Genomic DNA, 53370 nt, shown 5'->3' with positions numbered 1-53370 from the left:
CGGGGTGGGCGCCATCGGCATGTGCTTCACGGGCGGGTACGCGCTGGCGATGGCTGCCGACGATCGGCTGCTGGCCCCTGTGCTGTCCCAGCCGTCGATGCCGGTCGGTCTCACCAAGAGCGCGCGGCACAACATCGACATCTCGCCGTCGGATTTGGCCAAGGTCAAGCATCGCTGCCAACACGACGGGCTCACCGTGCTCGGCATGCGTTTCACCACCGACAAATTGGTGCCCGCCGAACGGTTCCAGTTCCTCAAGGAGGAGCTGGGCGACGCGTTCGTCGCCATTGAACTGCCCGGAAGTGCTGCCAACCCGGATTCACCGATGCCGCCGCATTCGGTGGTCACCGAACATCTCATCGATGAGCCCGGACAGCCCACGCGTGCGGCGCTGGATCAGGTGTTGGATCTGTTCCGGTCTCGGCTGCTGACATCGGTGTAGCGCGAAAAAGAGGCCAGTGAGACGAAACTGGTTCGGAAGTATTGCCGCAGGTCAAAAATAACTTGTCAACCGAATAGGCGACCTTTTACTCTGGGCGTCAGGAATTCGTGAGGATTCCAAACCAGACCTGTTCACGTGCGAGTAGACGGAAGGAGGAGCGAAATGAATACACCCATGAATTACGGAGACACCTTGTGGCGTGATGCCCATGGTGCCTTTGTCGTGTTGCCGATCGCTCCGCCGTCGCTCCAGACGCGTTCCGCCGTTAAGCCGGCGGTAGCTGCCATGTCGATGGCCGGCTCGGCTCCCGCGATTAAGCACCGCGCTGCCGCAGCCGCGAATGTCGCGTCCGTGAATAGGGGATACATCTAGGTAGCCCCTCAACCGCCTCCCAGGCCACGGACCCGACACCACCGGGATCCGTGGCCACATTTGTTTGAGCCTCACAACCTCAAACGTGGTTCCGGATCTCGATCGATAAGACACCGATACGAGACCAACAGTTTTACGAGGAACCGAAGAGGAAGCAGGTGAACGGACACATGATGACCGTCGAAGTGGAGGCCCGAAGACTCGCGCTGCCGTGCCACGTCGCGGACGCGGACCTGTGGTTCGCGGAAAGCCCCGCCGACCTGGAGCGGGCCAAGGCGCTGTGCGTGGACTGCCCGATCCGGTCGCAGTGCCTGGCCGCTGCGCTGGACCGTGCGGAGCCGTGGGGCGTCTGGGGTGGCGAGATCCTGGAGCAGGGTGCCATCGTGGCGCGCAAGCGGCCGCGTGGGCGTCCGCGCAAGAACCCGCTGCCTGACGCCGACACCGCCGCGGCATGACGCGGCGCATCAAGGTCGCAGGGCTGGATAACCATTGCTCCCCATCGTCATCAGGCGATGGGGAGCAATGCGTTTAGGCGGGCTTCGTGTTGGGCGCGAAGAACCCCGGCATCCATTCTTCGGCGATCGCCGCGTAGTTCACGTGCGCATCGAGTTGCACCAGAACCCCGATCATTCCGCCGAGTGTGCGCAACAGCATCACGTAACCGGGCGGCACCGTCATCTGCCGTGCCAACTTGAACCGGTCCGCGAATCCTTCGTCCAACAGATCCGTGGATGCCACCGCGGCCCGCTGGAACCATTCGCGGGTGAAGTGGAATTCGCCCGAGCGCAGCGGATCGACATAGGGCCAGAGTGGTCTGATGTAATCCATCACCCGATCTCCGGACAGCTCGACCTCCGGTGGCATGAATCCGAGCTGCTTGATCAGCCGGATCACCTGATCCCACTGTTCATCTCGCGCCCAGCACAGCACCTCGCCGAACTCCGGCGGGATGCCGCCCGCATGCTCGGAGACCGCGCCGAAATCGATGATGCCGAAACGTCCGTCGGGCAGCAGCATGAAGTTTCCCGGATGCGGATCGGCATGCACCAGACCCACGCTCTCCGGTGATTTCACCGTGAATTCGAGCATCAGCGCACCCGCGGAATCACGCTGCTCGCGGGTGCCTTCGGCGATGATTTTCGAAAGCCGTCGCCCTTCCATCCACTCGGAGATGATGACCTTGGGCGCGCTCGCGACGACCGCGGGCACAAAGAAATTCGGATCGTTGGCGAAAGCCTTCGCGAACGCGCGCTGGTTGGAGGCCTCCAGGCGATAGTCCAGCTCGGCTTCGATGCGGTCGCTGATCTCGGCCACGAGCCTGTCGATATCTGCTTTGGGGGCAATCTGTTTGGCCAACGGCGTCATCCGTGCGATGAGCTTGAGATCCGCACGCAACGCGTCGTCGGCACCGGGGTACTGGATCTTCACGGCCACCTCGCGGCCGTCTTTCCACACGCCCTTGTGCACCTGGCCGATGCTCGCGGAGGCGACGGGAGTGTCGTCGAAGGACTGGAAGCGATCGCGCCATTTGGTGCCGAGCTGGGCGTCGAGTACGCGATGCACCTTGGCCGCGGGCAACGGTGGGGCCTCACTCTGCAGCTTGACCAGCGCCTCACGGAACGGATCGGCGAACTGGGGCGGTATCGCGGCTTCCATCACCGACAGCGCCTGTCCGACTTTCATGGCGCCGCCCTTGAGCTCGCCGAGCACCTTGAACAGCTCGTCGGCAGCCTTCTCCAAGAGCTCGGCATTGACCTCGTCGGCGGAGGTCCCGGTCAGCCGTTTGCCAACTCCCAGGACCGCGCGCCCCGCCATCCCGGCGGGCAGGCTTGCCAGCTTGGTCATCCGGCTGAGTCCGCCGCGGCGAATATCTGCCATGTCACCTCATATCCTTCCGTGTGGCGTCGTTGCCCCCACGTCTTGTCGGAATGCTAGCTGTTGCTAGCTGGCGGCGACGGGCTCGTCCTCGCGGAAGCCGGGAACCCAGTCGCCGATGATTCGCGCATACGGGACTGTCGCGTCGAGTTGGGCCAGAATGCCGGACAGGCTGCCGAGCACCCGGAACATCATGAGGTACACGGGAGGCAGGTCGAGGTGCCGCCCGGTTTGGAATTGAGCGCCGCGCAGATCGCTGGATTTCGCGGCAACGCGCTGCATCCATTTCCGGGTGAAGTGGAACTCGTCGGACTTCAGCGGATCGATGAACGGCTTGAGATAGTCGTCGATTTCCTCGGGGGACACGTCGGTGCGCGGTGGGATGAAACCTTCCTCGCGCATGAGGGGTATCAGTTCATCCCACATTCCGTCACGTTCCAGGCGCCAGATCGGTCCCAGGTTGGGTGGGAATCCGCCCTCATGGGTGGCGCAGGCGCCGAAGTCCATCACGCCCAAGCGCCCGTCCGGCAGCAGCATGAAGTTTCCGGGGTGGGTGTCGGCGTGCAGCAGCCCGCAGCGGTATGGCGAGCTGACGGTGAATTTCAGCAGCAGGCGCCCGCATTCGTTTCGCTCGTCTTCTGTTCCACTGCTGATGATTTCGGAGAGCTTTCGTCCCTGCATCCACTCGCTGATGACGACCTTGGGGGCCGAGGCGACGACCGGCGACACATAGAACTCGGGGTCGCCCTTGAAGGCCTTGGCGAAGGCGCGCTGATTGGTGGCCTCGATGCGGTAGTCGAGTTCTTCCTCGGTGCGCTCGATGAGCTCATCGATGATGCTTTTGACATCGGCGCCGGGCACGATCTGCTTGAACAACGACGAGAGTCGCTGCATGGTTTTGAGGTCGGAGCGCACCGCCTCGTCGGCACCCGGGTACTGCACTTTCACCGCGACCGTACGCCCGTCGCTCCACACGGCGCGATGCACCTGACCGATGCTGGCCGAGGCGACGGGCTTGTCGTCGAAGGACTGGAAGCGTTCCCGCCATTTGGTACCCAGTTGGGCGTCGAGGACGCGGTGCACCTTGTCGGCGGGCAGCGGCGGAGCGTCGCTTTGCAGCTTGGTCAGGGCCTCGCGGAAGGGCTCTGCGAAGGCAGGGGGAATGGCTGCTTCGAACACAGAGAGTGCCTGGCCGAGTTTCATGGCCGCGCCCTTGAGCTCGCCGAGTACCTGGAACAGCTGTTCGGCGGCCTTCTCCATCATCTCGGCGTTGACTTCGTCTTTGGACTTGCCGGTCAGCCGTTTTCCGACGCCGAGTGCGGCACGACCGGCGATACCTGCCGGAAGTGACGCGAGTTTTGCGGCGCGCGCGGCGCGGCCACGACGAATCTCAGCCATGCGCTACATCATGCCGGGGGCGGCGTAATTCTGACAACGCAGGTTTTCCTTTTGGGTTACGCCTCGGCCGGAGCCTTGCTGTCTTCGTGGAAACCGGGAACCCACTTGTCGATGATGGCGGCGTAGTCCACCGGGGCGTCGAGCTGCGCGGCGATACCGATCAGGCCGCCCAGCACCCGGAAGAACATCAGATAGTTCGGCGGCAGATTCATCTGGCGACTGGTCTTGAACGACTCGAGGAACTCTTCGCTGCGGAAATCGGTGGCCTTGGCGGTGAGCCGCTGCAGCCACTTGCGGCTGAAGTGGAAGGTGTCGTAATTGAGCGGCTCGATGTACGGCTCAAGGTAGGAGTTGACCTCCTCGTGAGACACCGAGGTCGCGCTCGGCGGGATGAAGCCCTCCGAGCGCAGCACCTCGGTCAGCTCTTCCCACTTCTCGTCGCGGGCCAGACGCAGGATCGGTCCGAAGCCCGCGGGCAGGCCGCCCTCGTGCGAGGCGCAGGCGCCGAAGTCCATGACGCCGAACCGGCCGTCCTCCAACAGCATGAAGTTCCCGGGGTGGGTATCGGCGTGCAGCAGTCCGCAGCGGTAGGGCGAGCTGATGCTGAACTCCAGCAGGAAATGAGCGCATTTACTGCGCTCTTCCTCGGTCCCGCTGGCGATGATCTCCGAGAGCTTCCGGCCCTGCATCCATTCGGTGATGATCACCTTGGGGGAGGAGGCGATGACCGAGGGCACGTAGAACTCGGGGTCATCCTTGAAGGCCTTGACGAAGGTGCGCTGGTTGGTGGCCTCGATGCGGTAGTCGAGTTCTTCCTCGGTGCGCTCGATGAGCTCATCGACGATGCCCTTGATGTCGGCACCCGGAGCCACCTGTTTGAACAAAGAGGAGAGGCGCTGAATGGTCTTGAGGTCGGAGCGCACCGCCTCGTCGGCGCCCGGGTACTGCACCTTGACCGCGACGACGCGGCCGTCCTTCCAGACCGCCTTGTGTACCTGGCCGATGCTGGCCGAGGCGACGGGCTTGTCGTCGAAGGACTGGAAGCGTTCACGCCATTTGGTGCCCAGTTGGGCGTCGAGGACGCGGTGGACCTTGTCGGCGGGCAGCGGCGGGGCGTCGCTTTGCAGCTTGGTCAGCGCTTCGCGGTAGGGCTCGCCGAACTCGGGCGGAATGGCTGCTTCCATGACCGAGAGCATTTGGCCGATCTTCATGGCCGCGCCCTTGAGCTCGCCGAGCACCTGGAACAGCTGTTCGGCGGCCTTCTCGACAAGTTCGGCGTTGACTTCGTCTTTGGACTTCCCGGCCAGGCGTTTGCCGACGCCGAGTGCGGCACGCCCCGCGATTCCAGCCGGAAGCGAAGCGAGTTTTGCGGCGCGCGCGGCGCGGCCACGACGAATCTCTGCCATGCGCACATCATGCCCGCTCGTGATGAAGTTAACAAAAAGTGGTGGTTCGTCAACTTTCGGTGAGGTAGGCGCCGCACGGACACAGCGGGTGAGCGGTCCAATGACGTGCGGTCAGCGCGTGGGTCGCGAGGTCGAGTTCCAGTGTCGCGTTGAGCGTCACGAGCGGCCCGGGCGCCCGTCCCCGCATCGCCGACAACACCCGATCGATCTGTGCCAGCGCTATCGCGACGGTGCCCAATACCGTGGCCGGTGCGGCGATGCCCACGCTCCCGGTCAGCTGAGCCGCGACGGCGGGCCACTGTTCGTCGCGGTCGTGCCGATGGCGGTCGGCGCATTCCAGACAACTGGTGATGCCCGGCAGCACCATGGGTCCGATCAGGCCGGTGCCGTCGCGGGCACGGACGGACAGGTGCGGCACATCGGCATCGTTCAGCATGCGCAGCACCCGGGTATCGGCGATCAGGTCGTCGGCCAGTATCGCCAAATCGACGTATTGCCAAGACTTTCCATGCGTGGGGTGGGTGCAGTGCTGAACGCGCGCCGAGGTATGCCGCAGGGCGGCGACCAGACCGTCGGACAGCGGGCCGCGGCCGATGACCCGCACTACCGGCGATGCGGGTTCGGCGGGTCGGGTGCGGCGGATGATGGCGCCTGTGTCGATCAACTCGTCGAGGAGCGAACGGATGTCGTCGATATCGCGAAAATCCTTGACACACTGCAGTTTAAGGATCTGCCCCCAGGTGAGTTCATCGCTCAGTGAGGTCAGCAGCTGCCGCACCGCGTGGGCGGGTGCGGCCGGTGAGGGGCGCACTATCACGGCATGGCGGGGCATCCAGCCGATCTGGATCCCGTTGTCAGGCCGGGGCAGCACGGGACGAGCCGGGTCGAGGGTGAACGTCGGCTCGCTGGACATGGCCCACTGTGGCATATCGGGCGTGCGTGAGGAGCCGCCGAAAGCCGTTTATCCACAGCCCGATTCGGCGGCTGACCAGCGCTTTACGGTGGCGCGGCGGGTTTCTCAGTCTTCCGTCGGCGGCGTGCCCGGATCGAGCTTCTCGATCTGCGCGATCGGGTCGTCGATCGCGTCGGTGTCACCGCCGACAATCCGGTCGATGAACGCCGCCGGATTGTCCAGATCGCCGGCGTCGGGCATCAGGTCCGGATGGGCCCAGACGGCGTCACGCTTGTCGACTCCGACGGCGTCGGTCAGCCTGCGCCACAGCTCGGCGGCCTCGCGCAGTTTGCGCGGACGCAGCTCCAAGCCCACCAGGGTGGCGAAAGTCTGTTCGGCCGGGCCGCCGGTGGCGCGGCGGCGGCGCAGCGTCTCGCTGAGGGCCGCCGTCGCCGGAATGCGGTCGCCGAGGGCATCGGTCACCACGGTCTGCACCCAGCCCTCGGCCAAAGCAAGCAGCGTTTCCAGCCGCTCCAGCGCCTGCTGCTGCTGCGGTGTGGTCTTCGGCTCGAAAATGCCTTGGGACAGAATCTGTTCCATCTCGGACGGGTCGCCCATCGAGGCGGGATTGAAACCGCGGGCGGCTTCTTCGATGGCGCTCATGTCGATCGAGATGCCCTTGGCGTACTGCTCGACGGTGTCCATCAGCCGGATGGTCAGCCAGCCCACGCCGCTGAACAGCCGATGGTGCGCGGCCTCCCGGGCGGCCAGGAACGTCATGATCTCGCTCTTGGACTGCTCCAGGCCCTCCGAGAACGCCTCGATTGCGGCGGGCAGCAGCGCGGCAGTGCCCTTGGGGCCCAGCGGCAGCCCGATATCTGTGGAGGTCAACACCTCTCGGGAAAGTTGCCCGAGGGCCTGGCCGAGCTGCGATCCGAAGGCCATGCCGCCCATCTGGGTCATCATGCCCAGCAGTGGACCGGCCATGCCCTGTGCTTCCTCCGGCAGGTTCGCCGCCCACATGCCCGAGATCTGTTCGGCGACCGGGTCCACCAATCGCTTCCAGTTCTCCAGGGTGTTGTCCACCCAGTCGGTCGCCGTCCAGGCCGCAGTGCGGGTGGCGCCGGCCGGCAACGCGGTGGCGCCGTCGAGCCAGGTGTCGGCCAGATGCACCGCGTCAGCGATGGCCGATGTGGTGCTCTCGGTGATGGGGGCGACGAAACCGATTGAACTCGAGGCCAGTTGCCGGGCGATGTCGTAGTTGACCGGGCCCGTCGGCTGGCCGCTGGACGCGGTGGCGGCAGCGCCGCTGAACATTTGGCCCAGCTGCGTGAAGATCTGGCCCAGATCGGCGGGATTGAATCCGCCAGATCCGAAGCCGAAGGGGTCTGCGCCCGACGAACCTGAGCCCGACGAGCCGCGACCGGCATCGCCCCGCTCGCGGTCGGGGTCGTCGCCAGCAGCGAATCCAAAGGGTAGGTCGGCCATATCTCCACGGTACCGCTGGTGGAGGCGGCTGGATCACGCTGACGGCGTAATCGGCGCAACGCACCCTGTTTTTGCCTGGTTCAGGCCAGGAAGCGTGCCCGAACTTCGGGAGGAGGCAGCGGGCAGGTGTCATAGCGGCCGAACACCCGGTACCGGATACGCGCCACCACCCGGTACAGGCCGTCGCGAATCGGGCGCGGAACCAGCAGTGCGATGAGGGAGGCGCGCCGGGCTCCACCCAGATAGTCGATGACCCGGAGCACCGCGTCGGAGCGGACGTGCGTCCGCTCGTCGGGGCCGCCCGGATTGTCGACGATCACGAAGGAGTCGACGCCGGCGAGCTCGGGATGCCGCTCGATCACCTGGGTGCCGTACTCGCTGTCGAGTGCGGCGAACCGCATCGTCCCGACTTTGTCGTCGCGCAGGATCTTCTTGACGGCGCCATTGCACAGCGCGCATACGCCGTCGTACAGCAGGACAGGGGCTTGCTCGCTCATCGAACCTCCATCTCAGAGACTACGGCGGGGCGCCGATGACCGGTTGCCATAGGGTGCAGGCATGAATCGCCGCGTTGCGACGTTGCTGGTCGCGCTGATCTCGATTGTCGCCTTCGGGTTGTTGATGTCGGTGATCACCGTGCCGTTCGTGTCGCTGGGCCCGGGCCCCACCTTCAACACCCTCGGGCAGGTCGAGGGCAAAGAGGTGGTGGATATCAAGGGCACCAAGGTCGATCCGGTGTCGGGTCACCTCAATATGACGACAGTCTCGCAGCGGGACGGGCTGACCTTGGCTGATGCGCTGCGACTGTGGGCCAGCGGGAGCGAGCAGCTGGTGCCGCGGGACGTGGTCTATCCACCGAATCGGTCCAAGGACCAGGTGGACAAGGAGAACGACCTCGAGTTCAAGAAGTCGGAGGAGAGTGCGGAGTTCGCGGCCCTCGCGTACCTCAAGTACCCCACCGCGGTGACCGTGCTGACGATCAGCGATGACGGGCCGTCCAAGGGCAAGCTGCAGGAGAACGATGCCATCACCGCCGTCAACGGGCACCCGGTGGCGACATTGGAGGAATTCACCGGACTGCTCAAGGCGACCAAGCCGGGTGATGAGGTGACACTCGATTACAAGCGCAAGAATGCGCCCAACGGGACGGTGAAGATCACCCTGGGTAAGAACGGGGATCGCGATTACGGATTCCTGGGCGTCGGTGTGGTGCAGGCGCCGTGGGCGCCGTTCAGCATCACCTTCAATCTGGCCAATATCGGCGGACCCTCCGCGGGCCTGATGTTCAGTCTCGCGGTGGTGGACAAGCTGACACCCGGTGAGCTGGATGGCGGAAAGTTCGTCGCCGGAACGGGAACCATCGACGCCGACGGCAAGGTGGGACCCATCGGCGGTATCACGCACAAGATGTTTGCCGCCAAAGACGCTGGAGCGACGGTGTTTCTGGTGCCCGCGGCCAACTGCGCCGAGGCCAAGACCGACGGCGGGCAAGGACTCACTCTGGTCAAGGTCGGCACCTTGACCGAGGCGGTCGACGGACTGGGCGCGCTCAATCGCGGTGAACAACCGCCCAGTTGTTAGCGAACCTCACCACCATCGATGCCGGACAGGCCCGGCCCTTCTGCGGCTACAGTGGGGCCTGGGTTTTCTATACCGAATATTGAGCGGTTCGACACTCTCAGTAACACTCGACGAGGAGCGTAGCGACGTGGGAATGCGGCCAAATGGGGCTCTGCCACGACTGACCCGACGGAGCCGGCGCCTGGTCGCCGCGTCGTTGGTGATTGTGGTGTTGTTGTTGATCGGGCCGCGCCTGGTCGACACCTACATCAACTGGCTGTGGTTCGGCGAACTTGGGTTCCGCGGTGTCTTCACCACCGTGCTGCTGACGCGCCTCGCCTTGTTCCTGATCGTTGGAACATTGGTCGGCGCCGTGGTTTTCGCCGGCTTCGGATTGGCATACCGGGCCCGGCCCGTGTTTGTGCCTGCCAAGGGGCCGGGTGACGCGCTGGCGCAGTACCGGGCACTCATCCTGTCGCGGGTGCGGTTCTTCCTGATCGGTGTTCCCATACTCATTGGGGTGCTGGCCGGTGTTGTGGCGCAAAGCTATTGGATGCCGGTGCAGCTGTTCCTGGAAGGCGGGGACTTCGGCATCAAGGATCCGCAGTTCGGACTGGATCTCGGCTTCTTCGCTTTCGACTTGCCGTTCTACCGCTTCGTGTTGACCTATCTGTTCATCGCCGCGTCCATCGCGCTGATCGTCAACGGTCTGGTGCACTACATCTTTGGCGGCATCCGGCTCACCGGGCGCTCCGGGACGCTGTCCCGGCCGGCCCGCATTCAGCTGATCACCTTCGCCGGAATCCTGGTGCTGCTCAAGGTGGCCGCGTACTGGCTTGACCGCTATGAGCTGCTGTCACACACGCGGGCCGGTAAGCCGTTCACCGGTGCCGGTTATACCGATATCAACGCGGTGCTGCCCGCCAAGCTCATCCTGCTGGCCATCGCGGTGATCTGCGCGGTCGCGGTGTTCTCGGCGCTGGTGTTGAAGGACTTGCGGATTCCCGCGATCGGGCTGGCGTTGCTGTTGCTGTCCTCGCTGGTAGTGGGCGCCGGGTGGCCGCTCATCGTTGAGCAGTTCAGTGTCAAACCCAATGCGGCGCAGAAGGAGAGCGAATACATCGCGCGCAGCATCAAGGCGACACGGGATGCGTATGGCCTGACCGATGACATCGTGACCTACCGGGATTACAGCGGTACCGCGTCGGCGCCCGCCGGCAGCCAGCAGCTGGCCAAGCAGGTCGCGGCCGACCGCTCCACCATCGCCAACATCCGGGTGCTGGACCCCAACATCATCAGCCCCGCGTTCACCCAATTGCAGCAGGGCAAGAACTTCTACGCCTTCCCCGATTCGTTGTCGATCGATCGGTACCAAGACAAGAGCGGGTCGCTACGCGACTACGTGGTTGCCGCCCGTGAGCTCGATCCGGCGAAACTCCGTGACAATCAGCGAGACTGGATCAACCGGCACACCGTGTACACGCACGGCAATGGCTTCATCGCGGCCCCGGCCAATACGGTCCGGGGAGTGGCCGACAAGCCGGACGAGAACGGCGGATACCCGGAGTTCCTGGTGAATGCCGTGGACGACAACGGCAAGATCTTGTCCGATGGTCCGGCGCCGTTGGCCCAGCCACGCGTCTACTACGGCCCGATCATCGCCAGCGACACCAACGACTACGCGATTGTCGGCAAGAACGGCAATGATCGTGAGTACGACTACGAGAACAACGCCGGGACCAAGAACAGCACCTACACCGGTACCGGCGGTGTTCCGGTCGGTGGTGCACTGGCACGCACGGTCTTCGGCCTCAAGTACGCCGAACGGAACTTCCTGTTCTCCAACGTGATCGGGGACAACAGCAAGATCCTGTTCAACCGTGATCCGAGCCGTCGGGTGGAAGCGGTGGCACCGTGGCTCACCGTCGACAGCGGTACCTACCCGGCGATCGTGGATAAGCGCATGGTGTGGGTCGTTGACGGTTACACCACGCTGGACAACTACCCGTACTCGCAGCAGACGTCGTTGTCGGAAGCCACCTTTGACAGCCAGGTCGGCAGGACCGGAGGGGCGCTGCCCAACCAGCAGGTGTCCTACATCCGAAACTCGGTCAAGGCGACGGTAGATGCCTATGACGGCACGGTGACCCTGTATCAGCAGGATGAGAAGGATCCTGTGCTTAGGGCGTGGATGAAGGTCTTCCCGGGCACGGTGAAGCCCAAGAGCGATATCTCGCCGGATCTGGCGCGGCACTTGCGCTACCCCGAGGATCTGTTCAAGGTGCAGCGCACGCTGCTGGCGCGTTACCACGTCAATGATCCGGTGACGTTCTTCTCGACCAGCGATTTCTGGCAGGTTCCCGACGACCCGAACGCGCCGACCGGGTCGCAGCCGCCGTATTACATTGTTGCGAAGGACATTACGAAGAACGACAATTCGGCGTCATTCCAATTGACCAGCGCGCTCAACCGATTCCAGCGTGATTTCCTGGCCGCCTATGTCAGCGCCAGCTCCGATCCTGAGACCTACGGGAAGATCACGGTGCTCACGGTGCCGGGAACGGTGCAGGGCCCCAAGCTGGTGAACAACGCGATTACCACCGACAACCTGGTGTCCTCGCATGTCGGCATCATCAAGAACCAGAACATCCTCAAGTGGGGCAACCTGCTGACACTGCCGGTGGCCAACGGTGGGCTGCTCTTCGTCGAGCCGCTGTACGCCTCGCCGGGCCAGGGCGATCAATCCTCGTATCCGCGCCTGATCCGGGTGGGCATGTACTACAACGGCAAGGTCGGCTACGCCACCACGGTCAGGGATGCCCTGGACATGGTGTTCGGGCCGGGCGCCGGCGCGACGGCGACCGCGCCTGCGGTGGAGCCGGGCTCGGTGGCGGTGCCGCCACCCAGCGGCCAGAACCTCCCGGTGGTGCCGCCGGTGGCCCCGCCGCCTACGGGCTCCTCTGAGCTGTCTGGGGCGAAGGCTGCGGCGCTGCAGGAAGTTCAGCGGGCCATTGGTGAGGTGAAGGACGCCCAGAAGAGTGGGGACTTCGCACGCTACGGACAGGCCCTCAAGAGCCTGGACGACGCCATGACGAAGTTCACACAAGCCAAGTAAAAAAGGGCCGGTCCCTGCCACGCTGTGAAAGCGCAAGTGGCAGGGACAAAGCCACCGCCAGGTGCCGAGAACGTGCAGGCCAGGTGAACGATTTGGCGTCAGCGCACTGCGCCCGGTAACCTCTTGTTTACCGCCGCGGGGTGGAGCAGCTCGGTAGCTCGCTGGGCTCATAACCCAGAGGTCGCAGGTTCAAATCCTGTCCCCGCTACTAGGTAAGCAGGTCAGAGGGTATTTTCCCTCTGACCTGCTTCATTTTCAAGAGCCTCATCCGTTATTTACTCGGTATTTATGTCGGCTGCGGTGTCGGCGGGCTGCCCCGTGACTGCCTTCTCAATCCACTGGGCGACCTCAGGATGCTCGCGTCCACGGGAGAGATAATGCCGCAGTGTGGTCGCCACGTCTCGGTGCCCGAGCACGTCCGCTGCCACGCGGGGATCTCCAGACTTGTCCGCAGCGAGGTCGCTGAGGGTCTTACGGAAGCTGTGTCCGGTCGTGCCCGCCAGGTGCTCCAAGTCGTCGCGTACCTCCCGCCACTGTCGCGCGAAGCCGTTCGGGTCCCGCATCGTGCCGACCGACGACGGGAAGATGAGTCCATGCTTATTGGGTCGCTCCTCCGTTGACCGCGTGAGCAGTGCGGCGACGGCGAACGGCGGCAGATGAATCACGTCCGGCGTGCCCTTGCTGCTGTTCTGTGTCGGTGTACGCAGGAGCCCAGAACCTCCCACGTCCCGCACGATGCGCCCCGTGCTGGTGATGGTCGCCGCGTCGGGGTTGAACTCCGTCCACAGAAAGCCGAGGACTTCGCTTACCCGCAGGCCAGTCGCCAAGTGCATCAGGATGGGGTCGGTTACGTCCTTCTTTCGGCACATCTCCGACGCCAACAGCGCTCTCAACACCACGGGGAGAACGGTGGGGTCGATGGGCTGCGCCACATTGGGCTTCGGCTGCTTCTTGACGGGTGCGGTCTTTGTCGCCCGCGCGGGGTTCGCGTCGAGCACACCGTCATTCACCGCGTAGTCGAGTGCGAAGCCCAGCAGTGAGCGGAGTTGTTTGGCGTCGGTGTCCCCATGAGCTTTTCGTACCTGCTCGATGTGACGGTTCAGCCGTCCAGGGGTGCAGTCACCCACAGTGATGCCGGACGCCACATCGTTCCAGTAGCCGATGCGCAGTCCGTAGCTGTAGATGGTGCGTACTGCCTTTTCCGCATCCCGCAGTGCTTGCATGTGGCGTTCCAGCAGGACGGACACGGGGGTGTTACGGGTGACTTCTTCACCGTCGCCGCCAGTGCCGCCTCCGAACAGTTCCCTGAGATGGTCTTCCAGGGCGGCTACCGCAGCCGCCCCGTGCTTGTCTCTGATGCCCATGGGCGTTGACCGTTCGGCTTGCCGCCGTTTCCCGTCGAGCCCTCTGTAGTAGCAGTGGGCTTTCCAGGTGTTCGGCGCGAGCTGAGTTCGTTTGACCTTCCCATGTGCGCCGATCCTGGTTCGCGGTCTACCCATCCGCCATGCTCCGCTTGACCGTTCCTCCCAGCTGCTCGATACGCGCGGTGACCGCCGCGAGCCGCTGCTGGAGGGTGGCGATGAGTACGTCATCACGGGGAGTGGACGCTTCAACAGACCCCAAACGGGCACGGAAAAGCAAACCCTTCGTCTGATCGCGTTTCCTGCATAGGTCGTCCAACTCGACCATGCGCTGATCTCGTGGCAGCCCCTGTGACGCCGCGTCGAGGGGGCTAGGCAGCTTGCCGCCCCACCACTGACCTGCCTGATATCCGGTAACCGAGCGGCCGGGGAGAACCGCTACGTCGCCGTCCGAAAGCCTGTCCCAGGTCAGGAGGTGACTTGGTGAGACTCCGAGAGCCGCAGCGATGAGAGAGAGTTCGTGGACGGCGACGTACTTGCGACGACCGATTTCAATGTCCGTGATGATGGAGCGGGTGACGCGCTGTCCCAGGTCGGCGGTCATATCGGACACCCACTGGGCGCTTCTGTCCCCGCGCAGCGCCTTGATTGCCGCACCTATCTGAGCGGTCTGCCGCTGCTGCCAATCATCGTCCTCAGCCACGGGAGGACGGTATATCAGGAAAATGCGTGAGTCAACGCGGAAACCAGCGGGCGTTGCGTGAATCCGCGTGGTAGTGTGGAACTACACATAAACCGTTTGATATGGCGGTCTACTACGCAAGGACGAGAAATGCAGGTTACGGAGGTGCCGTTCCTCACCAGAGGGGAATTGGCAGCGCGGTGGGGGATGAGCCCCCGGACGTTGGAGAACTGGGCAACGCAGGGGAAGGGTCCGGTCGGCAGGCGGTTCGGGTTGCGCGTGATGTACCGGCTGTGCGACGTGATGGAGTACGAGCGCAGGGTCTTCGGTGGAGCCGCATGAACCCCGCCGAACGGGCAGCCGACCGCCTGCTCGCCCTGATCGCCCGCACGCGGGCCGAGAATCTCAACACCTCTCCCGACCCCTACCTCGACGCCATCACCCTCTGGATAGCCGTGGTGCCGCAGGTGCGAGAGGTGCTGAACGGGCTGGACATTCACGAGTCCACGCTGGGCGAGGTGGAGTACCTGTTCCGGGAGGCCGTGACCGCGTGGTTGCGCGGCGATGAGCCGTCCAGTGTCCTGACCGACGACCCCGGTACCGCCGCGCTGCTGGCCGAAGACGAGCTGGAGCACCGACTCCGGACGGTGCTGGACCCGCCAGAGGTCTGGATTTTCTGAAGACTTCCCGACCCCGCAACGACGCGGGTGATTGGGGATCGGGGTTCGCCCCACATGAGAAAACCCGCCGTGCTAGCGGCGGGCTTGTCGAAATCAACTCTCTCAAGAAAGAAGTTAGCAGATGACCTTCACGTTTGTCACCCCTAATGCGGAGCTGGAAGTTCCGCCTCCGCAACGGAAGATAACCTCCGGGTTCACCTATCTTGCTCCATCCGATTCCCCAACTGGGCCAGTGCAATCGGTGCTCGAAGTCCTCGACACTGGGCGGACGGTACATGGCAACAACGCCGTGCTTATCGACCTGCTGTCCAAGCTGTACGTCACGGACGGCGCGGTGGTGCGGGACGTGACATGGGGGAAGGGGGCTTTTTGGAAAGCCACGGACACCAGCCGTTTCACGCTGCAGGGCAGCGACGTTGCCGACCATATCGGCGGGCACGACGGGATCGTCCGCGCGGACTTCCGCAGCCTTCCGGACGCCGACGAGTCTGTTGACCTCGTAGTGCTCGACCCGCCCTACATCCATAACCCTGGCAAGCACGTGACCGACAGCAGGTACAACAATTCCGCGACGACGAAGGGCATGAGTCACGCGGACATCCGTGAGCTGTACCGCGAGGGAATGGCCGAGGCGCTCCGCGTTCTCAAGCCCAGCGGACAGGTCTGGGTGAAGTGCAAAGACGAGATTGAGTCCGGGAAGCAGCAATGGTCGCACATCGAAATCCATTCTGATGCGGTTGCACTGGGACTTTATGCGCGTGACCTGTTCGTCCTGGTGCCGCCGTCGAAGTCGCCGCAGTCACGGTGGACTACGCAGAAGCACGCCCGCAAGGTGCATAGCTACATGTGGGTGTTCGACAAGCCGAAACGGTCTCGCCGGGCTGCATGAACGGGAGGGTGTTGCCGACCCATCGGGCGCGGCACACGGGGTTCGTGACCTCGGCACCCGCGATGCGCCAACGACGTTGGCGCATATGAGAAAACCCCCGGTACCAGCGGGGGCTCTCGAAACCGCCTCAAAGGAAAAGGAGAACACGCGATGAACGATGACGAGGATAACACCTGCACGTGGTGCGGCAATCCGATTGGCAACGATGGTGGCTGGATGACTCAGAATCTTGCCGGGTGGTTTTGTTGCAAGGGCTGCGCATACCGCGATTCCCGCGCCAATGGGTGGATCAGCGACGCAAACCACGCCCGAAATATCGCAGAGGGCTGGGTTCCGGAGGGTGCGCTGTGAACGAAATCGTGGTCTACACGAAGCCTGGTTGCGTTCAATGCGACACTACCAAGAAGGCGCTCCAGCGCGCGGGCATCCCATATCGCGCGGTAGACGTGGACGCTGATCCCGCAGCGCAAGATGAAGTTCGGGCACTCGGGTATTCGAGTCTCCCGGTGGTGGTGCTTCCCAACGGTCGGCACTGGGCAGGATTCCGTCCGGACAGGATCGCCGAACTGAGGGAGGAGAAGCAAGCCGCGTGATCGGCACCGACTAGAAGCCCCGGAGCCACTTTTCTCCGGGGTCTCTTCATGTCTGGGGGACGTGCACACTCCCCACTTTCCCTTGCCCGCCAACCGTTCTAGCTTCAGAGCATGCCCGAAACACTCACCCCGCGAGCCCATCTCATGGCGCTGGCCGACCTGCTCGACGAACCACAACACCTCGCAGGCCCAGACGCCGAACGGTGCTCGGCTGCTGATCGTCCCGCCGAGTGGGCAGCCCTGAGCATCGGCTGGTCTCGCGTGGTCGGGGCTGCTCGGGTTATCCAGAGCCGTCATGCGGAGGACTCCCGTGATGAGGTGCTGTCCCAGTGTGCTGACGCCGCACGAGAGGCCGCTGTGCATGAACTCCGTTGGTTCTGGGCCAGACTCGTGAACAAGTTCATCGGGGAGGTGGAGTCCGATGCTTGAGGACGAAGCCCCATTGACCCCCGTCGAGCGGTTGGCCTTGGTCAGCCTGTACGCCCACCTCGTGCAGTCCCAGAATCGAACAGTTCCAGGACAACTCGACCCCGAGAGTGCGTGTTACGCCGACCTCAACATTCGTCGTCCCGAAACCTTGTCCCACAAGGAGATTCCCGCAATTCGGGTCACGAGGGGTATTGAGACATGTTGATTGGGTACGCACGGGTCTCGACCGTCGAGCAGAGCGTCGGCTTGCAGCTCGACGCACTCCATGGTGCTGGTGTCGAGCAAGTGTTCACCGACGAAGGCGTGTCGGGCTCGGTGTCGAGCCGTCCCGAACTCGACAGGTGTCTGGCTCACCTGCGACCTGGTGACACCTTGGTCGTGTGGAGGCTCGACCGACTGGCCCGCTCCCTCAAGAATCTCCTGGAACTGGTTGAGTCCCTGTCAGTCAAGGGGATTCACCTCCGCAGCTTGACCGAGAGCATCGACACATCCTCGGCGTCGGGTCGGCTCGTACTGTCGGTATTCGGTGCCTTGGCCGAATTTGAGCGGAGTCTCATCATCGAGCGGACTCAAGCAGGGCTGGCCGCTGCACGTGCCCGTGGAGCACGGATTGGGCGTCCAACGGCGATGAACGCTGGGCAGGTCGAGCAAGCCAAGACGCTGGTCTCGGCTGGTCATCGGGTAGGTGATGTCGCTCGGACGCTGGGGGTCGGGCGCTCCACGTTGTATCGCGCATTAGAAAGTGCCGAGCGGTAAAATCCTTGCTAGACAAGGACACTGGTGAAACTTTGTACCTCAATGAAGACCGCTCGGCACTGAGTCCAGTGTACTCCTTGGACGAGAGGAAGGGGTGCCCGATGACGCGGTTATCAGGACTTTCCGCGCGAGGTGTGCGGCGAGGTGGAGCCTCGGCGTGCAGCGAGCAGGGCGGGGGCGCTGGAGGACGCGATGAGGGATGACCCCGATGACCTGGTGGCCAGGATTGATGAGCTGGTCGATGATGACGAGTCCCTGGACGACTGGTCGTATGGCTGGTCGGACTCGTGGAGGTGGGCTCCCGAGCACGTCGAGCTGCCCGAGGGGGTCTGGGAGGATCAGCCCGACGCCGAACTGGACTCGGGCTGGGATTACTCCCCGCCCACTCAAATCCATGTGATTCCTGTTGAGCAAGTTGGCGAATGGATAGCGTGCCTGGACACCATGCCCACGGTGGAGCGGGAAGATGTGCAGTGGTACGTGGTGTGTTTCGTGCACAAGGTCGCTGGTGAGCGCCAGGTGTCGTGTGGCTGCGGAAATCCCAGTGCGCAAGACGATTCCCGGTAACATCGGCCTCGTGACGCGCTCCCCAGTGCCCTATTTCGGTGGAAAAGCCTGGCTAGCCCCGAGGCTGGCAGCGGTGTTACCCGCACATAAACACTATGTGGAAGTGTGTGGCGGGAGTCTGGCCGTCCTGCTCTCCAAGAAGCCCAGCAGGCAAGAGACCGTGAACGACCTGGACGGTTACTTGATGACGTTTTGGCGGGTGTTACGGGATAGACCTGGCGAGCTGGAGCGTGTGTGTTCTTTGACTCCGCATAGTCGGTCGGAACGGGCACTGGCACAGGAGATTTCGAGTGACCTTGACGAGTTGGAAGTCGCAAGGCGGGTGTTCGTGGCGCTGACACAAGGGCGTTCGGGGAGCTTGACTCGTACGGGGTGGCGGCACGACTTGCGGCCCGTGTCCACTCCGATGCCCGTGACTTTGCAGCGCTACGCGGGTCGAATTGGGCAGGCCGCCAAGAGGATTCGTGGTGTGAGTCTTGAGTGTAGGCCAGCTGTGGAGCTGGTGGAGGCGTACGGGGGTGGCCGAGGAAACCTGCTGTACGTTGACCCGCCGTACATCGTGGACAAGGGGATTCGGCGAGGTGGGGAGTATCGCGTGGAGATGCGGTCGAACGCGGTGCATCGGGAGCTGTTGGAGGCGTGCCTGGGGTGTGATGCGGCGGTCGTAGTGAGTGGGTACAGCTCGGCGCTGTACGACGGCATGCTCGGGGACTGGTATCGGTGGGAAATCCCGATGCTGACGAGCCAGGGCAGTGGGGACGGACGGCGTGTCGAGGTGGTGTGGTCGAATCGGATGCTGGAGGGGCTTGGTGAGGGCTCTGACGAGAGTTCCATTTCGTCAATTGATGGGGGTCAGATTGACGAAATGAGCACCCGCTGTCCTGGCTGTTTGGCGGTGTTACGACAACCGAAACGGGGTCGGCGTCGGGTGTGGTGCTCGGCGTCGTGTCGCACTCGGGGATGGGCTGTGCGCAGAGACGTGGAGGGTGTGGAGGTCGAGGAAGACGAGGTGGCTGGTTAGGGACTCGACAACGCCTTGTCAGCGAGCATTCAGGCTGTCTGATGCGGTGTTATTCTCACGTTAGCTAGGAGGACTAATCGGGAGGGGCGTGACTCGTGTCGTTGAATGTCGATGCAGACGGTCTGCGCCGCGCCTCGGCTCGAAGCGATGACCTGGCGAGTGAGCTGAACGGCTCAAATGGTGCTGGTTCCGTTGGGGGTTCGCAGCCCACGGCTTCCGCTGTGCAAGCGGTTCATGCTCTGATTTCAGGAGTTCGGGCTGATCACGCGGCGTACCTATCGGGGCGGTCAGAGACTCTGCGCGCGGGCGCGAACGGCTACCAGAACACCGACGACGGCAGCGCTCAGAAGTTCAAGGGGACGATGTGATGGCAGCCATTGCACCCGTGAAGATGCCCACAAAGTCCGAGATACTCCGCTGGACGACAACACATTTGGATGAGGCGGCGACAGCGTGGGAGAAGTCCGCTGAGCAGTCTGAGGCCGCTTTCAAGCAGCATGTGGACAACGTGCGTTCACCTGGCGGTACTGAGTGGACGGGGCAAGGGGCGACCGCAGCGTACGACGATGCCCGTGAGGCGCAGGACGTGGTGGGGGTGCAGTGCTCCATCAAGCGCGAGTGCGCGAGGATCGCGCGTCGCGGTTCGGGAGACATCCGAGGTGCCAAAGAGGCGACCGTGAACGCGATCCAGGAGGTCGAGGGTAAGGGCTACCAGGTGGCCGAAGACTTGACCGTCACCGACTCACAGTCAGGCGGTACCGACGCGCAGCGTGCGGCCCGCAAGGCGGAGGCTCAGCAGCTCACTGAGTTCCTACGCTGGCACGCTCAGGGCCTGGCCTCCACGGATGGGAAAGTGGCTGGGGAACTGACTGCCGAAGCGCAGGGCCTGGAGGGACGCAAGCTCACCAAGGGCGGCGACCCCACGGTGCAGATGCTTGATGACGGCGACAAGAGCCGCAACGACCGCATCAACGACCGTGACGCAAAGCATCCTGATGGCCGTGACCGCGACCCTGACGGTGCCGATGGGCAGCGAGGGCGCAACGATGAGACGTGGCGGCGTCCCGAAGGTGGAGACGGTTCGAACAACGACCTCAACAATGATTGGGCAGGTCGAGCGATCCTGGAACGCTACCTCTTCGGTGGTGGCAAGGAATGGGAGCTAGACAACGACCCTGCCTGGTCGAAGTACATGATGGACGACCCAAACCTTGCCCGTCAGCTCGACGGGCATATCCGTAGCCACGCACAGCAGGCGCTGATTGACTATCAACAAGGCAAGGGCGCTCATCAGGGATTCGGCGAGGTGTTCAGCGCCGAGATGGCGAACGGGGAATCTATCACCGGCAGGAACTATCTTCATGGCACCAACGCGGACGCGGGAGGCTTTCAGCTCGGCGGATATACCGATGTCCAGCAGCTTCCAGACGGCAACTACAAAGTGAATGTCCACGGGAGATATAACTGGAACGACATCATGGACGCGAACCCGCAGTACAGCACCGATGTCAAGAAATCCAAATGGGCAGACATCATCAGCCTTGGACAGGCCGAGCCGTACACCATGCGAATCCTATGGACTGCCGACACTGAGTTCATACTCGACAAGAACGGCAAGCCGTTAGACATCAAGGGGTACCCATTCAAATGAGACGAAGCCTGTTGGTGATGATCAGCGCACTGCTTTCGGGGTGCTCGCTGTTCTCCACGGACCCCTTGCAAGCTGACCGTTTCGTGCGCCCAGACCACACGGTTCCTTCTCCGTCCGGGGAGTACGCGGCCTCCGTCGAATACGGCCCCACCGAGAACAACGTCAAGACGTGGGTACCCGTCATCCGGGACAAGTCCGGTGATGAGGTGTTCCGCGACGACTACCCGTACAGCACCCGTCACATGCTCTATGTCACATGGCTTTCCAGCCAACCAGCCGAACTATGGGTCTACTCCGGCGATGTGGGCACTTTCTCTATTGCCCAGCAGCCGAACGGGAAATGGATGAAGCAGCACAGCACCGCGCCCAAGGAAATCAAAGACCTACATCCATGAACCTCCCCACCGTCCCTGGCGGCTTCCGCACCGTGCTCGCTGACCCGCCCTGGCGTTTCGGTAACCGTCGTGCGGGTATGTCGCCCGAGAGCGGCCTGAGGCCGCGCTACGCCACGATGGCGCTCGACGACATCTGCGATATGCCAGTGTCATCCGCCGCCGCAGCCAGTGCGCATCTGTATTTGTGGGTGCCGTCGTCGATGCTGCCTGAGGGGCTAAAAGTGATGTCCGCCTGGGGATTTCGATACACCACGTCGCTCACGTGGGTGAAGACGCGGAGGGACGGGGAACCTGACGGCAGTGGGGTGGGGTTCTATTTTCGGAACGCCACTGAGCTGCTCCTTTTCGGTGTGCGGGGGAGCTTGCGGACATTGCCTGCCGCACGGGGGATGACGAATGTGCTCACAGCCAGGCGGCGGGAACACAGTCGAAAACCAGTGGAAGGGTACTGGCTGATTGAGCAGGCTTCGCCTGGCCCTCGGCTGGAGTTGTTCGCACGGGAGGGGCGGACCGAGTGGACCGTTTGGGGCGACGAGGCGGCGGGAGTTTCCGGACGTTTTCGTCCGGAAAGGCACCCGCTACGGTGCCCTGTATGTCAGGGGGACTTGGGTCAGCCGACCTGTGCTCGGCGTTGGTGTTCGGGGAGGTGGTGCTGAGCTGGGCTTTTAGAGGCGTGGGTGTCCGGGGAGGCACCGGACTCTCCGGACACGGGTGAGAAGACTTTTCCTGGGTTGGCAGGAGAAGCCCTCGGGGCTTCCGGTGCATGCCGGTAGGTACCGGAAGGGTGCTCGCCGTTGGTGTTCGGGGAGGTGGTGCTGAGCTGGGCTTTTAGAGGCGTGGGTGTCCGGGGAGTGTCCGGTGAATTGGGGGGTGGAGGAAGGGGACACCACTCTTCGGGTCGGGTTGTCAGACCTCGCCGTTAGCGTCGGTGCATCGGGCGAGCGAGGAGAGGAACGCAGATGGAGCCGTCAGGGTTTGTCAGCACGGTCAAAGAGGGATTGGCGTTGAAGTTGGAGACGCCGTACATGGTGGCGGCGAGCACGCTGGGTCTGCTCAGCGTGTCCTGCATGTTGCCCGGTGATGTGCCGTTCGACAGGCCGTTGGAGGCGTTGTCGAAGTTCTTCGCATGGACGGGCTGGGCATCGCCCGTGGCGTGGCTAGAGGGGGCGCATCAGTGGATGAGCGACCCGAGCCGCATCGACGCCACGCATGGGCTTTTCGTCATGTTGGCGCTGTTTGGGACGCTGTTGGCGTCCTATAGCCGTGCATCGTTCGCGGCCTTGGTCGGGATCAGCGGGCTGGTGGAAACGGGGTCGGTGGCCCAGGCGTGGATGCTTCCGGTGTCGGTCTTGGTTGCGATGACTTTGGCGGGGTGGGTGCTGCGTCTGTGGAACGACGACTTGTGGGAGCGTGCCGGGTGGACCTGGTTGTGGTTGGGTGTGGCCCTCGTGTACTGCGTGCTGATGCTGTTCGCTTTCGTGTTCGGGGAGCAGAAGGGCCGTACGCGCCCTCAGCCTGTTGAGGTCGAGTTGTCTTGGGAGACGGAGGAGTTTATCGACAAGCGGCTCAAGGCGTTCGGGATGCCCAGTCTGATTCCTCCCGTGAGTGTTCCCACCATGGGTCCGTCAGAGGCGGCTACGCGGCGGATAGAGCGGTATTACCGCGAGAAGGAGCAGCGGGAAAAGGAGATGCGAGAGCAGGCCGAGGGTGACGCAGCGAAAGGCGATGCGGCCTGACCAGCCAGTATTAGCAAGATTCCGACCGTGTTGGAACACGTGCCATAGCACTGTAAACAGAGCACGCCCGTCAGTCTGCGAGCCAACTGGCGGGAATCGGGTGCAGTCGCTTGTTAGACCAGTTTGAGTTGGATGTCTGTGGTGGCGGCGATGGGGGTGATGCCGACAGGGCACCCAGGGCCTTCGCGGGTGCCTTCTCCTGTGCCTGCCAGGCTGCTGGGGTTCCATTCATAGTGGAAGCGCGCGGCTTTCGGGATGACAGAGCCGTCCGGGCAGCCCACGTCGATGTCGGACACGTCCATCTTCCAGCGACCGTCCGATAGCTGCGCTTTGGCGCTCTCGCAATTCTCGCGTTTGGCGTTGTCACAGAGCTGCACGGTGGCGCAGCCATCGCCGCAGGGGGTGAAGAACCAGTGGTTCGTGATGGTTTGGCCGCTTTCGCGGTTAGTCGTGGTCTCGGTGTAGTGCCCGGACATCTGCGTGTCGGCTGTCGCGATGGGTGCCAAGGCGATGCTCAGGGCAGCCGTGGCGACTAAGAAGGTTGTTCCTGCGTGCTTGATCATCGCCGCCCCCCCCCTTGTAGTTCTGGTGTTTCGGCGAGCGTAACAGCGGCACTGGACATTCCGTGGTCGATAACGAACAGCTGGGGTGTGCGACTCTGTAGCGTCCTCGGCATGAGTGATGAATGGACTGTGGTGCCCGCCCCGCAGGGGATCACGGTGATTGATGCCGAGGGAAAGACTTTCCCCATCATCGCGCTCCGCATCAAGGGTTCGGATGTGATCCCGCTGTACCTGGATAGCGAGAGTGGGCGGGGTGCGCCGATTTGGGGCCAAGCAGTGCTGGGCATGTCCAAGGCGTGGATACCCGACTCGGTGGTTCCCTATGAACTTCCTGACTCTTCCTAGTCGAAAACCAGGTTGTCTGTAGGTGCCCGATAACCCCAGTTCAGCGGGTGTTTACGCACCCGAGCTTCCTGATGGCGAGTGTGTTGCATCGGGCACAACGGCAAAAACGGCAGTTTTTGGCCGTAAACCCTATAGGGGTAAAAATGCGTGCTCTTTGTAGCTGTCACGTCCCCTAAACCCCGATATCGCGCGTCTGGAGGGGGGAATGTGTGTTTTTTCTGTATAGGGGTTTGTGGCCAAAAACTGCCGTTTTTGCCGTTGTGCTTAGCGCAACAGTGGGAAAGTATGGTTGAGCTGGGCTTTTCGGTGCCGAAGGCTGTTGGTTGAGTCGGTGGAGATGCTGTTTTGGCCTGGCAGAAATAGCCTCGCGCCTGGCTGGAGGTGGCCACCCGCCACCTCCAATGTGACTAGCATCACATGCTTGCTGGCAGTTCATTCACCCCTGGCGGAAGCGGGTCTCGGCACGGTCGATTTCCGTAAGATTCTTTGCCCAGCTCGAACCTGGGATTCCACCCCTCCCTGTGGCGTTCCGTAAGATTTCCGCTCCCGTGCGTGCGGATTCAGCAATCAAAAATTCCACCACGGGACATGTAAATACACTGTTAGTACGCCATTTTTGGTTGCATATGGGCAATCTGGAGCTAACGTTGAAGTCATGAGTGATGACGTTGACCTCCTGCTCGGTGTGGGCGCAGCCGCCACCCGCGCCGGCCGCACCCGCAGAGCGATTCATGCCGCGATAGCCGCTGGCCGCTTGCCCGCTTTATCGGTCCCCGTAGGTGGAGGACGGCACGTTTGGCTCGTCCGTCAAGCCGACGTGGACAAGACCTGGAAGCAGAAGCGGAAAGCCGCCGCTTAGTCCCAAAACAAAATCAAGGCCAGTCTCCCCGCCTGGAAAACGAGAGCTGGCCTTGACACCGAACACGAGAGAGAGTCCGACATGACCACTGTAACAGTGGATTTGCCAGCCCAGCCGCTCAATGACAAAGACCGTGAGGCCCTGATCGCGGGCGCGGCGTGCACCCAGGAGTTCCTTACCGCGAACGAGCATTTGGTGCGCTCCGTGGAGACCAGCATCGACTTGCGGCTTGGCTCTGACCGGAACCCCTGGGAACACCTGAAGTCCCGTCCGCAGGGACTGTTGTTCGTGTGGCACCCGCTCGACGGCTCCGAACCTCGCTACCAGTTCCGGTCAGACAGCCCCGCTGACGGCGAAGGCAAGTACCAGTTCGAGCCATCTCCTCGGCATGCGAACCACGGCCTCGTACGTTCGGGCTCTGACGACGGCTCCGTGGCGCTCGTGGAGGGCTCCAAGAAAGCATTGGCGGTCTCTTCGGTGCTGGAATCCGAAGGCGACGAGGCCACGTGGGTCATCGCCCTTCCGGGGTGCTCGGCGTGGTCCACGGGTGACTGGTCGCCGGACATCTCGCTCGTGCAGTTGGTCGAAGGGCGACGAGTCCTGATCTGCATGGACGCCGACGCCTCAACGAATCTCTCCGTCTACACGGGTGCTGAGCGCCTGGGCAGCGCCTTGTCGAACGCGGACAGCATCAAGTACATCCAAGTACCTGGCGGCGGCAAGACTGGCATTGATGATTACTTGACCGTCTTGCCTGTTGAGAAGCGAGCTGCCTCGTGGCAGCGCCTGGTGGACAAGGCCACGAGCAGGCCCGCGCAGCACCGTCCGGACAAGAGGAAGGCCGACTCGGCACCGAAGAAGAGTCTCGCGCAGCAGCAGGCCGAATTGGCCGAATCTGTTGAGCAGGCATACAACTTCGTTGCCGGACGGGTGAAGCTGCCTCCCCGCTTGGACGGTGGTGTGTGGCTGCGCGACGGCGGTGGCCTGGACGCCGACATGCTTGTGCGAGTCGTCGCGGAGTCGGACATCGCGCCGATTGCCCTGGCTGCTGATGGCACCGTGGCCGTTTACCGGCGAGGCGTATATGACACGTCCGAGTCTGGATTCCCTGCGTTGGTGAGCACCCTGCTCGGTGCGCACTTCACCACCGGGCACCTGGCGAATGCGAACGCCAAGGCTCAAGCCATGTTGCACGCCGCTGGGTTACGGCTGCCTGATCTCGCGCCCGACCAGATGGTGAACTGCAAGAACGGCATGCTGGACTTGAAGACCCTAATCCTGCACCCGCACGACCCGAAGTATCTGAGTGCCCGCCAGATTCCAGTGGACTGGAACCCCGCCGCGACGGCTCCCCACTACGAGGACTGGCTCGCAGACCGTGTGGGGCCATTCCAAGTCGAGTTGGTGGAAGAGGTCATCAGCCAGTTCTTGGACCCGAGCTTGACCCCGGCACGGGCGCTGTTCTTGTTCGGCCCATCAAGGTCGGGCAAGTCCACGATGCTGCGCCTCGCGGAGAAGCTCGCTGGCGGCGAACAGTACGTCTCCGGGTTGACATTGCAGCAGCTGTCCGACAATCAATTTGCCGCAGCCGAGCTGTATGGCTGTGCCATCAACGTGTGCCCGGACCTTCCCAAAGACCACGTGAACGATCTGTCCGTCTTCAAGCGCGTGACGGGCGACGACAAAATCACGGCCAACCGTAAGTACGGGAAAATGTTCCATTTCCGGGCGAACTCACTGTTCCTGTTCTCGGCCAACACGATTCCCACCATCAGCGTGGCGGAAGGTGACGCTTATTTTGCGCGCACCATGCCCGCCGCGTTCCCCAAGTCCTACAAGAACAAGGAGAACCCGGAAATCGAGAAGCGGCTCCTCACAGAGCTGCCGGGGATCCTCGCGCGCTGGGCCAGGGCTCGCCAGCGCCACATCAATTCGGGATACCAGTGGCAGGAAGCTCACCCGGCGGTCAAGGCGCACTTCGAGTCCTCGTCGGACAGGGTGGCGCAGTTCGTCGCGCAATGCTGCACGGTCGGTGTGCGCTCGATGGCCAAAGCGGTGGGTGGCACCTCCGTCGTCCGCCGCGAGCGCGGCCCGGGAATGAGCGTCGAAGACTCTTGGCTTGTCGGTGAACCGCTACCGATTAAGAGTCTGTTCAAGGCGTTTGACACGTTCCGGACAGGTGAAGGCCAATCAGGCGGAATGAACCTGAAGACGTTCCGTGGCCGCATCGAGACACTCCCCGGGGTGCGTCTCGATGCGCGGAACGTTGCGGGCGCGCGCGTCAGCAACATCGCGGTCAAGCCACAGGAAGAGTGGGGAGGCAGCGCCGACACGTACGGCACGTTGATCCCACTGCTGTTCCCGAACGATGACGGAGGGGACGACTCGGACACCCCGTGCAACGTCACGCCTATCAGGGGCGACGTAGCGGTGACACCGCCTCCTCCTCCGCTTGATGACGATGGCGACGAGGACGACGGCGATGCGGATCCTCGCGGGGGCGGAACCCCACCTCCAGCACCCGCGCCCAAGCCGACCCCGGCGGCACCTACACCTGCGGCCAAGGGGAAGCCGAAGGCCGCGCCGACTGTCGGCTCGGCTGTCGATGAACTCCTCCACAAGCTCGGCCCAGAGGCCAAGTTCCGCCCGTTCGTCCTCGAAAGCTTGATTGAGCGCGCCGAGTCCGAGGCTCGCGCGCACGGCGGTGAGCCCGCCGTCGAGGAGCTGCGCTCCCGCGTCACCAAGCTCCGCGCCGAGCTGGACGAGCGGCTGGCACGGACAAACATCTGGGGAATCACGAGCAGAAGCGACTACCGCACCCAGGGGGACGTGACGGGCCGTGACTAGCCAATCCCACTCCAGCTCAACAACAATCGGCCATATGAGCACCATCCTCACGCAGACGGAACTCGCGCAGCGCGCGCATCACCGCGCCACACGGTTCTTCTGGTCCTGGTTAGCTGGAGCCACCGCTGTATCCCTCGCCGGGAACGTCGTTCACGCGGCGCTCACCGCGTCACCGTCCACCCGATGGCTCGCCGCAGCCGTCGCTGCAGTGCCTCCCACGGTGCTTCTTGCGTCAGTGCACGGGATCGCCGTACTCGCCAAGACAAGCGCCAGCGGGCGCGTGTACCGCGCCGCCGTCGTGGCGACGACGGGCCTCGCACTCGGCGCGTTCCTGCTCAGCTTCGTCGCGTTGCGAGACCTCGCGATGCTCGCGCACATCCCCGCGCCCCTCGCGTTTGTCCTGCCGCTCGTCATCGACTTGGCCATCGCCGTCGCGACTTTGGCCCTCGTCGCAGTTGGGGATAAACCGACGCGCCGCGTCTCCCAGCGCACCGCATCACCCCAGCTCAGCAAAGTCTCTGCGCCCACCCCCGCGCCACGACACCCACAGGCTGCCTCACGGCCTTGGACTCCACAATCCGCGACGCCAGCGCGATCGTCTCGGGCGCGGGAGCCGCCGCGCCGTCCAGCGCGCCCCAGAAGCCCGCCGACGCGGCGGCTCCCGCGCCCGAGACGATCGCGCTGGCGTCGCGGATTGTGGAGTCCAAGGCCGTGAGGCAGCCTGTGGGTGTCGTGGCGAGGATCCTCGAACTGGCCGAGACGGAGTCCCGAAAGAACGTGATTGCCGAGCGAGCGGGAGTCCATCATTCCGTCGTCACGAAAGTCTTGGAGGCTGCCGAGTCCCAGCGTCGTCACGGCCTCCAAGCGGTCTCCTGAGCCCCTTTGCTCGGCTGCCTGCCCCTCGGTGACCCCGAAAACGTAAGGCCGCGCGTTAGATACCCCGTAAGACAGCTCGTAAGGTGCTCCGTAAGGTCGTCCGTAAGATTTCCGCGACCCTCGATTCTCGGCACGGGCACCCCTCTATATGCCCTGCTAGAGAACACGTTTTACGGCCATCCGAGCGCCCCCCACACACCCGCTCCTGAGCCGCCTCGTAACGCCCGCCCGTAAGACGCCCTAGACGGCGAATCCTGGAGTCCCATAAGGACTCTCAGCCACCCGCATCACCGTTCCGTAAGCCACCCAGCGCCCCGCCCGATGCTCCCACCGCACCGTGGCTGCGCCACGGCACGGCGCTCGCGGCAACCATCTGACTGGCCGAGACCCCCTGCCACCTGGCCTTTCTCTTCCAGTCCTTCTCCTTCTCAACCCCGCTGAACTGCGAAAACCCCCACACCCCTCGCACTCTCCGTCCTCCTCATTTCCCCAGCTCAGCGGGCATGTCTGACCCATTAGCAAAGTGTGGTGTTAATGCCAGTGTAACGGGAAGTGCTGGTAGACACCGGGATTCATGTAAGTCAGAGTTGACAGGGCAAAGATTCTGATTAGACTTATTAACGACGAACTCCTCTAACCCCGTTCGTCGAATTAAGGGGTAGGGGCCTCGGCAAAGCCCCTCGGAGAGCCAAGGAGGTGAGCATGGGCAAGTGGATTGCCGCTGGCTTGCTTGGTCTTTCGGGACTCTCCCTCCTTTCCGAGTACCCCTTGTGGGGTGTCGGACTGCTGGGTGTCGCAGCACTTCTCATGTGGATGGGACTCCAGGGCCGACAGGCCGCTCGGGTCGAGCGGAGTCGTCCCGTGGCTGCGCGCCAGGCGCGCATGGACGTGCAGGTCGAGGTCAACGCGGCTCAGCGCGCCGCGAACAAGCAGGTGCGTCGGGCCGTCGAGCGCGCCCGCCGTCAGGCGCAGCGGAACGTCGATGGCGCGGCGGCGCGCGTGCGCGCCGAGCAGGCACAGAGGTGGGTCTCATGACGCGCCAGCAAAAGCGCGCGCTCCAGGCGCGTCGGGCCGAGAAGCGCGAGGACTTCCTGTGGGAGCGGCATGTGAAGCGCGCGGATTCGCGCTTGGACGCCATCGAACGCGATCAGGATCAGGCCGAGCGCGAGTGGGAGAAGCTCGGGGAGCGGGTCGCACAGATTGAGACCAAGACACGCTCGGACATAGAGAAAGCGGTGGCCGAGATTACGCGCCAGGCCGCGTCCGAAGAGCGCCGAGTGCTGAGCACGCCGCTGGTGAGATACGCGGGCGCGGGCTTCAACCGCCCGCCCACTTGGGTGTGGCACGTCAAAGCCGCGATGCCCGCGCCGCTTGCCCAGCGGCTGGGAATCGACAGTCGCGACGGTGGCCCGCTGCTCATGCTGCGGCCTGGTGGAGGAGTAGCTGAGGGCGACTTGGCTCCCTCAGTCATTCGGGCCGAGCTGCCCGAGTTGGCGCACGATCCCGCGTTCGTGGGGTGGTCGGACCAGACGATTTCGCTGCTGCCCGAGCTGGCGCAGCGGTACAGCGTGCTTGAGCTTTTGCGGAACGACGACTGGCTCGCGCACCTTTTGGAGTCGGCTGGAATCACGGCATCGAGCACCACGGTGGAATCGGTGCAGGGCGTGTACGGCGTCGTGGACCGGAAAGTCACGATCACGTCCGTTCCGAGTCTGACGAACGTGCAGGTGGCCCGGACTGGTCTCCGCCTGACGTTTGGGCATCAGCCGGGCCGCTCCGCGAAAGATTGGAACTCCCGACTCGACGCCCTGCGTGCGGCTTTGAAGGCCACTGGACTGGACGCTGACAACATGAAGATTTTGGACGGTCCTGGCGGCGAAGTCGTCTTGTACATGAACGACGTGGATCCTTTCGCGGGCACAGTTCCCGACTCGGGACTTTTCGACAGCGAGCGTGGCCGAAGCCTTTTGGGTATCACTGAGTCGGGCGAAGAAGCGTGGATTACGTGGAACGGGTCATCGGGCCTCGTCGTCGGTGGTGTGCCTGGAAGTGGCAAAACAGCGAGCTTGCTCCCAGTGTTCGCCGGGATGGCTGGACAGGCCGAACTCCACGTGTTCGATGGCAAGTCGGGCTTCGACTTGCACCCCCTTCGTCACATTTCGACGACGTACGACCGCAGTGGCGATGTGGCTGCGCCGTTGGAGACTCTGCGGTCGCTCGATGCCCTGCGCATCCAACGGGCCGAGGCGATGTACACGGCGTTGGGAGCTAGCAACTTCTGGAATCTGACCGTCGAACAAAAGAACAAGCTCGGCGTGAAACCCGTCTTTTGCGTGTTGGATGAGTGCCAGACATGGTTGGACACGAGCGGAATGGACAAAGAGGAGAAGTCCGTCGCTGCCGAGGTCATCAAACTGATTCGGACGCTCGTTCAAAAGGGCCGCAGTGCGGGAATCGTCATCGTCTTGACGACTCAAAAGCCCGATGCCACTTCGATTCCCACCGTAATCCGTGACAATGCCGCGCTCAAGATTTGCTTCCGCGTTTCGACTCCCGAACAGGCCATCACGGTGCTCGGTCGCCAGGCACCTGGCGCGCCAGATCCTACGGAAATCCTGATGTCCAACAAAGGTCGCGGCGTCATGGAAACGGAAGGGCTCGGAATCGTCCTGTTCCAAGCTGGCTACCGCGAACCGTCCGAGCTGGACGCCGAGCTGGCCCAGCACAAGCCAGTCGAAGACCAGTCCAAAGTGGCTGCACGGCTCCTCAACCGAACCGAAAAAGTCGTGTCACGTCCCACCGCGCGCGAGACCGACGAGCAGCCCGAGGTGGCTGTCACGCCCCCTGCGGTCGAGCGTGACGAGAAGACGGGAAGCACTGGAGTGGAGGGGTTCTCACTGTGAGCAGGTTTGTTGTCGGACTTGATTGTGTAGTGACTGGAGTGTCCGTCGCCGCATTCGTCGAGGGCGCTCCGAGCCCCGTCACCAAGTTCGTGCGTGCACCGCGCATCGACAACTTCGACGTGATGCACCAGGTTGCTCGGACGCTGACGACAGCCGAACTGACACTGGAATCGGTGCTGCGGTCGGGTGTTCCCGAACTGGTCGTGATGATGAAACCGAGCATGGGAGACGCACGGAAAGACACGTCTGCACCGCGCCGCATGATGCTCGCCGGGGAGATTCAGCGACGGCTTGTGGAGGCCAGGATCCCCGTGTGTGAAGTGTCGGCCATGGCGTTGGTGTCGTGGCTTCTCGGTGGCGGACGGAAATATCCCCCAAGAGACTTCGGCGCGCTGGAGCAGGCTGTGCGGGACGCCTGGCGACCAGATGATGTCGAGCCAGAGTTCCGTTTGACGACTGTCGGCGTGGCCGCTGCGGGTGCTGTCATCACGGGGATCCCGACACGACGGAAGGTCGAGAACTCGGCTCTCGCTGCGCTGCGCGAGATGCGACTGCCGAGCGGCTGGGCGCTGCCAGAACGCGCGAGCGAGTGGAACAAGCAGTACGTGAAATCAGAAGTTGCATAGGAAAGGAAAGAACGATGAGCACAGACGAAGAAATGATGTGGAAGGTGATGAATCAGCGCAGCGACGACCTCGCTGACCGCTGGTACAAGCCCGCAGGAATCGGCTTGCTGGTTGGAATCATCGGCACAGCAATTGCCGTGAGCAATCACCCGACACCCACGTGGGCAGTCGCGGTGGCGGCGGTCGGCGGTCTGGTGTGCCTGGGCTCCTTCGCTATCCCCATGAGCACCGTCTACAAAGAGGGGAACCGCCTGGAGCAGCACGTCAACTCGATGGCGGATTACCCCGAGGACTTCGATGACGACGAGGACTTCGACGAGGACGAGGACTATCCCCACGCCGTCGAGCCCGTCTCTGCACCAGCTCAGCCCGCGCCACCAGCGGGCGGGAGCCTGCTGTCCTCGCTGAGGCAGCAGCCCCAATAGACCAGTCGCCCAGACAATTCGACCAGACCGACCAACAGAGAAAGGACACGGAAATGAAGAACATCAGGATCCTCGCGGTTGCCGCGAGCACGGCAGTGGTCGGTCTCTCGGCGTGCGGGACGAGCACTCCCACCGCCAGCCCCGTGCCGGCCGACTCGAACTGCGTCGAAGTGGCCAAGCCGAGCGACCCGCACGGGCTCATCGGGCGTGATGGCTGGCCTTGGCCCGCTTGCAACGCGCTGAGCGACGTGACCCCTGGGGTTGACCAGAAGCGTGCCCAGGAAATCGTGTACGACGCGCGTGCGCGAGTCTTCGCGGCCAAGCGCGCCATCTCGCTGCTCGCTTCTCAGGGGAACCAACTGGCGGGTATCGTCACCGACTCGACCGCCACCGTCGCTGACTATCGTGGCCGCATCTCGGACACCCGTGGACGGATTGCCCAGGACTTGATGAACTCCCGTCTGGCCTTGCGGGGAACTCCACCGCAGGGGTTCGCGCTGGCTTATGTGAAGGGTGAAACCGTTCACTCGGCCAGCCCCATCTGGACGGGAGGGGGACGATGAAAAGCCTCGTCGCGGCGGGCTTCACGGCTCTCGCTCTGCTCGGCGCACCCGCCGCGTCGGCAGACCCACAGGGCTGGTGCACGTGGAGCCCCAACATGGATATGGATGCGTGCGGCCTGATCGTCGGCGTACCTGCGAGCGGACAGCTCGTGGATGGCCCTGGCGACTGGTCCACTGGCGAGACCCGTACGAAGTAGCGTGTATCCGTGACTAATTCTCAATCCCGGCCGGGTGCAAAGAGTTTCGTTTCCCTGGTCGTCGCACTCAGCGTGGGACTCGGAGTGGTGGGGTGCAGCTCGGGGCACCCCACCCCCTCGGGTGCGAGTGCGACGGGCCAGGCGAGCAGCTCCGTCGTGGCTCGGGCGCGGGTGGACGTGTCCGCCGTGTGGGCGACTCACCCCATGCCTGACTGCCCTCGTGTCGTCATCGGGAGTGCCAGTGCTCCAGCAGGTTTGGAGCTTCCCAGTGATGAGACCGTGGCGAAACAGCTTGCGGGTGTGAAGAGTCCAGCGCCCGAGGAGTGGGTGCGCAAGAAGCTTGGGTGGGTGACCAAATGGTTGGGTAAGACCAGGGCGGACATCATTTCTGACCCCAGTTCGCCAGGAGTTCCCGCACAGTCCAAGCGATTCGGGCTATACGTCGAGCACATCAAATCAGAACTTACAGCGGGGCAAGATATTTCAGATTCGGCACTTGATGGCCGATTTCCAGAGGGATGTGCGTAATGGCACCACAAGCCGATATTGAAAGACCCAGCGATGACCCATTTTCGCTGATGGACTCCAATTGGCCGTCTGAGTCCGAAGGTGCGTATCACGCGGCGGAGCTAAATGCCGACGCACTATCTACTGCGACAACCACTCAAGCGGAATCCGCCGATGATGCAGAACGCAAGATGGCGAGTGAGTCGGGGAAGGCCGCCGAAGCGGTGGCGGGAGGTTATGGCGCTGTCGCAGAACAGCTTCGCGGGCAGAGTCGGGACTACACCACCATTAGCGCTTGGATGCTCGACGCTGGAGGAAAGGTCGGGAAGGCCAAGAGTCAAATAGCAGACCTCGTGTCATCGGGAACCCAGGACATCAGGGATGCCCTCACCTGCGAGCTGAAAGGCACCCCCGCCAGCCCGTCCTCTAACGACCTCATCGCCCGGTACCGCTCGGACATTGCCTCTGTAGCAAGCAGGTTGTCCACTGACCTCGACGCTATCGGTCATTCCCTGGGCGGGGATCCTGGCGCATCTCGCACGCCGACCTACACGAGCATCCCCACGAGCCCGACTGCCGAGCACCCACGCCCGACCGTTGAGGTGGCCGCGTACAACCACGGCGACCAGCCCGAGGTCGAGCCCCGCCAGCTTCCCCCGATGCCTCGTGCCACGAGTACCCCATCGGGTACCGAATTAACTGGTGTGCCAGGGACGCCCAGCACGCCAAGCGCGCCGACACACTCGGTGAACCCCACCCTCGCGGGACTCATCGCAGGGAGCGGCCCATCGGGCACTCCCACAGCGCCGAGCGCCAGTGCCAAGTCTTCGAGCGGAACCACCGCGAACAACCCCACTGGGCAAGCTCATCAGGCCACCGAGACCCACCAGAACGTCAAGCCGCCAGTCCTGCCAAGAATTCCGTCCATCGGACTCCCCAACGTGCCCGCAGCCGCAGCGGAGTCCATCGTCACCGCCGTCAGCTCGGCCACGGCCTCCCAACTCCCCACGGCGGCACCCGCCACGCCGACTCTCCCCGCGTCAACTGGGCTCACGCCCGGAACGAGCGGCACCCCTCCCGCGCTTCCCACTCCACCAGCGGGGCTCGCGCCCATCGGCGGCAGTCTCCCGACCGCGCCACCCGTCGTGCAGCCAGCAACACCCGCCCCACAGGGTGCATCACCAGCTACCAGCCCAGCGGCTCCTACACCATCTCCACAGGCTCCAGCACCAGCCCCTCGCGGCCCCGCCGCCGACCTCGGCTGGATTCAGCGCACTTATGGGCTCTCTCCGTCCCTCGACCTCCCCAAGCCCGAGAACCCCATCGCGCCAGCACGTTTCATCATCGACCTGTCCGAGGAAGAGGCCCACCTGCACCGCGTGCTCGCCACGTTGCGCCAGCAGTTCGAGGCCGCAGGGTGGTCTCAACCCTTGGCTGTCGCCACCATTCGACGGGGCTTCGAGACCCGCACGGTGTACGTCACGGCAGACGGCCTCTCCATTCACCCATCGGGCGTCCGACTGCCCTCGGGGGTGAACCCACTGGACGAGATGCCCAGCACGCCAAGCTCTCACGACCTCGACGGCTCCCTCATGGTCACCGACAAACTGCGCTCCCTCATTCCCCGCGAATGGACTGTCGAGCAGGTGCTGAGCACCGTTTCCGGCGGAGAGGGCAGCCAGAGTGCCGAGGAGTACCAGGAATTGGTGGAGTCGGGAGAACTGTTGGAGTGCACGGCAGCTCGCGGTCGGGATGACGTTGGGGTGGACGAGGCTCTGCGGATGTTCGCTCGGGCTGCGCTGGGGTCTGGTGGGTGCGGGGAGCTTGGGGCCGAGAGCGCTCGGCTTCGAGCGGCCAGGTGGGTCGGGGTGCAGCCGCAGGGGTACCTCGATGTGCTGGGGCGCTGGTATCTGGCTGATGCCGCTGAGGCGATGAGCCGTGGGAGCTGGGGTGAAGCCGTGTACTCGGCAGAGAAATACATGTTCATAAGAAGCGCGGAAAATAAAGCGGCATAGGAGGAATGGTGAAGATGAACAAGGCACAACACGAAATGTTCCAGGCCGCTTATGCCCGTTCAGCGGAGCGGAGCGTGGTCATCGCGGCCACGTTCATCTGCATCGAGGCGCTCAATTGGACTGACCGTCCGACGGCCCATGAAGAATTCATTCACGCGATGGACGAGCTTCACGCGATGCGAGTCGCGAGCAGCGCTCAGCTGGACTTTGAACTCGAAGTGGCACAAGGAAAATGGGACAACCCACTGGGGAAGCGTCCATGAGGACACAAGAAGAACTGAACCAGCGGGCTGCCGAGCTGGCGGAGCAGTCACGTGCGAAGGGTGCTCGTGCCGTCGAGTCTTTGCGAGCCCAATGGCTGGCCAAGCCCAACAGGACGTTTGTCATCGAGAAGAACAAGGAGAGCTGATATGTCATCAACAGTCGCAACGGCGGGAGACTCCGCAATCCAGCTCCATCGAACCGTCGCGGCCTCGGCGCGGTCGGCGGCGGTGGGCTTGCCCACGGTGAACTCGGTGGGCATGCGGGCGGGGCACGCGGAGATTTTGGAGAGCGCGCTGGGGGAGACTCGTCGGACGTTGGAGGGGCTGGCGCACGTGGCCGACGTGGGTGCTCGTGGAGCGGGTGCGCTCGGGGATCAGGACCGCGAGAACGGTCGGAAGTACGGGAGTGCGCCTCTGGCGTTGCGGGGAGTTTGAGCGGGGGGGAAACGGTTTTGAGAGGTAGCGGAATGACGCAATATGTGAATAAAACAGTGTGTATCCACGCCAGAAAATCGGTATTTACTCGTTATTTATGTCTGAGTAACTGGCGGTCCGTGACCAGCCATTTGTCACCTAGACGCAGTTGAAAGCCTATGTCACGCGGGATTTCGGGGGAGTGGCGGGCATCGGAGCGGACGGGTGAGTCATAACCCAGAGGTCGCAGGTTCAAATCCTGTCCCCGCTACTAGGTACGTAGGCCAGAGACTGATTCAGTCTCTGGCCTACGTCATTTCGTGGGCTTCATACATACGGAGTTACTCCCGCCACGAATGGGGCCGGGTCTAGATGGTGTGGCTGCCGTCGGGGGATAGGACAAAGCCCTTGCGCCGGTCCTCTCCCGCCTGAGTACTTTCAACAACACACAGCGCGCGGTAGATCCCAAAGCCACTGATATCGGCCAGCTTCTGGCTCCGGCGCAAACCACGCCGTTCTCGATCCGCTGCACGACTGGGCGTTGGCGCACCGCCACGATGTTCTGGCGGCTCTGTGCACGGCGATGGGGCTGTGGCAGGTCCTCACGGGCACCTGACTTTCATCACCTACCGGCGACGGAGCATCCGCCCGGCGGCAGCGCCCAGTCGGCGCACGCGGCCGCGTGAATTGCGCAGGGCGACGTGGGAAGCGCCGAGCACGCCGAAGTCGACGTGGATGCCTACCGGCTGGTCCTTGGCGTCGTAGCTGGCCACAATCGGATGACGTGTCTTGTCGATCACGGTTTTGCAGGTGATGACCGTGGCGCCGGCCGGGGTGTGGACATCTGAGTAATCGCGATCGCTCTCCCAGGCACGTTCCCAACTACGATCCAGTGCCTCAAATTCCTGAGCCGACAGCGACTCGGCATCGTGCACGAGGATCATGCCGAGGTCGGTTGAGACGCTGATTCCGTATGGCGGCGCGGGCATTCCGTACAGGTCTTCGGGGAAGTCGATCCGTTTGCGTGGCGCGTCGGATAGTTGAATCGACAGATATGCCGGCCGAAACAGCGGCGCCCTGGGGCTTGTTCGGACATCAAGCTCGGTGGCCCACACGCGGTAGTTGCCGGGGGCGACGTTCAGCACCACCTGTGGGTGATCACGATCGTAGACATCGCGAATCGCTAGCCGTCCCGAGGAAATCTCGACCCGGCCCAGCTCGATGTTCCGGAACAGGGGAGGGGGGCTATACCAGGGGGCGAAGCGTGATGGATCGATAAGAGACATTCGCAGGCCGCCCCTTCACTGCTCGCACCGAGGTAGGTGATGTCCTCGGCATTCGCGATCCTTGATTCGTCGGTAATCGTGACATAGGCCAGTACCCCAAACACCACGGGCCAGAGACATTGAGTCTCTGGCCCGTGACCGTGAGGTAATTGCGCCAAAACTACCGGCACTGAACCCCGGGGTTGTTGCAGGACTTGCCGATCCCGTTGCTGTTTCTGCCGCCGCCGATGTTCTGCGGTTGACCGTTGATCTGCCGCGAATCCGGCGTGTAAATGTTCATCGCGTCGTTTCCGGTCAGGAACTCCGTCTCATCGTCCCAAGGGTCCGCGCTGTAGGTAACCGCGGGCGCCGTGCCGCCCTGGACACTTACGTCGTCCGCAAGGTTCACACCAACAGCGGTGGCCACGCCTAAAAAGGCGAAGATTAGTAACCGCGCAAAGGCGGACTGTGTGCTCATTGCGATTGCACCCCACTTCCTAGATTCAATTGATGGGACTTACCGCAACGCCGCAGCGTTCCTTGAAGTCGGTGACCGGCTGGCGGATACCGTCTAGGTCGGCCTTGACGTCTGGGTTCGCGGCCATGTATCCGTCAATCGCCGAACGTATTTCGCTTCTCGATTTGCCCTTGAAGCCGTTGAAGAAGTCGTTCACGTCAGGGTGCGTGTGCAGATAGACCGATTCCGAAGCCGCTACGCCGGATGTCACACCCAGCAGGTCCGCAGGTGTGCAATTTGGTGGATCTTCCGCCGCCGCTAGCGGCGCCCCGAGGGCGGACACCCCCAGTGCGGCGAGGGCAATTCCTGCATAAGCCACAAATTTTGGTATGGACGACATGCCGACTCCTATTCGTGAGTAACAGACCCTGTATTGGTTTACATCGCCGTTGGCCACATTGCCATACGGTGCCAGGGTATGGCAGCGCAACGTAGAGCGTCGGTCGGACAGCTGAAGGCGGCACCAGAGAGGGTTGACTGGGCTGCCGCCGAGGCATGGAATGGAATGATGCAGAAACGCTCGATCGACGCACTGATACGGCAGTTGTTCGAGCGTGCCAACAATGGCCACAACGCCGCGGACACGGTTGTCGGTGGACACGAACGGACCTTGCGCCAGACGGTGATCGCGCTGCGCGAGGGCTCCGAGCTCGGTGAGCATGAGAATCCGGGCGAGGCCACCATCTACGTCATTCAGGGATCGGTGCGCCTGGTCGTCGGCACCGAACATTGGGACGGTCGTGCCGGTGACCTGATCGAGATCCCTGATGCCCGGCACTCGTTACAGGCATTGGCCGATTCAGCGGTGCTCCTCACTGTCGCGAAGCATCGCTGAACCGGGCGGGTACGCGCCGGGCTATCCGTGACAGGTGGCTGCGGTCTGGCCCGTGGTGGTGTTTTCGACCTTGACCTTGCCGTTGATGATCAAGCGGCACGTCACGGCGGCCCCGCCGGATTGGGCGCTGACGAAGTACGGCGGATCGGTGACGTTGCTGGTGAAGGTCCAGGCCCAGGTGCGCTGGGTGCCGTCGATGGGCTGTTCACGGGTGTGTCCAAGGCTGTCTCTCCAGGTGATCGCCGTGATCGGGCGATCCGAACTGATGACGTAGAGGACAGTGTCCGGCGTCTGCGGAGCTATAACGAGCGAAGCGCCGAATGCAGTCGCGCCGACTGCGGCAGTAATCAGAGTTGCCGTGAGTGCCACAGGTCAGCCCTCGCAACTCTGCGGGATCGAAACCATGAGCTGCATTGCCCATCCTTCTTGTCTTGTTGTGCTGAGGGCACAGTACGCCGAATCAGCCTCCCTTCGTGGTGATTTGGCAGTTCTTGTCCAACAGAATTGGTTCCCGTCCTGCGCATGACGCACGCCTCGCCGAATTTCCGAACACGGTGTTCATGAATATGTGAGCAAAGGAGTCGGGCGCGGGGCTGGTGCACGCCGGCAGGGGCCCGCGGCTGTTAGCGAAGGTTGTCGGTCAGTTGTCCTTGTTCACCGAACAGCCGGGCGTTCCATTGCTCGATGAGCTCGGTGTTGGGAACGTCGTTGGGGTGGAATCCGGGGCGATTGTAGGCGCGGATACGTGCCACCACCTCGCGGCTTGCGAACGGTGAATGGCGCAGCGCGGCAATGCTCGTGAACAGCCGCCGCGGGTTATAGGCGGCACGGTCGCGCGCTAGGGAGGCCAGGATGTTGATGAGGGCACCGATGACGAAGTCGGCCGTGGTCAGCCGCATGGCCCAGATGCGCAGGCGCTCGGTGCCGCCGACGGTTCGGTAGACATCGAAGGCGACGGCCCGGTGCTCCGATTCTTCCAGCGCATGCCAGAGCAGCGTTGACCGAACTTCGTTCTCGCCGAGTAGGTCCTGCGCACGGGGATCGGTGAGCAGCGTCTCGGCGATCACGGCGGTGTAGTGCTCGATTGCGGCGGTGACGGCCAGGTTGAACCGTGGTGGCAGGTGTCGTGTCAGCCAGTTGAGCGTGCGGCACGTGAGCCGGTCAAAGAACGCGGTGGGGTAGCCCATCTGTTGCAGGCGTCCATTGAGCTCGCGGTGTTCGCGCCCATGTGTCACTTCCTGGCCGATGAATCCCGCGACTTGTGTCTTGAGCACCGGGTCCGTGATCTGGTCGGAGAAGCTCCTGACAGAGCGGATGAAATAGTCCTCCCCTTCGGGGAACACCGCGGACATCATCGCGACGATATGACTCATCATGAGGTCGCCTTGCACATAGTGGCGATCCAAAGACCCTGTGGGGTAGCGAAATTTGATACGCCGCACCGTGATGGGCCTGGCGTCGGGGTTGGCGGCGGCGGTGCTCATTCGGACTCCTCTGGCGGTGTTGATGGTGTGGGCCGAAGCCACATGTTTCTGACGAAGACGTAGTGGGCGGTGAGGCCGATGCCCCACCCCAGGAGCGGGTAGACAAACCATGGATATGCCGTGCCGTGGTTGAACTGCCAGGTCAGCGCCCAAATGGCGATCAGGAGCACCTGAGCGGCGACGAAGACGCTCAGGTGAATCCGGAATGCCGTGCGGTTGAGTTCCCGGATGCGTTCGTGCCGCTCGCGCTGCAGGCGGCGATGCTCTTCCTCGGCCCGGCGCTCGGCGCGTTCTACTGCTCGATCGAAGGCGTCACCGTCCATTATTTGGTTCCTTCCCTGGGTTTTTGGTGTGGTCAAGGCTTGTGATCTCGGTAGCCGCGCGGTCGAGGATTTCCTCCACCGCTGTGGGGTCGACACGACCCGCCAAGGGTGTGATGCGGGCGGAAAAGCGGGCGAGGATCTTTTCGAGCGCGTCACCGCCGCCGAATCGCACACCGGTGCGCAGCTCTACGCCCGCGAGCACGTCGATCCGCCGGCTCAGCGCCTGCTCACCTTCCTCGGAGGCGCGGTAGACCGTCCTGCCCTCCTGGGATTGACCGGTGAGCAGGCCCTCCGCCGCCAACGCGTCCACCGCGGGATAGACGGTTCCGGGCGAGGGGCGATAGCCTCCGGCGCTGAAGAGCCGTGATAGCTCGGACATCAGCTCGTAGCCGTGCATCGGCCGTTGGGCGAGTATCGCGAGGAGCACCAGCGGTAACTCGCCGTGGCGGAAGAACCGGGCCACTAGATGCGGCCCTTGCGTGCGTTGATATGCCGAAAACAGTGAGTCACACGGACCCGCCTCCCATGCCTACGAAACTATTACGCAGAAGCTATATCGAAACTATTACGAAGTCAACGGTTGATGGGCGGGAAGTTAGCCTGCTCGGGTCGCGGGGGAGTGCGCTGTCGCGCCCGGACGGTGGCTGGGCGATGATTTGTCCATGGGTCTCATCTCGCTGCCTACCGCTGTGCTGTCCGACGCCGATATCGCCGACGCGTTAAGCCGGGCGGTCCGGGTGATCAATCCCGTGCTCGCGGTGCTGGCACAGTCCGATCCGTTCGGTCTCAAGGAGCGCACCTATGAGTTGGGTGCCGGTGACGGTGTTGTTGACAAGGCCCTGGACGCCCTGGCCTGCGCTCTGAATACGGCGACGACTCCGGGCACCAAGGCCTGGGACCGGCTGGACACACGCGGGAAAGCGCATTGGTGGGTGCAGCGCGTTGGTGCCGTCAACACGGTATTCGTCGCTTTCCCAGGGGTTTTCGGTGCGCTCGCGAGGCGGCTACCTGTGCAGGACCTGCTCGGTTTCTCCAATCAGGCCATCGTGCTGGTGGCTATTGCCCGCGAACTGGGAATTGACGATCATCGCGATCAGGTCCGCCTACTCGCGAAGGTGCTGTGTGATCGCACCCTCAGCGATGAGGCGTTGGCGAGCGCCGCCGACGACGAGGCCCCGGAGACTCCGCGTAGTTGGTCGCCGTTCGCGATGGCCCGCACGCTGTGGCACCTCGCGGGCATCCTGCGGGCCGTCGGTGCCGAGCTGCAGAAGCGGCCGCAACCCAAGCCGATTTTCCGATATCTCGGAATGCTGCCCGCGGTAGGTGGCCTGGCCGGATATTTCGGTGAATACGGCGCGCTGCGGCGGGCGGCCAGTGCGGGCGAGCGAAGCATCGCCGCGCGGTCACAACCCGTGCATGCCTAGTCGCCGAGGTTTTCGTCCAGGTGCGCCCGGACGTTGTCCCAGAGGTCCAGAACGTCCACGCCGAGCCTTTCCCACATTTGGATGATGATGGGGTCCGCGGCGTCGACGAGGCCCAAAAGCAGGTGCCCCGTGCAGATTTCGGTGTGCCGGCGGCCTTCCGACGCGGCCATGGCGAGCTCGAGGGTCCGCTGTGCGCCCGGAGTGAACGAGATCTTCTCGTCGGGCGCCTCCTGACCCGGCGCGACGAGCTGCTGAACCACCCGCGTGCTGTTCTCGAACCGGACTCCCGCGGTCGCGAGCAGACGGGCGCCGAGCCCGGTCCCTTCGCCCACCAGGCCCAGCAGGAGGTGTTCTGCTCCGAGGTAGTTGTGCTGCCGTTCGCGCGCTTCCTCTTGCGCGATCACGATCACCTGTCGTGAGCGCTCATTGAACAGATGGAACATGACCCTCCCTTTGGCCGCCTCAACGTACATCTTGCCGGAGCGGGTCCGGCGATGGGCTACTGTCACCGCATGACCGCTCTGAAGGTGTTGGCTGGAACAGGTTTCGCAGCAGTCGCGTTGCTGGCGGGCTGCTCGGGTGTCGTCAATCTGGGCGGTGACACCAAGTGCAAGGACTTCATTGCCGCCGAGGAACAGAAGCAGAACGACGCGGTGAGCAAGATGGTCAAGGACGAACGCGGTCGTGACGCCTCGAACCTGGAGATCTCGGCAACACGGACCTCGGTCACGATGTACTGCAAGACACTTGGGAACGACAACAGCAAGATCCGCGAAGCACCCCACATCTAGCCAGGGTCGATCGGTGGTGGGATCGGTCCTGCCGCAATCCCCAGTCTTCTTGGGCGTAACCCGGTAGGCGGACGCCCATTTCTCTGTCTGCGACAGGGCCGCCGCGTACCTTTCGCGCACTGTGCGGCGACATGGGCCCGGGTGGCGCGAACCCGTGGCCGGTGGTTTGCCACCCGTCGAGGTCCCGCCATGCTTGCGGGCAATTCGCTCTCGCCCGCTCTCGGCAATCTGGTCACGCTAGTGACAAGAGCCACAACGGATACTGGGCAGTGATTCGCGTCATCGGGTACGCTCGCGCGGTGCATGGCCGAAAACCGCAGGTAGGACTACTATTATGGTCGCTGATGTAATTAGTTGCGACAAGTTGCTCAGGCACCCACGCGGGCTTGTGTGGGAGCTGATCAGCTCACCTGAGATGTACCCCATGTTCTTTACCGGGGTCGGTTCCTGCGAGACCTTGATCGAGAACACCGAGACGGGGCCGGACCCCGAGTACCTGGTGTTGTCGGCCAAGGCCAGGGCGCGTGTTCGCCTGATTCTCAGCAACACCAAGGAGAGTCTGGCGATCGAGGGCGTCGACAACGACGGTTTGATTTCTGTGCGATTGTTCGAGGAACGTTCCGCGCAGACCCGGGTGCGCATCACGGTGTTGCGGGCGGCATCGGTGCTGCCGGCCGGCATCAAGAAGCCCAGTGTCGCGGTCAATCAGTGGTTGATGGATGGACTGGACAGAATCGATGACTATCTGTCCGGCGCGCCTACATCCACCGTGTCGAACGCGGGTGAGAACGGAAATCTTCAAGTCAGCATCGCGCGGCTGATGGTGAGTGTCGGCGTGGTGCGCATTCCGCGCCCAGACCGGGGACTTCGCCAGCTCAGTTCACTGGCCAGGTGGGGGTTCACTCTTCAAGGCGGATACGCGGCCGCGGCGGCGCGCGCCCCCAAGCAGCTCGCGATCGCCGACGACGCCGGGCAACTCACCTTCGAGCAACTTGATCGTCGCGCCGAGGGGCTGGCGACGGGTTTGATGCGCGCCGGCATCAATGAGACGTCGAAGATTGGCCTGCTGGCCCGGAACAACATTGCCATGGTCGAGTGCCTCATTGCCTTCGGCATGCTCGGCGTGGACGTGATGTTGCTCAACAACGCGCTTGCAGCAACTCAGATTCAGATTGCTGTGGCTCGTAACAATCTCACCAAGGTGTTCGTCGACGATGACCTCGATGAGCTGGTCAGGTACGTGCCGTGGGAGGTCGAACTCGTCAGTACCGGTCGGCGCAGTGCCATCAACGGGCGCCGGGGGCTGGATGATTTCGTGGTGGCCGACAAGCCTGGAGTGTTGCCACCCACCCGTCCTGGCCATCAGGTAGTGCAAACTTCGGGAACCTCGGGCACGCCCAAGGGGGCGTTGCGGCCGACGCCGCGCGGATTCGCCGTCATCGCGGCGATGCTGTCGCGGATGCCCATGAAGATGAACGAGACGATGCTCATCTCGGCGCCCATCTTCCATTCCTGGGGGCTGGGCTGCCTACAGATCAGCACACCGCTGCGGGCGACGGTGATCCTCCAGGAGAAATTCGATCCGGAAGAATGCCTGCGTGCCATCGCCACCCGCAAGGTGACCACGATGATCGCAGTACCCGTGATGTTGCAGCGCATTGTCGATCTGCCCGCCAAGGTGCGCCAGAAGTACGACACCTCGAGCCTGCGATTGGTGGCATGCAGCGGTTCTCCGCTGAATTCCTCTCTGGTGCAACGATTTACCGAGGCATTCGGTGAGGTGCTCTACAACTTCTACGGATCCACCGAGGTTTCGTGGGCCACCATCGCCGATCCGGAGGACTTGGCGATCGCGCCCACCACGGTGGGCCGGCCGCCGCTGGGCACCACCATCGCCATTCTCGATGCCGACCGGCGGCCGGTGCCGCGCGGTGTCACGGGCCGGATCTTCGTCGGTAACGAGATGTTGTTCGAGGGCTACGTGGCCGACCCGTCGCCCGCGTCCGTGAACGGTCTGCTCGACACCGGCGATCTGGGTCACCTGGACGCCGATGGGCGACTGTATATCGACGGTCGCGATGACGAGATGATCATTTCCGGTGGAGAAAATGTGTTCCCCCGGCCGGTGGAGGATGCGTTGGCCTTCCTGCCGCAGGTGGCCGACGTCGCGGTCGTGGGGACGTCTGATGACAGCTTCGGCCAGCGGCTGACCGCGTTCGTCGTGCTGAACAAGGACGCCGGTCTCGACGGAGATATGGTGCGCGCCTTCATCAAGAATCGGCTCAGCAAGTTTCATGTGCCGCGTGACGTGTACTTCGTCAAGACGCTTCCCCGGACATCGACCGGAAAGGTCATCAAGCGGTTGCTCCTGGCCGATTGCGAGCGCGATGGAGTCAGGCCCCAGTAGCCGACGCCGCCCACCCGCTCCAGCGGGATATCTCGGTCAGCACCATCGGGCCGGTCGGCGGTGTGTCTCGATACTGCCGGTATTTTTTGGCCAGCAGGGCGATCCAGGTGGCGTCGGGGGTGTCCAGCACCCGCGCGATGCCGTCGGCGCGGGCCCACCACAGCGCGGCCCAATTGTCGTCGTAGTGATCCGCCAGAAAGCTCACCGCGGGATTGGCGGTGATGTTAAGCAAGCGCCGCAAGTCATCGCGCGACTTGGGCTTGTGGTCCACTGCCCAGCAGATGACGTCGTCGGCAACCGCGAAGGTCACTGGAACCACATGTGGCGCACCGGATTCGTGCACCGTAGCCAGCCGTGCCACCGCCGCCGCCCGGAAGCGGTCGCGTGCGTCGGCGGGGTCCAGGCGCACGCCTAGCGCCGGCCCCCGTTGCAGATGTTGGCCAGCACGTGGAAATTGTTGGTGCCGTCGAACAGCAGGCCGCCGACCGCACCGCCGCGGTCGATGATGTCGGGGGAGGAGCGCACCTCGGGGGTGGCGGCTAGCCAGGTCCCCGCCAGGTCGTAGGCGCCGGAGAGGCCGTCGGCATAGGCGGTGAGCTGCTGGCGGGCGCCGGGCTCGGTGACGCCGTCCAGGTTGGCGCGTAGGGCGTCGTTACTGCGTCCCCACATGTCCCGGGCCTCGCCGATCGCCTCGAACTGGCGGTCCAAGCCGGAGTAGGCGGGATTGTCGCCGCGCAGATACATCAGGGCCTCGGTGACGATCGGGCCGTTGTTGGCGGGGTCGTCGACCACCTTCGACATCTGATCGATGGCAGCACAGGTCGACTCATCCGCGTTGGCAACCGGAACACCGGTTCCGAGCGGAACGAGGGCACAGCTCGCCAGGACGAGCCCAGCGAGCAGACCTGACCGAACCCACATATGTCCTCCCTGAAGTGATGCGCTGCACGATCGAAACGGCAGCTTAGCTGGCTTCGTTGCCTCGTGCTCAATTGGCTCGACGAAAGGGTTGCGGCCCCTCCGGGGGAGTTCCCCGGAAGGGCCGCAATGGATCTTGATCAGTGCGTCACTTGAGCTCTGCGGAGCTCAGTCCCAGCAGGCGGCGAGCGACCACTAGTTGCTGGATCTGCTGGGTGCCCTCGAAGATGTCCAGGATCTTCGAGTCGCGGCCCCACTTCTCCAACAGGGTGCGCTCCGAGTAGCCGGTGGTTCCGGCCAGCTCCACAGCCTTGAGGGTGACGTCGCTGCCGACACGGCCCGCCTTGGCCTTGGCCATCGACGCTTCCATCGAGTTGGGCACGTTGTTGTCGGCCTGCCAGGCGCTGCGCAGCGTCAGCAGGTAGGACGACTCCCAATCGGCTTCCATCCGCAGGAACTCGGCGGCGGCGGCATGCTGGGCATGGGCCGGCCGGTCGTAGGAGATCTCGACGCCGGCTTCCTCCAGGATTTTGCGGAGTTCCTCGAGCGAGGCCCGTGAGACACCCACGGCCATGGCGGCCACGATCGGGCGAGTGTTGTCGAAGGTGCTCATCACACCGCCGAAGCCCTTTTCGGTGTTGATCTCCGGATCGGACAAGATGTAGTCCTTGGGAATCCGGGCGTTGTCGAAGCGGATGACGGCGGTGTCGGAAGCCTTGATGCCCAGCTTCTCTTCGAGACGCTCGACCGTCACCCCCGGGTGCTCGCGCGGCACCAGGAAGGACTTGATGGCGGGACGGCCCTTGGTCTTGTCCAGCGTCGCCCAGACCACGATGTGGGTGGCGCGGGAACCGGCGGTGACGAAGATCTTTTCGCCGTTGATGACGTACTCGTCACCGTCGAGCTTGGCGGTGGTCGACACGGCCGCCGAGTCCGAGCCGAAGCCGGGCTCGGTGATGGCCATGGCCGCCCAGATCTTGCCGAAGCGATCGCCGTCTTCCTTGCTGGTCACGCTGGAGACTGCGGCGTTACCCAGGCCCTGGTAGGGGACCGTCAGCAGCAGGCCGACGTCTCCCCAGCTCATTTCGAGGGCATTGAGCAGCGCGGACATGTTGGCGCCGTTGACGTTCTGCTTCGCGGTGTTCTCTTCGGCGCGGAAGGCCTCGGCTCCGGCGAAGGCGAAGGTACCGGCCGCGGTGACGCCGGCGAACAGCGTCTCCAGGGTCTCGAGTTCGACGGGGTAGGCGTGCTCGGCCAGGTCGTACTTCCGGGAGATGGGTCGCACCAGCTCGGCAGCGCCCTGATGTCCCTTCTCGACGATGGCCTGCAACTTCTTGGGGAGTTCCAAATTAATTGCCATGGAAAGACTTTCGTTTAGTAGATAAGAGTTCGGAAGGACAGGGCAGCTAGAGGATCACTACGCCTTCGGCGATGCCGATGGCGCGCAGGTTGCGGTACCAGCGCTCCACCGGGTGTTCCTTGGTGAAGCCGTGTCCGCCGAGCAGCTGCACGCCGTCCAGGCCGATCTGCATGCCCTTGTCGGTGGCGAGCTTGCGGGCCAGCGCGGCCTCGCGGATGAAGGGCAGGCCCTGCTCGGCCCGTGCGGCGCCGCGCAGCGTGACCAGACGCAGACCATCGAGCTCGATGGCGATGTTGGCGCACATGAAGGCAACGGCCTGACGGCGGGCGATGGGTTCGCCGAACGCCTCGCGCTGCTTGACATAGGGGATCACGTAGTCGAGCACGGCCTGACCGGTGCCGACGGCCAGCGAGGCCCAACCGAGGCGGCCGAGGGCGACGGCCTCCGAGTAGTTAGCGAGCGCCGTGTCGCTGCCTTCTTCTTCACCCAGGAGGTTGGCGGCGGGAACCGCGACATTGTTCAGGTTCAGCCGGCCGAGTGCCGCGCCGCGGATGCCCATGCTCGGGTCTTCCTCGACGGTGATGCCCTCGGTGCCGGACTCGACGATGAACAGCGTGGGACGCCCGTTGTAGTTGGCGGCCACGATGAACAGCTCGGCCTGTGCGGCGGCCGGCACCAGTGACTTGGTGCCGTTGAGGCGGAAACCGCTGGGGGTGCGGGTGGCCGTGGTCTTGAGGCTGAACGGATCGAACAGGGCCTGCGGCTCGGCGATCACGACCGAGGCCTGCGGCACACTCTCTCCCGCGAACTCCTTGAGGTAGGTGGCCTGCTGGTCGGCGCTGCCCCAGTTGGTCAGCGCGCTGGCCACACCCGACGGCGCCAGGATCGGCAGTGCCAGACCCATGTCACCGTATGAAAGTGCCTCGGCGACAAGGGAGTTGGTGACGGTGGAGCGCTGCGAGGCGATACCGTCGAAATCCTCGGGGATGTTGATGGCGGTGACGCCCAGCTCGGCGACCTTGCCCAGCAGGTCGGCGGGGTAGGTCTTGTTCTTATCCGAGTCATAGGCGGCCGGTCGGATGACCTCGACGGCGAATTCTTTCACCGTGTCGGCGATCATCTTCTGCTCGTCCTCGGGGTTGAGGTCGAAGTAGTCGGCGTTCGCCTTGTCGAGGCGCTTGGGGCCGCCCTTGCTGCCCGAGACCTTCTTGAAGGTGCGGTTGGCAACGCCGAGGGTGGTGAACAGGCCCTTTGTGCTCTCGAAGATGCCCTTGTTGAAGGCTCCGCGCAGGTTGTACTTATCCAGCAGCTCCGAGCCCGCGATCGGGGTCAGCACCGCGATGAGGATGTCGATCGCGCCACGCTTGTGCTTCTGCAGGCCGACGCCGGTCTCGTGCTTCGCCAGGCTCTTGCTCTTGGCGGCCTTCTTCTCGTCGCGCGGAGTCAACGTGTTGGTCATGTCACCAGCCGTTTCTGGGGTTAAAGGGGTTCTGCCGGAGTATTTGGCCGTTACCTTACTCCGTAGTAAGAACCGTATCTTACTAAGCGGTAAGATCCGCAGGAAACGAGGTGTATGTCACATCCGGGACAGCGCCCGTGAGCGGACATGAATGCGCCCGGCACACCGGCAAGACGCGCGCTTTTACGTCTGCGCGCGCGAGGGGGGGTGACGTCGGGGTGCGTTAGGAGAGTGCCTTGAGTACCTCGTCGTGCAGCAACCCGTTGGTGGCCACCGCGCTACCGCCGTGTGGGCCGGGTTCCCCGGCCAGGTTCGTGAACCGGCCGCCCGCCTCGCGGACGAGGATGTCCAGCGGGGCCAGATCCCACAGTGAGACCTCGGGCTCGGCGGCGATATCGACCGCGCCCTCGGCCACCAGGCAGTAGGAGAAGAAGTCTCCGAAGCCGCGAACGCGCCAGATCGTGTCGGTCAGATCGATGAACCGATCGCGTTTCCCGCGATCTGCCCAGCCTGACAGGCTGGAGAACGACAGGCTGGCCGACGTCAACCGGTCAACTGCCGAGACATGTATCGACTTGTCTTCGCCGGACCCCACGCGCGTGTGAGCACCCAGGCCGTCCGCGGCCCACCATCGGCGGGACAGTGCCGGGGCGCTGATGACGCCGACGACGGGCACGCCGTCCTGCAGTAGCGCGATCAGTGTGGCCCAGATGGGGACACCGCGCGCGAAGTTCTTGGTGCCGTCGATGGGATCGATGACCCATTGCCGACCCGTGAGCGCGGTTTCACCGCCGTACTCCTCGCCGACCACCGAATCGGCCGGGCGCGACCGGTGCAACAACGAGCGCAGGACGGATTCCACCGAGGTGTCCGCATCGGTCACCGGCGTGAGGTCGGGCTTGGTATCTACCCGAAGATCGAGTGCGCCGAACCGGGACGTGGTGATTTCGTCGGCGGCATCTGCCAATTCAAGTGCGAGCCGACGATCTTCGCGCAAGGACACGGTGGGCGTCATGCCTGCAGTCCTACCATGACAGTGTGTGGGAATTCTTGGTGCTACTGCTGATCGGCGGCTCACTCGCGCTCCTCATCATGCAGATGCGGCGCGGCAGACAAGCTCAACCGGGTGTGAACGCGGTGGAAGGGACCCTGTTGGTGACGGGCGTGAGCCCCCGTCCGGAAGGGGTGACGGGCGAGCAGCTGGTCACAATCACGGGTGCGCTCAATGGGCCGACGGTCGCCGAACACATCACGTATCGGCAGATCGTGCGCGACGTCAATGACTGGCCGCGCATCGGCGACCTGATCCCGGTGCTGTACCCGCCGAAGAATCCCGATCGCTGGGACATCTTGCTGGCGCCGCTGCCCGGTCCCTCGCCGCAGCAGTACCCGAGCGGTCCGCCGCCCATCGAAAACATCGGTCCGGTGCCTCCCTCCGCGCCACCTCCCGGACCTGTCGAGGGACCGTCCTCCACCGACGATCCCGCCAAGAAGCACGAGCCGCCGCCGCGGTACTACGAACCGCCACCGCTGTAGCGGGGCGGCCCGAACCAGTTCTGCAGTGCGCCGTTGAGCCCGGTGGTGGTGCTGTCGCCCACCCAGGCGACGTAGCCGTCCGGCCGGATCAGTACGGCGTGCGGAGCCTCGACCATTCCGATCACCGGCAGCTCGAAAGTGCGGTCTGCTTCCAGGTATTGGGCCTCGACGACATCGACTCGATGTGACCATCCCGAGGTGCCGGTGATAGCGGTGCCCAGGTTGAGCAGCACGCCACGGCCCTCGTGCAGCAGCGTGTACACGCGCACCGTCCCCCGTGCGGTACGCACCTCCAGGTCCGGCATCCGCCGCCCGAGCAGGGGATGGCCGGGGCCGGCCTCGGGAGCGAGGTCGTAATGGATGTCCAGGCCGTTCATCATCGCCGCGATCTGGCGTCGCGGCTTCTCCAGGGTCAACAGATCAGACATGATGTCGCGCAACGCATCAACCCGTTCACCGGGGCGGCTCAGTGCTGTTTGTGCCAGGGTGTTGTGCAGCACTCGCGCCGCGACCGGATGCCGCTCGGTGTGGTAGGTGTCCAGCAGGCTTGCCGCTGATGTGCCGTTGACAACCTGTGCCAGCTTCCAGCCCAGATTGACCGCGTCCTGGATTCCGGTATTGAGGCCCTGTCCGCCGATGGGGAAGTGCACGTGGGCGGCATCGCCGGCCAGCAGCACCCGGCCCTTGCGGTATGCCTCGGCCTGTCGAGTTACGTCGGTGAATCGGGAAATCCATGTGGGACTGTGTATTCCGTAGTCAGTGCCGCGGACGGATAACAATGCTTCGCGCAGATCGCGCAGCGTCGGCGTATCGGTTCGCCCGAGTTGGGGCTCGGTCACCAAAACCCGGACCGGTCCGTCCTCTTCGAATTTGAAGAAGGAATGCAGCGCGCCCTGCCGGTGGATGCCCCACTCCGGTTCCTCGGTGACCTGGACATCGGCGACCAGGCAGCTGGTCGACGGATCCCAACCGGGAAAATCGATTCCAGCCTTCTTGCGCACCAGGCTGCGGCCACCGTCGCAACCGACCAGATACTGCGCGCGCAACGTCGAACCATCGGAAAGGTCGATATCAACCGTGTCATTGGATGAGATGAATCCGGTGACCTCGCGCCCACGGTAGATGGGCACGCCATACTCGCCGAGCCACTCGCACAGGGTTCGTTCAATGCGGTACTGCAATAGCGCCAGCCCGAAGGCATGCCGAGTGGGCTGGTCGGTCGTGTCCAGTAGGAGTGCGGAGAAATGCGCGACCGGTGCCGAGAATCCTTGGGGCAGGAAACGGTCGACGATGCCTCGTTGATCAAGCACTTCCAGGGTGCGTGAGTTCATGCCGCCGGCGCGCGAGCCTTCCAGCTCGTGGGTGCTGCGCCGCTCGACGATTGCGACATCGGCTCCCGCCAGGGCCAGCTCACCGGCCAGCATCAATCCCGTCGGTCCGCCGCCGGCAATCACCACCGCGTGTTCGGTCATGAAGACGAAGCTACCCGAAAAATAAGTAAAATAAGAGAATTCTAAGGAAATGTTAAGGACGGGTCGTGCGCGTCAGCGCTCCTTGTCCCGCTGTAGGTGGTTCGCCAACGCGGCCAGCCGGTTCTCTGTCTCGCGCTTGAACATTCGTTCCGCGATGGGCTCGATAAATGCGGGTCTGCAGGTAAACGTCATGGTGTACGTCGCCAACGACATGTCATCGCGATGGTCGGCCGCATGGTCTGTGTCGTCGCTGTCGATCGGTTCATGACGTATCGACGCCGCCCACTTGGTAAAGAACGGTGGTTTGGATTCGAGTTTGATGGCAGCCAGATGCGGCGGCTTGAAGGTGACGTAGCGGGTGCGAAACGAGTACCCGCCCAGAAGCCAGCGCGCGCTACAGACGGCGATCTTGCCGACGTCGGCGGTACCGCCCTCCACATACGCCCGGCGCAACAGCGTGTCCCACTCCAGCCGTCTGCCGTAATCATGGATGAGGCCGAATGTCCGCTCGCAGCTTGCGGGCATGACCTGCGACACCACGATGTGGACCGTCATGGATGAACCGCTTGCGTGAAGACCGGCGTCACGGCTGGTCGTGCCGTCCCGTCGCGGCCAACAACTCGGGCACTGTCTCGAGTTTCACGCGGGGGCGCCCCTGCGGTTCGCCGGTGGCGCGTTCATGGGAATCGATGGTGAGCCAATCGGACTGGGAGACGATGTGCGGCTCGTGACCCAGGAGCCATTCTTCCAGGGCCGCGGCATCGGGGGCAGTGCTCAGTTCGGCGCTCGCCACGTCGGCGAGCAGCGTGTCGACGGTTTCCTGTGAGTCGCTCTTGTTGGTGCCGATGACACCGACCGGGCCACGCTT

The 53370-nt window shown here is 63.5% G+C and carries 62 protein-coding genes, 1 tRNA gene and 3 pseudogenes (2 of these 66 only partly in view); 40 read left to right on the top strand and 26 right to left on the bottom strand.

Annotation, left to right across the window (positions count from 1 at the left end):
* The 3 genes from ABG82_RS19930 to ABG82_RS19920 all read left to right on the top strand — a co-directional run.
* A protein-coding gene (locus ABG82_RS19930; protein ID WP_043077642.1) for a dienelactone hydrolase family protein crosses the window boundary here: on the top strand, nucleotides 1–442 show its 3' portion. 383 nt of this gene lie to the left of the window's left edge; 442 of the gene's 825 nt are visible here — the last part of the coding sequence; its start codon lies off the left edge, out of view; its stop codon occupies nucleotides 440–442.
* A 162-nt stretch (nucleotides 443–604) separates the two neighbouring features.
* Nucleotides 605–814, top strand: a complete 210-nt coding sequence (locus ABG82_RS19925; RefSeq protein ID WP_052510990.1) for a hypothetical protein — start codon at nucleotides 605–607, stop codon at nucleotides 812–814.
* A 170-nt stretch (nucleotides 815–984) separates the two neighbouring features.
* A complete protein-coding gene (locus ABG82_RS19920) occupies nucleotides 985–1269 on the top strand; it encodes a WhiB family transcriptional regulator (protein ID WP_043077641.1) in 285 nt (94 codons plus the stop codon).
* Between the two features lie 73 nt (nucleotides 1270–1342).
* Here the strand turns inward: ABG82_RS19920 and ABG82_RS19915 are convergent, their stop codons facing one another.
* From ABG82_RS19915 to ABG82_RS19890, 6 genes are all read right to left on the bottom strand, one after another.
* Nucleotides 1343–2692 carry an ABC1 kinase family protein gene (locus ABG82_RS19915; protein ID WP_043077640.1) on the bottom strand — a complete coding sequence of 450 codons (1350 nt, stop codon included), beginning with the start codon at nucleotides 2690–2692 and terminating at the stop codon, nucleotides 1343–1345.
* A gap of 63 nt (nucleotides 2693–2755) precedes the next feature.
* Complete coding sequence (locus ABG82_RS19910) at nucleotides 2756–4087, bottom strand: ABC1 kinase family protein (RefSeq protein WP_043077639.1); 1332 nt, start codon at nucleotides 4085–4087, stop codon at nucleotides 2756–2758.
* A 56-nt stretch (nucleotides 4088–4143) separates the two neighbouring features.
* Nucleotides 4144–5493 carry an ABC1 kinase family protein gene (locus ABG82_RS19905; RefSeq protein ID WP_043077638.1) on the bottom strand — a complete coding sequence of 450 codons (1350 nt, stop codon included), beginning with the start codon at nucleotides 5491–5493 and terminating at the stop codon, nucleotides 4144–4146.
* Between the two features lie 49 nt (nucleotides 5494–5542).
* Nucleotides 5543–6421 (bottom strand): hypothetical protein, encoded by an 879-nt coding sequence (locus ABG82_RS19900; protein WP_043077637.1) that lies wholly within the window; start codon nucleotides 6419–6421, stop codon nucleotides 5543–5545.
* Between the two features lie 90 nt (nucleotides 6422–6511).
* On the bottom strand, nucleotides 6512–7873 hold the full coding sequence (locus ABG82_RS19895) for a zinc-dependent metalloprotease (RefSeq protein WP_043077636.1): 1362 nt from the start codon (nucleotides 7871–7873) through the stop codon (nucleotides 6512–6514).
* Between the two features lie 80 nt (nucleotides 7874–7953).
* The gene (locus ABG82_RS19890; protein ID WP_043077635.1) at nucleotides 7954–8370 is read right to left on the bottom strand and encodes a thiol-disulfide oxidoreductase DCC family protein; all 417 of its coding nucleotides are present in this window, start codon (nucleotides 8368–8370) and stop codon (nucleotides 7954–7956) included.
* 61 nt (nucleotides 8371–8431) lie between these two features.
* Between ABG82_RS19890 and ABG82_RS19885 the strand changes: the two genes are divergently transcribed.
* The 3 genes from ABG82_RS19885 (at nucleotide 8432) to ABG82_RS19875 (ending at nucleotide 12756) form a co-directional block, all read left to right on the top strand.
* On the top strand, nucleotides 8432–9454 hold the full coding sequence (locus ABG82_RS19885; RefSeq protein ID WP_043077634.1) for a YlbL family protein: 1023 nt from the start codon (nucleotides 8432–8434) through the stop codon (nucleotides 9452–9454).
* Nucleotides 9455–9581: 127 nt separating this feature from the next.
* Nucleotides 9582–12548 carry a UPF0182 family protein gene (locus ABG82_RS19880; RefSeq protein WP_043077633.1) on the top strand — a complete coding sequence of 989 codons (2967 nt, stop codon included), beginning with the start codon at nucleotides 9582–9584 and terminating at the stop codon, nucleotides 12546–12548.
* Nucleotides 12549–12682: 134 nt separating this feature from the next.
* Nucleotides 12683–12756: transfer RNA gene (locus tag ABG82_RS19875), tRNA-Met, on the top strand.
* A 67-nt stretch (nucleotides 12757–12823) separates the two neighbouring features.
* Here ABG82_RS19875 and ABG82_RS19870 read toward each other — a convergent pair.
* Together ABG82_RS19870 and ABG82_RS19865 are read right to left on the bottom strand one after the other, a co-directional pair.
* Nucleotides 12824–13912, bottom strand: a complete 1089-nt coding sequence (locus ABG82_RS19870) for a site-specific integrase (protein WP_052510988.1) — start codon at nucleotides 13910–13912, stop codon at nucleotides 12824–12826.
* A gap of 127 nt (nucleotides 13913–14039) precedes the next feature.
* Entirely contained in the window at nucleotides 14040–14612 is a 573-nt protein-coding gene (locus ABG82_RS19865) for a helix-turn-helix domain-containing protein (protein WP_052510986.1), read from the bottom strand.
* A gap of 129 nt (nucleotides 14613–14741) precedes the next feature.
* Between ABG82_RS19865 and ABG82_RS19860 the strand changes: the two genes are divergently transcribed.
* The 14 genes and pseudogenes from ABG82_RS19860 (at nucleotide 14742) to ABG82_RS19795 (ending at nucleotide 23308) form a co-directional block, all read left to right on the top strand.
* Nucleotides 14742–14933 (top strand): helix-turn-helix transcriptional regulator, encoded by a 192-nt coding sequence (locus ABG82_RS19860; RefSeq protein WP_043077631.1) that lies wholly within the window; start codon nucleotides 14742–14744, stop codon nucleotides 14931–14933.
* Nucleotides 14930–15271, top strand: coding sequence for a hypothetical protein (locus ABG82_RS19855; protein ID WP_043077630.1), 342 nt, complete (start codon nucleotides 14930–14932; stop codon nucleotides 15269–15271). Before ABG82_RS19860 ends, ABG82_RS19855 begins: the two co-directional genes overlap by 4 nt.
* 121 nt (nucleotides 15272–15392) lie before the next feature.
* Nucleotides 15393–16160, top strand: coding sequence for a DNA methyltransferase (locus ABG82_RS19850; protein ID WP_054173153.1), 768 nt, complete (start codon nucleotides 15393–15395; stop codon nucleotides 16158–16160).
* A gap of 150 nt (nucleotides 16161–16310) precedes the next feature.
* Nucleotides 16311–16511: a hypothetical protein gene (locus tag ABG82_RS19845; RefSeq protein WP_043077629.1), complete on the top strand. Its 201-nt coding sequence runs from the start codon at nucleotides 16311–16313 to the stop codon at nucleotides 16509–16511.
* Nucleotides 16508–16753, top strand: coding sequence for a glutaredoxin-like protein NrdH (nrdH, locus tag ABG82_RS19840; RefSeq protein ID WP_043077628.1), 246 nt, complete (start codon nucleotides 16508–16510; stop codon nucleotides 16751–16753). Before ABG82_RS19845 ends, nrdH begins: the two co-directional genes overlap by 4 nt.
* Before the next feature lie 111 nt (nucleotides 16754–16864).
* A complete protein-coding gene (locus ABG82_RS19835) occupies nucleotides 16865–17182 on the top strand; it encodes a hypothetical protein (protein ID WP_234708013.1) in 318 nt (105 codons plus the stop codon).
* A 198-nt stretch (nucleotides 17183–17380) separates the two neighbouring features.
* The gene (locus ABG82_RS19825) at nucleotides 17381–17938 is read left to right on the top strand and encodes a recombinase family protein (RefSeq protein ID WP_043077627.1); all 558 of its coding nucleotides are present in this window, start codon (nucleotides 17381–17383) and stop codon (nucleotides 17936–17938) included.
* A gap of 192 nt (nucleotides 17939–18130) precedes the next feature.
* Nucleotides 18131–18505 carry a hypothetical protein gene (locus ABG82_RS19820; protein WP_043077626.1) on the top strand — a complete coding sequence of 125 codons (375 nt, stop codon included), beginning with the start codon at nucleotides 18131–18133 and terminating at the stop codon, nucleotides 18503–18505.
* Nucleotides 18405–18743, top strand: a pseudogene (locus tag ABG82_RS29050) (DNA adenine methylase); the annotation flags it as partial. The gene ABG82_RS19820 and the pseudogene ABG82_RS29050, both read left to right, overlap by 101 nt.
* 231 nt (nucleotides 18744–18974) lie before the next feature.
* A complete protein-coding gene (locus ABG82_RS29045) occupies nucleotides 18975–19526 on the top strand; it encodes a hypothetical protein (protein ID WP_234708016.1) in 552 nt (183 codons plus the stop codon).
* 367 nt (nucleotides 19527–19893) lie between these two features.
* Entirely contained in the window at nucleotides 19894–21177 is a 1284-nt protein-coding gene (locus tag ABG82_RS29040; protein ID WP_234708012.1) for a hypothetical protein, read from the top strand.
* The gene (locus ABG82_RS19800) at nucleotides 21174–21572 is read left to right on the top strand and encodes a YdgH/BhsA/McbA family protein (protein WP_078343946.1); all 399 of its coding nucleotides are present in this window, start codon (nucleotides 21174–21176) and stop codon (nucleotides 21570–21572) included. The genes ABG82_RS29040 and ABG82_RS19800 overlap by 4 nt, the downstream gene beginning before the upstream one ends.
* A complete protein-coding gene (locus ABG82_RS27885; RefSeq protein WP_322788742.1) occupies nucleotides 21461–22228 on the top strand; it encodes an MT-A70 family methyltransferase in 768 nt (255 codons plus the stop codon). The genes ABG82_RS19800 and ABG82_RS27885 overlap by 112 nt, the downstream gene beginning before the upstream one ends.
* Nucleotides 22229–22531: 303 nt before the next feature.
* Nucleotides 22532–23308, top strand: coding sequence for a hypothetical protein (locus ABG82_RS19795; protein ID WP_043080563.1), 777 nt, complete (start codon nucleotides 22532–22534; stop codon nucleotides 23306–23308).
* A gap of 113 nt (nucleotides 23309–23421) precedes the next feature.
* Here the strand turns inward: ABG82_RS19795 and ABG82_RS19790 are convergent, their stop codons facing one another.
* Nucleotides 23422–23871, bottom strand: coding sequence for a hypothetical protein (locus ABG82_RS19790; protein WP_043080562.1), 450 nt, complete (start codon nucleotides 23869–23871; stop codon nucleotides 23422–23424).
* Between the two features lie 111 nt (nucleotides 23872–23982).
* Between ABG82_RS19790 and ABG82_RS19785 the strand changes: the two genes are divergently transcribed.
* The 3 genes from ABG82_RS19785 to ABG82_RS19775 all read left to right on the top strand — a co-directional run bounded on the left by ABG82_RS19785 (nucleotide 23983) and on the right by ABG82_RS19775 (nucleotide 27922).
* On the top strand, nucleotides 23983–24216 hold the full coding sequence (locus ABG82_RS19785; protein ID WP_043080561.1) for a hypothetical protein: 234 nt from the start codon (nucleotides 23983–23985) through the stop codon (nucleotides 24214–24216).
* Between the two features lie 655 nt (nucleotides 24217–24871).
* A complete protein-coding gene (locus ABG82_RS19780) occupies nucleotides 24872–25075 on the top strand; it encodes a hypothetical protein (protein ID WP_043080560.1) in 204 nt (67 codons plus the stop codon).
* Between the two features lie 81 nt (nucleotides 25076–25156).
* Nucleotides 25157–27922, top strand: a complete 2766-nt coding sequence (locus ABG82_RS19775) for a phage/plasmid primase, P4 family (RefSeq protein WP_078343945.1) — start codon at nucleotides 25157–25159, stop codon at nucleotides 27920–27922.
* A gap of 232 nt (nucleotides 27923–28154) precedes the next feature.
* On the opposite strand, the gene ABG82_RS29035 is transcribed toward ABG82_RS19775, so the two are convergent.
* Entirely contained in the window at nucleotides 28155–28298 is a 144-nt protein-coding gene (locus ABG82_RS29035; RefSeq protein ID WP_235631185.1) for a hypothetical protein, read from the bottom strand.
* On the opposite strand from ABG82_RS29035, the gene ABG82_RS29030 reads away from it, so the two are divergent.
* The 12 genes from ABG82_RS29030 (at nucleotide 28272) to ABG82_RS19720 (ending at nucleotide 36732) form a co-directional block, all read left to right on the top strand.
* Nucleotides 28272–28637 (top strand): hypothetical protein, encoded by a 366-nt coding sequence (locus tag ABG82_RS29030; RefSeq protein WP_235631182.1) that lies wholly within the window; start codon nucleotides 28272–28274, stop codon nucleotides 28635–28637. The two genes, ABG82_RS29035 and ABG82_RS29030, sit on opposite strands and share 27 nt — an antisense overlap.
* 863 nt (nucleotides 28638–29500) lie before the next feature.
* Nucleotides 29501–29833 carry a hypothetical protein gene (locus ABG82_RS19760; protein ID WP_043080582.1) on the top strand — a complete coding sequence of 111 codons (333 nt, stop codon included), beginning with the start codon at nucleotides 29501–29503 and terminating at the stop codon, nucleotides 29831–29833.
* Complete coding sequence (locus tag ABG82_RS19755; RefSeq protein ID WP_157889243.1) at nucleotides 29830–31701, top strand: hypothetical protein; 1872 nt, start codon at nucleotides 29830–29832, stop codon at nucleotides 31699–31701. Before ABG82_RS19760 ends, ABG82_RS19755 begins: the two co-directional genes overlap by 4 nt.
* Nucleotides 31702–31730: 29 nt before the next feature.
* Nucleotides 31731–32327 (top strand): hypothetical protein, encoded by a 597-nt coding sequence (locus tag ABG82_RS19750; protein WP_131676377.1) that lies wholly within the window; start codon nucleotides 31731–31733, stop codon nucleotides 32325–32327.
* A 14-nt stretch (nucleotides 32328–32341) separates the two neighbouring features.
* Complete coding sequence (locus tag ABG82_RS19745; protein ID WP_043080593.1) at nucleotides 32342–32752, top strand: hypothetical protein; 411 nt, start codon at nucleotides 32342–32344, stop codon at nucleotides 32750–32752.
* A 53-nt stretch (nucleotides 32753–32805) separates the two neighbouring features.
* On the top strand, nucleotides 32806–33315 hold the full coding sequence (locus ABG82_RS19740) for a hypothetical protein (RefSeq protein WP_043080138.1): 510 nt from the start codon (nucleotides 32806–32808) through the stop codon (nucleotides 33313–33315).
* Entirely contained in the window at nucleotides 33312–33512 is a 201-nt protein-coding gene (locus tag ABG82_RS19735; protein WP_043080085.1) for a hypothetical protein, read from the top strand. The genes ABG82_RS19740 and ABG82_RS19735 overlap by 4 nt, the downstream gene beginning before the upstream one ends.
* Before the next feature lie 9 nt (nucleotides 33513–33521).
* Nucleotides 33522–34040: a hypothetical protein gene (locus ABG82_RS29025; RefSeq protein ID WP_234708109.1), complete on the top strand. Its 519-nt coding sequence runs from the start codon at nucleotides 33522–33524 to the stop codon at nucleotides 34038–34040.
* Between the two features lie 170 nt (nucleotides 34041–34210).
* Entirely contained in the window at nucleotides 34211–36034 is a 1824-nt protein-coding gene (locus ABG82_RS19730) for a hypothetical protein (RefSeq protein WP_234714554.1), read from the top strand.
* Nucleotides 36035–36048: 14 nt separating this feature from the next.
* A complete protein-coding gene (locus tag ABG82_RS19725; protein WP_043080139.1) occupies nucleotides 36049–36297 on the top strand; it encodes a hypothetical protein in 249 nt (82 codons plus the stop codon).
* Nucleotides 36294–36443 (top strand): hypothetical protein, encoded by a 150-nt coding sequence (locus tag ABG82_RS28650; RefSeq protein ID WP_165589756.1) that lies wholly within the window; start codon nucleotides 36294–36296, stop codon nucleotides 36441–36443. The genes ABG82_RS19725 and ABG82_RS28650 overlap by 4 nt, the downstream gene beginning before the upstream one ends.
* 1 nt (nucleotide 36444) lies before the next feature.
* On the top strand, nucleotides 36445–36732 hold the full coding sequence (locus tag ABG82_RS19720) for a hypothetical protein (protein ID WP_043080087.1): 288 nt from the start codon (nucleotides 36445–36447) through the stop codon (nucleotides 36730–36732).
* 605 nt (nucleotides 36733–37337) lie between these two features.
* Here the strand turns inward: ABG82_RS19720 and ABG82_RS19715 are convergent.
* From ABG82_RS19715 to ABG82_RS19705, 3 genes and pseudogenes are all read right to left on the bottom strand, one after another.
* Nucleotides 37338–38101: pseudogene (locus ABG82_RS19715) on the bottom strand (DUF4241 domain-containing protein).
* A gap of 56 nt (nucleotides 38102–38157) precedes the next feature.
* Complete coding sequence (locus ABG82_RS19710) at nucleotides 38158–38454, bottom strand: hypothetical protein (RefSeq protein WP_043080088.1); 297 nt, start codon at nucleotides 38452–38454, stop codon at nucleotides 38158–38160.
* Nucleotides 38455–38479: 25 nt separating this feature from the next.
* Entirely contained in the window at nucleotides 38480–38833 is a 354-nt protein-coding gene (locus ABG82_RS19705) for a heme-binding protein (RefSeq protein ID WP_043080089.1), read from the bottom strand.
* Between the two features lie 168 nt (nucleotides 38834–39001).
* Between ABG82_RS19705 and ABG82_RS19700 the strand changes: the two genes are divergently transcribed.
* Nucleotides 39002–39328 carry a cupin domain-containing protein gene (locus ABG82_RS19700; protein WP_043080140.1) on the top strand — a complete coding sequence of 109 codons (327 nt, stop codon included), beginning with the start codon at nucleotides 39002–39004 and terminating at the stop codon, nucleotides 39326–39328.
* Between the two features lie 21 nt (nucleotides 39329–39349).
* Here the strand turns inward: ABG82_RS19700 and ABG82_RS19695 are convergent, their stop codons facing one another.
* The 4 genes and pseudogenes from ABG82_RS19695 to ABG82_RS19680 form a co-directional block, all read right to left on the bottom strand.
* A complete protein-coding gene (locus tag ABG82_RS19695) occupies nucleotides 39350–39697 on the bottom strand; it encodes an MmpS family transport accessory protein (protein WP_043080090.1) in 348 nt (115 codons plus the stop codon).
* 254 nt (nucleotides 39698–39951) lie between these two features.
* Nucleotides 39952–40812, bottom strand: coding sequence for a metal-dependent hydrolase (locus ABG82_RS19690; RefSeq protein ID WP_043080091.1), 861 nt, complete (start codon nucleotides 40810–40812; stop codon nucleotides 39952–39954).
* Nucleotides 40809–41135: a 2TM domain-containing protein gene (locus ABG82_RS19685; protein WP_043080092.1), complete on the bottom strand. Its 327-nt coding sequence runs from the start codon at nucleotides 41133–41135 to the stop codon at nucleotides 40809–40811. Before ABG82_RS19685 ends, ABG82_RS19690 begins: the two co-directional genes overlap by 4 nt.
* Nucleotides 41135–41598: pseudogene (locus tag ABG82_RS19680) on the bottom strand (helix-turn-helix transcriptional regulator). The gene ABG82_RS19685 and the pseudogene ABG82_RS19680 overlap by 1 nt, the downstream one beginning before the upstream one ends.
* Before the next feature lie 199 nt (nucleotides 41599–41797).
* On the opposite strand from ABG82_RS19680, the gene ABG82_RS19675 reads away from it, so the two are divergent.
* A complete protein-coding gene (locus tag ABG82_RS19675) occupies nucleotides 41798–42559 on the top strand; it encodes a hypothetical protein (protein WP_043080094.1) in 762 nt (253 codons plus the stop codon).
* On the opposite strand, the gene ABG82_RS19670 is transcribed toward ABG82_RS19675, so the two are convergent.
* Nucleotides 42556–43032, bottom strand: coding sequence for a Clp protease N-terminal domain-containing protein (locus ABG82_RS19670; protein ID WP_043080095.1), 477 nt, complete (start codon nucleotides 43030–43032; stop codon nucleotides 42556–42558). The genes ABG82_RS19675 and ABG82_RS19670 overlap by 4 nt on opposite strands.
* Nucleotides 43033–43053: 21 nt before the next feature.
* Here ABG82_RS19670 and ABG82_RS19665 point away from each other — a divergent pair, with 21 nt between their 5' ends.
* Both ABG82_RS19665 and ABG82_RS19660 read left to right on the top strand, forming a co-directional pair.
* Nucleotides 43054–43350, top strand: a complete 297-nt coding sequence (locus ABG82_RS19665) for a hypothetical protein (protein ID WP_052511122.1) — start codon at nucleotides 43054–43056, stop codon at nucleotides 43348–43350.
* A 334-nt stretch (nucleotides 43351–43684) separates the two neighbouring features.
* Complete coding sequence (locus tag ABG82_RS19660; RefSeq protein ID WP_043080097.1) at nucleotides 43685–45757, top strand: acyl-CoA synthetase; 2073 nt, start codon at nucleotides 43685–43687, stop codon at nucleotides 45755–45757.
* Here ABG82_RS19660 and ABG82_RS19655 read toward each other — a convergent pair.
* The 5 genes from ABG82_RS19655 to hisN all read right to left on the bottom strand — a co-directional run bounded on the left by ABG82_RS19655 (nucleotide 45744) and on the right by hisN (nucleotide 50509).
* On the bottom strand, nucleotides 45744–46166 hold the full coding sequence (locus ABG82_RS19655) for a TIGR03668 family PPOX class F420-dependent oxidoreductase (RefSeq protein ID WP_043080098.1): 423 nt from the start codon (nucleotides 46164–46166) through the stop codon (nucleotides 45744–45746). The two genes, ABG82_RS19660 and ABG82_RS19655, sit on opposite strands and share 14 nt — an antisense overlap.
* A gap of 2 nt (nucleotides 46167–46168) precedes the next feature.
* On the bottom strand, nucleotides 46169–46678 hold the full coding sequence (locus tag ABG82_RS19650; RefSeq protein WP_043080099.1) for a hypothetical protein: 510 nt from the start codon (nucleotides 46676–46678) through the stop codon (nucleotides 46169–46171).
* Nucleotides 46679–46823: 145 nt separating this feature from the next.
* Entirely contained in the window at nucleotides 46824–48035 is a 1212-nt protein-coding gene (locus ABG82_RS19645; protein WP_043080100.1) for an acyl-CoA dehydrogenase family protein, read from the bottom strand.
* 46 nt (nucleotides 48036–48081) lie between these two features.
* Entirely contained in the window at nucleotides 48082–49494 is a 1413-nt protein-coding gene (locus ABG82_RS19640) for an acyl-CoA dehydrogenase family protein (RefSeq protein WP_043080101.1), read from the bottom strand.
* 223 nt (nucleotides 49495–49717) lie between these two features.
* The gene (hisN, locus tag ABG82_RS19635) at nucleotides 49718–50509 is read right to left on the bottom strand and encodes a histidinol-phosphatase (RefSeq protein WP_043080102.1); all 792 of its coding nucleotides are present in this window, start codon (nucleotides 50507–50509) and stop codon (nucleotides 49718–49720) included.
* Nucleotides 50510–50532: 23 nt separating this feature from the next.
* Here hisN and ABG82_RS19630 point away from each other — a divergent pair, with 23 nt between their 5' ends.
* Entirely contained in the window at nucleotides 50533–51030 is a 498-nt protein-coding gene (locus ABG82_RS19630; RefSeq protein WP_043080103.1) for a hypothetical protein, read from the top strand.
* Here the strand turns inward: ABG82_RS19630 and ABG82_RS19625 are convergent.
* The 3 genes from ABG82_RS19625 to ABG82_RS19615 all read right to left on the bottom strand — a co-directional run.
* Nucleotides 51009–52502 carry an FAD-dependent monooxygenase gene (locus tag ABG82_RS19625; protein ID WP_043080104.1) on the bottom strand — a complete coding sequence of 498 codons (1494 nt, stop codon included), beginning with the start codon at nucleotides 52500–52502 and terminating at the stop codon, nucleotides 51009–51011. The genes ABG82_RS19630 and ABG82_RS19625 overlap by 22 nt on opposite strands.
* 72 nt (nucleotides 52503–52574) lie before the next feature.
* A complete protein-coding gene (locus ABG82_RS19620; RefSeq protein ID WP_043080105.1) occupies nucleotides 52575–53057 on the bottom strand; it encodes an SRPBCC family protein in 483 nt (160 codons plus the stop codon).
* Between the two features lie 28 nt (nucleotides 53058–53085).
* Nucleotides 53086–53370, bottom strand: partial view of an FAD-dependent oxidoreductase gene (locus tag ABG82_RS19615; protein ID WP_043080106.1) — the 3' end only. It continues 1065 nt past the right edge of the window; the window shows 285 of its 1350 coding nt (coding positions 1066–1350); the start codon falls outside the window, past its right edge; it ends in the stop codon at nucleotides 53086–53088.

Source organism: Mycobacteroides immunogenum (assembly GCF_001605725.1).
GTDB lineage: Bacteria > Actinomycetota > Actinomycetes > Mycobacteriales > Mycobacteriaceae > Mycobacterium > Mycobacterium immunogenum.
The sequence above is the reverse complement of the archived record's forward strand: the minus strand, read 5'-3'. Positions and strand labels throughout refer to the sequence as shown.

What these genes read in the sequence shown, in the direction of transcription:
- ABG82_RS19925 (WP_052510990.1), top strand. Translation starts at nt 605, where the DNA reads ATGAATACACCCATGAATTACGGAGACACCTTGTGGCGTGATGCCCAT.
- ABG82_RS19920 (WP_043077641.1), top strand. Translation starts at nt 985, where the DNA reads ATGATGACCGTCGAAGTGGAGGCCCGAAGACTCGCGCTGCCGTGCCAC.
- ABG82_RS19915 (WP_043077640.1), bottom strand. Translation starts at nt 2,692, where the DNA reads ATGGCAGATATTCGCCGCGGCGGACTCAGCCGGATGACCAAGCTGGCA.
- ABG82_RS19910 (WP_043077639.1), bottom strand. Translation starts at nt 4,087, where the DNA reads ATGGCTGAGATTCGTCGTGGCCGCGCCGCGCGCGCCGCAAAACTCGCG.
- ABG82_RS19905 (WP_043077638.1), bottom strand. Translation starts at nt 5,493, where the DNA reads ATGGCAGAGATTCGTCGTGGCCGCGCCGCGCGCGCCGCAAAACTCGCT.
- ABG82_RS19900 (WP_043077637.1), bottom strand. Translation starts at nt 6,421, where the DNA reads ATGCCACAGTGGGCCATGTCCAGCGAGCCGACGTTCACCCTCGACCCG.
- ABG82_RS19895 (WP_043077636.1), bottom strand. Translation starts at nt 7,873, where the DNA reads ATGGCCGACCTACCCTTTGGATTCGCTGCTGGCGACGACCCCGACCGC.
- ABG82_RS19890 (WP_043077635.1), bottom strand. Translation starts at nt 8,370, where the DNA reads ATGAGCGAGCAAGCCCCTGTCCTGCTGTACGACGGCGTATGCGCGCTG.
- ABG82_RS19885 (WP_043077634.1), top strand. Translation starts at nt 8,432, where the DNA reads ATGAATCGCCGCGTTGCGACGTTGCTGGTCGCGCTGATCTCGATTGTC.
- ABG82_RS19870 (WP_052510988.1), bottom strand. Translation starts at nt 13,912, where the DNA reads ATGGGCATCAGAGACAAGCACGGGGCGGCTGCGGTAGCCGCCCTGGAA.
- ABG82_RS19860 (WP_043077631.1), top strand. Translation starts at nt 14,742, where the DNA reads ATGCAGGTTACGGAGGTGCCGTTCCTCACCAGAGGGGAATTGGCAGCG.
- ABG82_RS19855 (WP_043077630.1), top strand. Translation starts at nt 14,930, where the DNA reads ATGAACCCCGCCGAACGGGCAGCCGACCGCCTGCTCGCCCTGATCGCC.
- ABG82_RS19850 (WP_054173153.1), top strand. Translation starts at nt 15,393, where the DNA reads ATGACCTTCACGTTTGTCACCCCTAATGCGGAGCTGGAAGTTCCGCCT.
- ABG82_RS19845 (WP_043077629.1), top strand. Translation starts at nt 16,311, where the DNA reads ATGAACGATGACGAGGATAACACCTGCACGTGGTGCGGCAATCCGATT.
- ABG82_RS19835 (WP_234708013.1), top strand. Translation starts at nt 16,865, where the DNA reads ATGCCCGAAACACTCACCCCGCGAGCCCATCTCATGGCGCTGGCCGAC.
- ABG82_RS19825 (WP_043077627.1), top strand. Translation starts at nt 17,381, where the DNA reads ATGTTGATTGGGTACGCACGGGTCTCGACCGTCGAGCAGAGCGTCGGC.
- ABG82_RS19820 (WP_043077626.1), top strand. Translation starts at nt 18,131, where the DNA reads ATGAGGGATGACCCCGATGACCTGGTGGCCAGGATTGATGAGCTGGTC.
- ABG82_RS29040 (WP_234708012.1), top strand. Translation starts at nt 19,894, where the DNA reads ATGGCAGCCATTGCACCCGTGAAGATGCCCACAAAGTCCGAGATACTC.
- ABG82_RS19800 (WP_078343946.1), top strand. Translation starts at nt 21,174, where the DNA reads ATGAGACGAAGCCTGTTGGTGATGATCAGCGCACTGCTTTCGGGGTGC.
- ABG82_RS27885 (WP_322788742.1), top strand. Translation starts at nt 21,461, where the DNA reads ATGGGTCTACTCCGGCGATGTGGGCACTTTCTCTATTGCCCAGCAGCC.
- ABG82_RS19795 (WP_043080563.1), top strand. Translation starts at nt 22,532, where the DNA reads ATGGAGCCGTCAGGGTTTGTCAGCACGGTCAAAGAGGGATTGGCGTTG.
- ABG82_RS19790 (WP_043080562.1), bottom strand. Translation starts at nt 23,871, where the DNA reads ATGATCAAGCACGCAGGAACAACCTTCTTAGTCGCCACGGCTGCCCTG.
- ABG82_RS19785 (WP_043080561.1), top strand. Translation starts at nt 23,983, where the DNA reads ATGAGTGATGAATGGACTGTGGTGCCCGCCCCGCAGGGGATCACGGTG.
- ABG82_RS19780 (WP_043080560.1), top strand. Translation starts at nt 24,872, where the DNA reads ATGAGTGATGACGTTGACCTCCTGCTCGGTGTGGGCGCAGCCGCCACC.
- ABG82_RS19775 (WP_078343945.1), top strand. Translation starts at nt 25,157, where the DNA reads ATGACCACTGTAACAGTGGATTTGCCAGCCCAGCCGCTCAATGACAAA.
- ABG82_RS19760 (WP_043080582.1), top strand. Translation starts at nt 29,501, where the DNA reads ATGGGCAAGTGGATTGCCGCTGGCTTGCTTGGTCTTTCGGGACTCTCC.
- ABG82_RS19755 (WP_157889243.1), top strand. Translation starts at nt 29,830, where the DNA reads ATGACGCGCCAGCAAAAGCGCGCGCTCCAGGCGCGTCGGGCCGAGAAG.
- ABG82_RS19745 (WP_043080593.1), top strand. Translation starts at nt 32,342, where the DNA reads ATGAGCACAGACGAAGAAATGATGTGGAAGGTGATGAATCAGCGCAGC.
- ABG82_RS19740 (WP_043080138.1), top strand. Translation starts at nt 32,806, where the DNA reads ATGAAGAACATCAGGATCCTCGCGGTTGCCGCGAGCACGGCAGTGGTC.
- ABG82_RS19735 (WP_043080085.1), top strand. Translation starts at nt 33,312, where the DNA reads ATGAAAAGCCTCGTCGCGGCGGGCTTCACGGCTCTCGCTCTGCTCGGC.
- ABG82_RS19730 (WP_234714554.1), top strand. Translation starts at nt 34,211, where the DNA reads ATGGCGAGTGAGTCGGGGAAGGCCGCCGAAGCGGTGGCGGGAGGTTAT.
- ABG82_RS19725 (WP_043080139.1), top strand. Translation starts at nt 36,049, where the DNA reads ATGAACAAGGCACAACACGAAATGTTCCAGGCCGCTTATGCCCGTTCA.
- ABG82_RS28650 (WP_165589756.1), top strand. Translation starts at nt 36,294, where the DNA reads ATGAGGACACAAGAAGAACTGAACCAGCGGGCTGCCGAGCTGGCGGAG.
- ABG82_RS19720 (WP_043080087.1), top strand. Translation starts at nt 36,445, where the DNA reads ATGTCATCAACAGTCGCAACGGCGGGAGACTCCGCAATCCAGCTCCAT.
- ABG82_RS19710 (WP_043080088.1), bottom strand. Translation starts at nt 38,454, where the DNA reads ATGAGCACACAGTCCGCCTTTGCGCGGTTACTAATCTTCGCCTTTTTA.
- ABG82_RS19705 (WP_043080089.1), bottom strand. Translation starts at nt 38,833, where the DNA reads ATGTCGTCCATACCAAAATTTGTGGCTTATGCAGGAATTGCCCTCGCC.
- ABG82_RS19700 (WP_043080140.1), top strand. Translation starts at nt 39,002, where the DNA reads ATGCAGAAACGCTCGATCGACGCACTGATACGGCAGTTGTTCGAGCGT.
- ABG82_RS19690 (WP_043080091.1), bottom strand. Translation starts at nt 40,812, where the DNA reads ATGAGCACCGCCGCCGCCAACCCCGACGCCAGGCCCATCACGGTGCGG.
- ABG82_RS19685 (WP_043080092.1), bottom strand. Translation starts at nt 41,135, where the DNA reads ATGGACGGTGACGCCTTCGATCGAGCAGTAGAACGCGCCGAGCGCCGG.
- ABG82_RS19675 (WP_043080094.1), top strand. Translation starts at nt 41,798, where the DNA reads ATGGGTCTCATCTCGCTGCCTACCGCTGTGCTGTCCGACGCCGATATC.
- ABG82_RS19670 (WP_043080095.1), bottom strand. Translation starts at nt 43,032, where the DNA reads ATGTACGTTGAGGCGGCCAAAGGGAGGGTCATGTTCCATCTGTTCAAT.
- ABG82_RS19665 (WP_052511122.1), top strand. Translation starts at nt 43,054, where the DNA reads ATGGGCTACTGTCACCGCATGACCGCTCTGAAGGTGTTGGCTGGAACA.
- ABG82_RS19660 (WP_043080097.1), top strand. Translation starts at nt 43,685, where the DNA reads ATGGTCGCTGATGTAATTAGTTGCGACAAGTTGCTCAGGCACCCACGC.
- ABG82_RS19650 (WP_043080099.1), bottom strand. Translation starts at nt 46,678, where the DNA reads ATGTGGGTTCGGTCAGGTCTGCTCGCTGGGCTCGTCCTGGCGAGCTGT.
- ABG82_RS19645 (WP_043080100.1), bottom strand. Translation starts at nt 48,035, where the DNA reads ATGGCAATTAATTTGGAACTCCCCAAGAAGTTGCAGGCCATCGTCGAG.
- ABG82_RS19640 (WP_043080101.1), bottom strand. Translation starts at nt 49,494, where the DNA reads ATGACCAACACGTTGACTCCGCGCGACGAGAAGAAGGCCGCCAAGAGC.
- hisN (WP_043080102.1), bottom strand. Translation starts at nt 50,509, where the DNA reads ATGACGCCCACCGTGTCCTTGCGCGAAGATCGTCGGCTCGCACTTGAA.
- ABG82_RS19625 (WP_043080104.1), bottom strand. Translation starts at nt 52,502, where the DNA reads ATGACCGAACACGCGGTGGTGATTGCCGGCGGCGGACCGACGGGATTG.
- ABG82_RS19620 (WP_043080105.1), bottom strand. Translation starts at nt 53,057, where the DNA reads ATGACGGTCCACATCGTGGTGTCGCAGGTCATGCCCGCAAGCTGCGAG.